This is a genomic window from Moraxella sp. CTOTU47616, assembly GCF_032017465.1.
In the GTDB taxonomy this organism is placed as follows: Bacteria; Pseudomonadota; Gammaproteobacteria; order Pseudomonadales; family Moraxellaceae; genus Faucicola; species Faucicola tetraodonis.
This window is the reverse complement of record NZ_DALZPU010000002.1, coordinates 344,655-402,325: the sequence shown is the minus strand read 5'-3', so window position 1 is coordinate 402,325 and position 57,671 is coordinate 344,655. Positions and strand designations below refer to the sequence as shown.

The 57,671-nt window shown below is 43.8% G+C and carries 48 protein-coding genes and 2 riboswitches (2 of these 50 cut by a window edge); of the genes, 24 read left to right on the top strand and 24 right to left on the bottom strand.

The annotated features are described in order from the left end of the window. On the top strand, positions 1-132 hold the 3' end of the coding sequence (locus tag RTS10_RS03925) for an SCP2 sterol-binding domain-containing protein (RefSeq protein WP_135888677.1). The gene continues 258 nt to the left of window position 1, outside the view; 132 of the gene's 390 nt are visible here — the last part of the coding sequence; its start codon lies beyond the left edge, outside the window; it ends in the stop codon at positions 130-132. A 52-nt stretch (positions 133-184) separates the two neighbouring features. Here RTS10_RS03925 and RTS10_RS03920 read toward each other — a convergent pair whose 3' ends face one another. Together RTS10_RS03920 and RTS10_RS03915 are read right to left on the bottom strand one after the other, a co-directional pair. Further along, on the bottom strand, positions 185-448 hold the full coding sequence (locus RTS10_RS03920) for a hypothetical protein (RefSeq protein ID WP_312539325.1): 264 nt from the start codon (positions 446-448) through the stop codon (positions 185-187). A gap of 272 nt (positions 449-720) precedes the next feature. Then, positions 721-1,698, bottom strand: coding sequence for a hypothetical protein (locus RTS10_RS03915; protein WP_219332119.1), 978 nt, complete (start codon positions 1,696-1,698; stop codon positions 721-723). 480 nt (positions 1,699-2,178) lie between these two features. On the opposite strand from RTS10_RS03915, the gene RTS10_RS03910 reads away from it, so the two are divergent. Then, positions 2,179-3,414, top strand: a complete 1,236-nt coding sequence (locus RTS10_RS03910) for a lipoprotein-releasing ABC transporter permease subunit (protein ID WP_219332118.1) — start codon at positions 2,179-2,181, stop codon at positions 3,412-3,414. Between the two features lie 9 nt (positions 3,415-3,423). Then, positions 3,424-4,101: a lipoprotein-releasing ABC transporter ATP-binding protein LolD gene (gene lolD, locus RTS10_RS03905; RefSeq protein WP_007115912.1), complete on the top strand. Its 678-nt coding sequence runs from the start codon at positions 3,424-3,426 to the stop codon at positions 4,099-4,101. Here lolD and RTS10_RS03900 read toward each other — a convergent pair. Next, positions 4,098-4,922, bottom strand: a complete 825-nt coding sequence (locus RTS10_RS03900; RefSeq protein ID WP_312539324.1) for a YdcF family protein — start codon at positions 4,920-4,922, stop codon at positions 4,098-4,100. The genes lolD and RTS10_RS03900 overlap by 4 nt on opposite strands. Before the next feature lie 102 nt (positions 4,923-5,024). Here RTS10_RS03900 and RTS10_RS03895 point away from each other — a divergent pair, with 102 nt between their 5' ends. The 4 genes from RTS10_RS03895 to RTS10_RS03880 all read left to right on the top strand — a co-directional run bounded on the left by RTS10_RS03895 (position 5,025) and on the right by RTS10_RS03880 (position 10,723). Beyond that, positions 5,025-7,880 (top strand): ComEC/Rec2 family competence protein, encoded by a 2,856-nt coding sequence (locus RTS10_RS03895; RefSeq protein ID WP_312539323.1) that lies wholly within the window; start codon positions 5,025-5,027, stop codon positions 7,878-7,880. Between the two features lie 91 nt (positions 7,881-7,971). Then, positions 7,972-9,054: a signal peptide peptidase SppA gene (gene sppA / locus RTS10_RS03890; protein ID WP_203172115.1), complete on the top strand. Its 1,083-nt coding sequence runs from the start codon at positions 7,972-7,974 to the stop codon at positions 9,052-9,054. A 74-nt stretch (positions 9,055-9,128) separates the two neighbouring features. Beyond that, positions 9,129-9,959 (top strand): alpha/beta fold hydrolase, encoded by an 831-nt coding sequence (locus RTS10_RS03885; protein WP_312539361.1) that lies wholly within the window; start codon positions 9,129-9,131, stop codon positions 9,957-9,959. Positions 9,960-9,988: 29 nt separating this feature from the next. Then, a complete protein-coding gene (locus RTS10_RS03880; RefSeq protein WP_312539322.1) occupies positions 9,989-10,723 on the top strand; it encodes a CPBP family intramembrane glutamic endopeptidase in 735 nt (244 codons plus the stop codon). Between the two features lie 17 nt (positions 10,724-10,740). Here RTS10_RS03880 and dusA read toward each other — a convergent pair whose 3' ends face one another. The 3 genes from dusA to RTS10_RS03865 form a co-directional block, all read right to left on the bottom strand. Continuing rightward, positions 10,741-11,709, bottom strand: coding sequence for a tRNA dihydrouridine(20/20a) synthase DusA (gene dusA / locus RTS10_RS03875; RefSeq protein WP_312539360.1), 969 nt, complete (start codon positions 11,707-11,709; stop codon positions 10,741-10,743). 131 nt (positions 11,710-11,840) lie between these two features. Further along, a complete protein-coding gene (locus tag RTS10_RS03870) occupies positions 11,841-13,163 on the bottom strand; it encodes an MFS transporter (RefSeq protein ID WP_312539321.1) in 1,323 nt (440 codons plus the stop codon). A 299-nt stretch (positions 13,164-13,462) separates the two neighbouring features. After that, positions 13,463-15,160 carry a phospholipase D family protein gene (locus tag RTS10_RS03865; RefSeq protein WP_312539320.1) on the bottom strand — a complete coding sequence of 566 codons (1,698 nt, stop codon included), beginning with the start codon at positions 15,158-15,160 and terminating at the stop codon, positions 13,463-13,465. 157 nt (positions 15,161-15,317) lie between these two features. Between RTS10_RS03865 and RTS10_RS03860 the strand changes: the two genes are divergently transcribed. Beyond that, the gene (locus RTS10_RS03860; protein WP_312539317.1) at positions 15,318-16,559 is read left to right on the top strand and encodes an O-succinylhomoserine sulfhydrylase; all 1,242 of its coding nucleotides are present in this window, start codon (positions 15,318-15,320) and stop codon (positions 16,557-16,559) included. A 73-nt stretch (positions 16,560-16,632) separates the two neighbouring features. On the opposite strand, the gene RTS10_RS03855 is transcribed toward RTS10_RS03860, so the two are convergent. Continuing rightward, entirely contained in the window at positions 16,633-17,397 is a 765-nt protein-coding gene (locus tag RTS10_RS03855) for an NAD-dependent deacylase (RefSeq protein ID WP_312539314.1), read from the bottom strand. Positions 17,398-17,589: 192 nt separating this feature from the next. Here RTS10_RS03855 and RTS10_RS03850 point away from each other — a divergent pair, with 192 nt between their 5' ends. The 3 genes from RTS10_RS03850 (at position 17,590) to RTS10_RS03840 (ending at position 19,989) form a co-directional block, all read left to right on the top strand. After that, positions 17,590-17,919, top strand: coding sequence for a YbaB/EbfC family nucleoid-associated protein (locus RTS10_RS03850; protein WP_007115923.1), 330 nt, complete (start codon positions 17,590-17,592; stop codon positions 17,917-17,919). 167 nt (positions 17,920-18,086) lie between these two features. Beyond that, positions 18,087-18,695, top strand: coding sequence for a recombination mediator RecR (gene recR, locus RTS10_RS03845; protein ID WP_007115924.1), 609 nt, complete (start codon positions 18,087-18,089; stop codon positions 18,693-18,695). An 82-nt stretch (positions 18,696-18,777) separates the two neighbouring features. Beyond that, entirely contained in the window at positions 18,778-19,989 is a 1,212-nt protein-coding gene (locus RTS10_RS03840) for an HRDC domain-containing protein (RefSeq protein ID WP_312539313.1), read from the top strand. Between the two features lie 60 nt (positions 19,990-20,049). On the opposite strand, the gene RTS10_RS03835 is transcribed toward RTS10_RS03840, so the two are convergent. The 6 genes from RTS10_RS03835 to gcvT form a co-directional block, all read right to left on the bottom strand. Continuing rightward, complete coding sequence (locus tag RTS10_RS03835; protein WP_312539312.1) at positions 20,050-21,441, bottom strand: GntP family permease; 1,392 nt, start codon at positions 21,439-21,441, stop codon at positions 20,050-20,052. Positions 21,442-21,609: 168 nt separating this feature from the next. Continuing rightward, entirely contained in the window at positions 21,610-24,492 is a 2,883-nt protein-coding gene (gene gcvP / locus RTS10_RS03830) for an aminomethyl-transferring glycine dehydrogenase (protein WP_312539311.1), read from the bottom strand. Positions 24,493-24,600: 108 nt separating this feature from the next. Then, positions 24,601-25,335 (bottom strand): nitroreductase family protein, encoded by a 735-nt coding sequence (locus RTS10_RS03825; RefSeq protein WP_007115929.1) that lies wholly within the window; start codon positions 25,333-25,335, stop codon positions 24,601-24,603. A 134-nt stretch (positions 25,336-25,469) separates the two neighbouring features. Then, positions 25,470-25,850, bottom strand: coding sequence for a glycine cleavage system protein GcvH (gcvH, locus tag RTS10_RS03820; protein WP_007115930.1), 381 nt, complete (start codon positions 25,848-25,850; stop codon positions 25,470-25,472). 229 nt (positions 25,851-26,079) lie between these two features. Further along, entirely contained in the window at positions 26,080-26,466 is a 387-nt protein-coding gene (locus RTS10_RS03815) for an MliC family protein (protein ID WP_312539309.1), read from the bottom strand. A gap of 114 nt (positions 26,467-26,580) precedes the next feature. Beyond that, positions 26,581-27,714: a glycine cleavage system aminomethyltransferase GcvT gene (gene gcvT / locus RTS10_RS03810; protein WP_312539307.1), complete on the bottom strand. Its 1,134-nt coding sequence runs from the start codon at positions 27,712-27,714 to the stop codon at positions 26,581-26,583. Positions 27,715-27,854: 140 nt separating this feature from the next. Further along, positions 27,855-27,994: riboswitch (glycine riboswitch) on the bottom strand. A gap of 29 nt (positions 27,995-28,023) precedes the next feature. Next, positions 28,024-28,140, bottom strand: a riboswitch (glycine riboswitch). Positions 28,141-28,596: 456 nt separating this feature from the next. Here gcvT and RTS10_RS03805 point away from each other — a divergent pair. Both RTS10_RS03805 and ruvB read left to right on the top strand, forming a co-directional pair. After that, positions 28,597-29,049 (top strand): hypothetical protein, encoded by a 453-nt coding sequence (locus tag RTS10_RS03805; protein WP_312539305.1) that lies wholly within the window; start codon positions 28,597-28,599, stop codon positions 29,047-29,049. Between the two features lie 92 nt (positions 29,050-29,141). Continuing rightward, positions 29,142-30,125, top strand: coding sequence for a Holliday junction branch migration DNA helicase RuvB (gene ruvB, locus RTS10_RS03800; protein WP_062331309.1), 984 nt, complete (start codon positions 29,142-29,144; stop codon positions 30,123-30,125). 71 nt (positions 30,126-30,196) lie between these two features. Here the strand turns inward: ruvB and RTS10_RS03795 are convergent, their stop codons facing one another. Further along, positions 30,197-34,561, bottom strand: a complete 4,365-nt coding sequence (locus tag RTS10_RS03795) for a beta strand repeat-containing protein (RefSeq protein ID WP_312539304.1) — start codon at positions 34,559-34,561, stop codon at positions 30,197-30,199. A gap of 345 nt (positions 34,562-34,906) precedes the next feature. On the opposite strand from RTS10_RS03795, the gene RTS10_RS03790 reads away from it, so the two are divergent. The 3 genes from RTS10_RS03790 to rnt all read left to right on the top strand — a co-directional run bounded on the left by RTS10_RS03790 (position 34,907) and on the right by rnt (position 38,562). Further along, positions 34,907-36,517 carry a hypothetical protein gene (locus RTS10_RS03790; RefSeq protein ID WP_312539303.1) on the top strand — a complete coding sequence of 537 codons (1,611 nt, stop codon included), beginning with the start codon at positions 34,907-34,909 and terminating at the stop codon, positions 36,515-36,517. Between the two features lie 190 nt (positions 36,518-36,707). Then, complete coding sequence (gene pyrC / locus RTS10_RS03785) at positions 36,708-37,790, top strand: dihydroorotase (RefSeq protein WP_312539302.1); 1,083 nt, start codon at positions 36,708-36,710, stop codon at positions 37,788-37,790. A gap of 43 nt (positions 37,791-37,833) precedes the next feature. Then, entirely contained in the window at positions 37,834-38,562 is a 729-nt protein-coding gene (gene rnt, locus RTS10_RS03780; protein ID WP_312539300.1) for a ribonuclease T, read from the top strand. Positions 38,563-38,633: 71 nt separating this feature from the next. Here the strand turns inward: rnt and RTS10_RS03775 are convergent, their stop codons facing one another. The 4 genes from RTS10_RS03775 to RTS10_RS03760 all read right to left on the bottom strand — a co-directional run bounded on the left by RTS10_RS03775 (position 38,634) and on the right by RTS10_RS03760 (position 42,274). Further along, positions 38,634-39,848 carry an SEL1-like repeat protein gene (locus RTS10_RS03775; protein ID WP_312539299.1) on the bottom strand — a complete coding sequence of 405 codons (1,215 nt, stop codon included), beginning with the start codon at positions 39,846-39,848 and terminating at the stop codon, positions 38,634-38,636. 175 nt (positions 39,849-40,023) lie between these two features. Further along, positions 40,024-40,653, bottom strand: coding sequence for a 3-oxoacid CoA-transferase subunit B (locus tag RTS10_RS03770; RefSeq protein ID WP_050325035.1), 630 nt, complete (start codon positions 40,651-40,653; stop codon positions 40,024-40,026). A gap of 17 nt (positions 40,654-40,670) precedes the next feature. Then, positions 40,671-41,378: a CoA transferase subunit A gene (locus tag RTS10_RS03765; RefSeq protein WP_007114900.1), complete on the bottom strand. Its 708-nt coding sequence runs from the start codon at positions 41,376-41,378 to the stop codon at positions 40,671-40,673. Between the two features lie 260 nt (positions 41,379-41,638). After that, complete coding sequence (locus RTS10_RS03760) at positions 41,639-42,274, bottom strand: FxsA family protein (protein WP_096489146.1); 636 nt, start codon at positions 42,272-42,274, stop codon at positions 41,639-41,641. 248 nt (positions 42,275-42,522) lie between these two features. On the opposite strand from RTS10_RS03760, the gene ruvC reads away from it, so the two are divergent. The 7 genes from ruvC (at position 42,523) to RTS10_RS03725 (ending at position 49,821) form a co-directional block, all read left to right on the top strand. After that, the gene (gene ruvC / locus RTS10_RS03755; RefSeq protein WP_060994366.1) at positions 42,523-43,125 is read left to right on the top strand and encodes a crossover junction endodeoxyribonuclease RuvC; all 603 of its coding nucleotides are present in this window, start codon (positions 42,523-42,525) and stop codon (positions 43,123-43,125) included. A 154-nt stretch (positions 43,126-43,279) separates the two neighbouring features. After that, entirely contained in the window at positions 43,280-44,140 is an 861-nt protein-coding gene (gene purU, locus RTS10_RS03750; protein WP_065252963.1) for a formyltetrahydrofolate deformylase, read from the top strand. Positions 44,141-44,243: 103 nt separating this feature from the next. Then, entirely contained in the window at positions 44,244-45,641 is a 1,398-nt protein-coding gene (locus tag RTS10_RS03745) for an MFS transporter (protein ID WP_312523280.1), read from the top strand. An 86-nt stretch (positions 45,642-45,727) separates the two neighbouring features. Continuing rightward, positions 45,728-46,831, top strand: a complete 1,104-nt coding sequence (locus RTS10_RS03740) for a calcium:cation antiporter (RefSeq protein ID WP_312539297.1) — start codon at positions 45,728-45,730, stop codon at positions 46,829-46,831. Positions 46,832-47,119: 288 nt separating this feature from the next. Continuing rightward, complete coding sequence (gene lysM, locus RTS10_RS03735) at positions 47,120-47,629, top strand: peptidoglycan-binding protein LysM (RefSeq protein ID WP_007114907.1); 510 nt, start codon at positions 47,120-47,122, stop codon at positions 47,627-47,629. 758 nt (positions 47,630-48,387) lie between these two features. Continuing rightward, positions 48,388-49,593 carry an RtcB family protein gene (locus RTS10_RS03730; protein WP_312539296.1) on the top strand — a complete coding sequence of 402 codons (1,206 nt, stop codon included), beginning with the start codon at positions 48,388-48,390 and terminating at the stop codon, positions 49,591-49,593. A 3-nt stretch (positions 49,594-49,596) separates the two neighbouring features. Beyond that, positions 49,597-49,821 carry a hypothetical protein gene (locus RTS10_RS03725; protein ID WP_160001443.1) on the top strand — a complete coding sequence of 75 codons (225 nt, stop codon included), beginning with the start codon at positions 49,597-49,599 and terminating at the stop codon, positions 49,819-49,821. 54 nt (positions 49,822-49,875) lie between these two features. Here the strand turns inward: RTS10_RS03725 and RTS10_RS03720 are convergent, their stop codons facing one another. The 5 genes from RTS10_RS03720 to leuC form a co-directional block, all read right to left on the bottom strand. Next, complete coding sequence (locus RTS10_RS03720; protein ID WP_312539295.1) at positions 49,876-51,201, bottom strand: L,D-transpeptidase family protein; 1,326 nt, start codon at positions 51,199-51,201, stop codon at positions 49,876-49,878. A 217-nt stretch (positions 51,202-51,418) separates the two neighbouring features. Further along, on the bottom strand, positions 51,419-52,489 hold the full coding sequence (leuB, locus tag RTS10_RS03715; protein WP_312384154.1) for a 3-isopropylmalate dehydrogenase: 1,071 nt from the start codon (positions 52,487-52,489) through the stop codon (positions 51,419-51,421). Between the two features lie 143 nt (positions 52,490-52,632). After that, positions 52,633-53,277 carry a hypothetical protein gene (locus RTS10_RS03710; RefSeq protein ID WP_007114911.1) on the bottom strand — a complete coding sequence of 215 codons (645 nt, stop codon included), beginning with the start codon at positions 53,275-53,277 and terminating at the stop codon, positions 52,633-52,635. A gap of 286 nt (positions 53,278-53,563) precedes the next feature. Then, complete coding sequence (leuD, locus tag RTS10_RS03705) at positions 53,564-54,214, bottom strand: 3-isopropylmalate dehydratase small subunit (RefSeq protein WP_007114912.1); 651 nt, start codon at positions 54,212-54,214, stop codon at positions 53,564-53,566. A gap of 9 nt (positions 54,215-54,223) precedes the next feature. Beyond that, positions 54,224-55,642, bottom strand: coding sequence for a 3-isopropylmalate dehydratase large subunit (gene leuC / locus RTS10_RS03700; RefSeq protein ID WP_099808268.1), 1,419 nt, complete (start codon positions 55,640-55,642; stop codon positions 54,224-54,226). 247 nt (positions 55,643-55,889) lie between these two features. Between leuC and RTS10_RS03695 the strand changes: the two genes are divergently transcribed. Then, on the top strand, positions 55,890-56,780 hold the full coding sequence (locus tag RTS10_RS03695) for a LysR family transcriptional regulator (RefSeq protein ID WP_095356087.1): 891 nt from the start codon (positions 55,890-55,892) through the stop codon (positions 56,778-56,780). 52 nt (positions 56,781-56,832) lie between these two features. Here the strand turns inward: RTS10_RS03695 and RTS10_RS03690 are convergent, their stop codons facing one another. Then, a protein-coding gene (locus RTS10_RS03690) for a hypothetical protein (protein WP_312539294.1) crosses the window boundary here: on the bottom strand, positions 56,833-57,671 show its 3' portion. It continues 565 nt past the right edge of the window; the window shows 839 of its 1,404 coding nt (coding positions 566-1,404); the start codon falls outside the window, past its right edge — the gene reads right to left on this strand; its stop codon occupies positions 56,833-56,835.

Here is a 57,671-nt window from a genome sequence, read left to right as displayed (position 1 = left end):
ATGGAAGCCTTTATGTCTGGCAAAATCCGTGTCGAAGGCGATATGGGACAATTAATGTCTATTCAAACTGCAAGCCCAAGCGCTGAGCAAAAACAGCTTTTCAAAGACATCTTAGCCAATACACAAGTATAACCAATACACAAGTGTAATCGGGCTAATCAAATAATTTTGGATATTGCGAGCCTTATCCGTGTGTTAAGCGAAATATCACTAATACCCCGAGCACAAAGAAAATCATCGATAACATTCGGTGATTTTTTTTATCGCCTGCTTGGGTGGGGTACAGTAGCAAACCTGTGGTATAAACCATCAGCCCATTGACTGGGCTAGTTTGAGTGGCTAAGGTGGTTTGAGCAGATAGTGGGAGTGGGCTGTGATTTACCAATCCAGTCTGGGCTTGGATAGCGTCTGAAGTAGAAACTGCGGATTTAGTCGACTGATTTGGCATGGGTCATCTTCCCAAAATAACTGATAGAACACTCATAAACGTTAGCGGATAATGTTAGGTAGGCTGTTGAGCCACTATAGGATTTATGACGTTGATTGATAAAAATTGATTAAAACCAAATTTAAAATAACGATAATATAAAATTATAGTCAATTCAATGAATTAAATAAAATAAAGGGCAAAATTTACATTTATTTACAAAATAACAAAGCCACTGTCATAGTCGGCAGTGGCTTCAAGAAAATTAATCAATAATCTGACAGGGGAAAGGCTTAAAACGCTCTGTAATTGGTGGCTGTTTTTTTCTGGTTTTCCATAAAAATAGTCCCCTGTAGCCAAATATTGGCTTGAATATAATCGTTGACTTGAATGGTTGCATCGATGTTATCGGCATTGACCGCTAAACGAATAACGACAGGATTATCAAGGCTTTCACGTAATATCACCACATCAAGCAATACAAATTCAACCCCATTAAAGCTGGTAGTCTGTTTGCCAATAATTTGACCTTGGCACCACGCCTCATCTTGTTGCCCGATGGTTTCACCAAATAAATAAGCACACATATGACCGACATTGATTTCAATTGGCTCCAGCGGCAAGTCGTTTTCGCTAGGTTGCCAAGCGGCGATTTGGGCTTCAAGGTCTTTTGGGGCAACGTTATTATTTTTGGTCAAAATATCATTAAAAGCGCGGTGATAGCGAATCGCTTCAGGCTCATCAACCACAATGGTTTCTGAGCGGTTACTCAAGCTTACGGTGTAAGCAAATGCACTCAGATTGACTAAGTAGCGGTGATTTTTTTCATAGTTGTGCGCATTGATGGCATAATACTGGTCAAATACATACAACACGGTATTGTCATCAGTTTTTAAGCGCAAAATCGCTTCTATCTGATTGTCACATTTATAGACACCTTCAATAGTGACCCATTGCCCATACGGACTATTGACACAAGGAAACGCATTAATCAGACGTTTGGGTGAGCGATTACTATCAACTTCAATCACTTGATTGACATGAATCGGCTGATTACCCGATAGTAAAATATGCGAAGACGTGGCGTTGGTAGTCTTTAGTGGGGTAGGCATGGTGGCAGTATCGATATGCGATTGCAACCAATTTGGGACGTCATCGGGAATATTGTTGGTAAAACATGACCAGTGATCTGCATGACCAACCACTTGATCACAGTTTAGACTAATCGTATTGGGGGCATTTGAAGAAGGGGGTTGGTGAGTATTGGTCATAAGACGTCCTTTAAGTAACAACAGGTTTATCAGTAACAACAGGCTTATACTGCAAACACACTTAATAAACTAAACAGCTGTCACGATATTTATCAAAATTTTAATGATTACATTATCAGCTATCAATAGGCTAATATCAGCCTTCAAATCATCCCAGTTAAATCAACGAGTATCAGCTATTAACCTATCTGTTAATAATGGATTAACCCTTGATTAAGCAGGGATGAAATTTAATTCTGCTATGTTAATGGGGACATGCAGAATTTTTTCACCTTATTTTCCTTAAAACATCCACAATTTATTGCGCAGATATGTTTGATTCTGCGAATTTTTAGCAAAATTGCAAAAAAACTTTTGCCAAAACGGTAAAAAAATGTGTCAGACTAACACGCTTTTAGCAGGCTTAAATAATAGTTCTGAAAATAAGTTATTTCGTTGCCTGCTTGTATCATCAAAATAGTGATAATTTTTAGGAATGCTATGTTTCGACCGTTGGCTTTGTTTTTAGGATTACGGTATACCCGTGCTGAGCGAAGTAACCGATTTATTTCTTTTATTTCTTTGATTTCAATGGTGGGTTTGACGCTTGGCGTCGCCGTGCTCATTACGGTGTTATCGGTAATGAATGGCTTTGACCGCGAGCTCAAGAGTCGTATTTTGGGGATGGTGCCACAAGCCACCGTCACTGCCAGTGAAATTATCCCAAACTGGCAGACGCTGGCGCAAACGATTCAAAAAAATCCCAAAGTTGAAGCCGTCGCACCTTTTATCCAATTACAGGGTATGCTCACCGCGAATGGACAAGTCGCAGGTATCATGGTGACAGGTATTGAGCCAAGCTATGAGAAAAAAGTCTCGATTATTCATCAGCATATGGAAAGTGGTAGTGTCGATAGTCTAAAAGCCGGTCAATTTGACATTGTGATTGGCAAGCAAATGGCGGATTCACTGGGGGTGAAACAAGGCGATATGGTCACGCTAGTATTGCCAGAAGCTTCGCCATCGCCTGCTGGCGTGATTCCGCGCTTCAAACGTTTTACCGTCACTGGGGTGTATGACATCAGCCCTGAAGTCAACAATATTATGGCATTCATCCCGATGAATGATGCGGCTACGCTATTGCGTCTGCCTGCGGGAGCACAAGGTATTCGCATGAAGCTAAAGGATTTGTTTGCCGCACCACAAGTGGCTCAGCAAGCAGCGAGTCTTGCACCCAATATGCTCATGCCTAGTGACTGGACATCGACGCATGGGAATTTATTTGGTGCGATTCAAATGGAAAAAGCCATGGTGGGGTTGTTGCTGTTTTTGATTATTTTGGTTGCTGCATTTAACATTGTCTCATCCTTGGTGATGCTGGTGACTGATAAAAAGGCGGACATTGCGATTTTAAAAACCTTTGGTGCGTCGCCTAAGCTCATTACCCAAGTATTTATGGTACAAGGATTGTTTATCGGGGTGATTGGTACCGTCGCAGGAACTATTTTGGGCGTGATTTTAGCGTTGACCGTGAGCGATGTAGTAGGCGGTATCAATAGTTTATTTGGGTTACATTTATTTGATGCGTATTTTGTCAACTATTTACCTTCACAACTTGAATGGAAAGACGTATCCATCATCGTGGCAGCCTCACTGGTAATAAGTTTTGTGGCAACCATTTACCCAGCACGCCGAGCAGCGAGTATCCAACCGGCTCAAACATTGCGTTATGAATAGGAGTGAGCCATGACGGCGATTTTAACAGGAAACAATATCACCAAAACCTATCAAGATGGTAAGACCACCACGAATGTGCTCAATCATTTGGATATCAGTATTAACAGTGGCGAGCGCATCGCCATTGTTGGCACGAGTGGGTCGGGTAAAAGTACCTTGCTACATATCTTGGGTGGCTTAGATGTGCCGACCAGTGGGGAAGTTTGGCTTCATGGGCAACGCATCAATGATCTGAATGAAACCCAGCGCGGTGAGCTTCGTAACCAGCATTTGGGCTTTATTTATCAGTTTCACCATTTGTTAGCGGAGTTTACTGCCATTGAAAATGTGGCAATGCCGCTATTGATGCGAAAAGCAGTGCCAATCGCAGTAGCGCGTCAACAGTCTATTGAATTACTGGAAAAAGTAGGGCTAGGACATCGGTTGACCCATCGCCCAGGCGAGCTATCTGGCGGTGAACGTCAACGGGTGGCGATTGCTAGGGCGCTGGTGACAAAGCCTTCGTTGATACTGGCAGATGAGCCCACAGGGAACTTAGACTATGCCAATGCACAGGCGGTGTTTGAAATCCTCTCAGAGCTACAAAAAGATTTTAATACCGCGCTGTTGATGGTCACCCATGACCGGCAATTGGCACAGTTAGCGGATAAACAATTGGCCTTACAAAATGGCACGTGGGTGGCTTAATACTCATCGAGTAGCCAACCGCTGATAAAAGCAAAGTATTCGCGAAACCACACATTTGGACGGATATACCAAGGGGTGTCAGACCCGACCACCTGTAAATTGGTATATCCTTGTCGTTTGCCAATAAGGCTTGCGCGCAAGGTGTGAAAATCACTGGTGACTGCGATTATCGGCTGATTTAAGGCAATCCCTTGCTGCGCTAAAATCTTTTTACTATGGATAAAGTTAAGCTCGGTACTGGTGCTGTGTTCTTCAAGCGCAATATGCGCCAAGCTGATGCCATAGGTGTCGTGTAAATAGTCCGCCATCGCTTTGGCTTCACTGACATCCTCCCCTGCATCAAAACCACCACTGGTTATCACAAGTGCGTTTGCAAAACGCTTGATGACTTCAGATGCTTTATCCAAACGCAGTTTTACCGCATCGGTCGGCTTATTATCTTTTGTTCCGCCACCCAAAACAATAATCGCTTGCGCTGCTTTAGGATGGTTATCAGTGTTAAAGTGCTGTTTTAAATAGCTGACAAAGACACAAAAACTTATCAACCAGACAAAAAATAATAACCAAACCAGCTGCCATAGTTTTTTTAATGACGGCTGTGACGCCAAATAAAGTTGGATACGCTCCCAGTACACCGCATGGACTAAAAAAATTAGCCCTATGCCCAATGGCACTAGGGTGCCAATATGAAAAACACGATTGGCCAGCAATAACCCACAGTCACTAACCAGTATTAATCCTGCAATCCCTAGAGTGATTTGGATACTTTTTTTCCCTACGGCTGAGGCATTGTCATTGCCGCTACTAAATTGAGTCAACATCGATTAATAATTTCCAAAAGTTGCTATTTGTTTTACTATATCGTTCATTCGATAATTGTAAGGGAAGTAGCGAGCTATCGCTATCTTTATCAAGGATGAAACATGATTTGGCTCATCACGGTTGCCAGTTTGTTGGGTTTTTTAGTTGTCAATACACTAGCAAACCAACCCTTGATGACAGGCTATGCGCTAACAAATTATGAGATAGCCAGTTATGATGCAAAAATTTGGCAGATGTTATCAGTAGTACTGTTGATAGCGCTGCTAATCAATGTAGGTTTATACCATGGCTGCAACCGTAAACAGCTAAAACGAGCCTCACCAAACTCTGCATTCGCCTACCGTTTTGCCTTACCGTTATTATCAAGCTTTATCTTTTTGCTGACGCTCATGTTGAGCGCCAGTTATGGTTTATATCATCATAAGCTGTATCAAAACGCGTTATTGCCCTCAGCGCTCACAGTGGATGCCATCGTTGAATCGCATCAGATCAGCGATACGGTGAGCCAAATGAGCCCATTATCAAATGATAATGCCCTAATTGGCAATGGTTTCATCAAACAAATTTTGCAAGTCCGCGTTGATAAGGACGGTGATGCTGATGCATCGTCAGCAACCCCTCGACCACCGCTAACGACATTCATTACCGCTAACATCAAAGACAACCCTGATTGGGAAGCGACCTTGTCGCAGTTAAGACCTGGCATGCAGCTTAATGTAAAATTACAGCTTGAGCCCATTGCACAGGCTAAGCCTACAAGCTTACCCAATAATGCCAAACCGCTCATGCTAGGATTTGATGAAGCGCAATGGTTAAGGCAGCGTGAGGTGCAAGCGAAGGGAGTGATAATCGGTATTGAAAAAACGAGCCTACGGGAATTTAACCCATCCCATGTGAAAGACCGTATGGTTATTGCTATCGAACAATTGCGCTGGCAAATACGCCAAAAAATCCTCGCTAATTTGCATAGAACCCTGCTGAAACAATCGACCTCTATAGTCAATGTTAAAAATACCGATATTGCCCAACCCGCTTTTCAAACTTCTAGTCAGAGTGCTATTCAGGCCGCTATCCAAAGCCATGCAATCTTATTGGGACTGTTAACCGGTGATAAAAGCCTAATGGATAGCGACCTTAAGAATCGCTATCAAATCACGGGGATTAGCCATTTATTGGCAATTTCAGGCCCGCATGTGCTGATGCTAGCTTCTATCGTATCTGTTTTTGTATTATGGATTTTTAAGTGGCTTGCGCCGCAGTTGTTGGTCAAATTACCGAGTAGTTTATTGGTACTCTGGGTGAGTGTAGTGATGGCAGGGTTTTATGCGCTGCTGGTGGGTTTTGAAATACCTGCCCAGCGGACATTTTGGATGCTGTTACTGCTTACGCTGTCGAAACAGTTATTGGTTAATTTTTCTGCTTATCGGCTGCTGGCTTGGGTTGCGTTAGGCATGATTTGGCTAGAACCGACGGCAGTCGGGCAAGCAGGGTTTTGGTTGTCCTTTGTGGCGGTGGTTTTACTGTTAAAATTTAGCGAGACAATAGGGACAGTTAGCGCCATTGAAATTAAGGATGTTAGTCAGTTACTAGCGCCTACTGCACGCAGCGATGTGCTGAGTGGTTTTGTTAAAATCATCAGCCATCAATTCAAGACGTTACTAAAACTACAAATTTGGCTATTTGTTTGGATGCTGCCTATCGTGGTGTGGTTTTTTGGCAAAGTATCGGTTATTGGCATCTTGGTAAACTTGCTAGCCGTACCATTTTTAGGCTTGGTTATTGTACCTTTGGATATGTTGGCAGGCGTCGTTAGTTGGCTACCCGTGGTAGGGGATTGGCTAAGCCAAATCATTTGGTCGCTGCTAACAACCCTGCTCAATGTATTTCATCTTTTACTTAAGCAACTTATCGACATGGGTGTTGCCAAACAATCATTTTTCGCCTTGTCACAAACCCAGCTTGCCCTGTGCTTGTTAATTGCGCTACTGGGGTTGTTAAAAGGCTTGTTGCCTAGAATGCTGATGTTGCCACTGGCTATCTTGTTGATATTATTGCCACTACAGCAGCGCAGCTTAAATAACAACAAACCGACTCTAGCAGTTGGTGATAACCCTAAACTGGTGATTAGTTTATTAAAGAAAGGCGATGATAGCTGGCTGATTTTGTCCGATAACCAAGTCAAAGCCGCGCAGACGGATAAACCCAATTTTTTGAAAAGCAAACAAGCTATCAGCAATGTTGCAGTTGATGAAGAAATCAGTTCGCTGTTGAACCGTGATATTTATCCGCTGTTGGCAAATCAGCAGGTTCACCGATTAACTGGGGTGATTAGTCAAACGCCCAGTGTTCGTGTCAATGAGCTGGTGCAACAACTGGCAACCCATGTACCTATTAAAGCCTACTGGCTGGCAGGGTATGATGTCGAACACAGCAGGCTTGATGTGACAGATAAGGCTGTATCTGCAAGTTTTCGTGCGATTACACCGAGGAGCTGCCAAACCGCGCAACGTTGGCAACAAGATGGCTTGGAAGTGACAGCGGTGTCGGGATGGCACTTGGATTTAGCCTTAACCGATGAGCAAAAGCTAGCGACCCAAACCTGTTATATTCACATTCGTTTCAAGCCACCAACTAGAAAGCCCTACGATGTGCTGATGTTGGCAGGTAATAGCGATATCCCCATGCAAATGACTGAAAAATTATGCACGGTGTCGGCGACCCATTTACTCATTCAGCCCTATACGTTATCCATTAAACCATCGTGGCTAGCGTTGACTAAACCTTCCTTACTGCATGTGGTCACAGGCGCGTATAAGTCGCAAAAACTGGGCGAAGATAGCCAATTATCGCTGGCTAGTTGGTCAGTGGATAAGCCTGCAGACCACCCATTCGAAGTCCTGTATGCCGATCAAGTGGGCGCGGTAATTTACACGCTTACCCCAGATGATACGGACTGATACTTGACGATTTGGCTACAAGGCAGTGATTGTAATTTTGACCGCTTCCCCCTATCATGGGCGGTAAATTACCTATTGCTAAGGAACTTTTATGTCAGATAATTGGCCACCCGATCCCAACCAACCCTCACAGTCAAAGCCACCTGTTCAACCAAACCATGCACAAAACTTGCCACCCAATGCGCCATACGCAGGCAAAGAATGGCAATTGCTAGAAAAAACCCTGATGGCAAGCCTTGTGGAGCAGCGCCGTGCAAGACGCTGGGGTATTTTCTTTAAGCTTATCACCTTGGGGTATGTGCTACTATTTGGCGCGGTAGTGGCAAAAGGCTGTAGTGGCTCTGCCAAAAGTGGCATGAGTGATATCGATATGAGCAAACCGCATTTAGCCGTCGTCGATGTCAAAGGCGTTATCAGCAGCGACAATGAAGCCAATAGTCAAGCGGTGGGCGAAGCATTGACGGAAGCGTTTAACAACGACCAAGCGCAAGCGGTGGCGTTACGCATCAACTCACCGGGTGGTTCGCCTGTACAATCCGATGAAATCTGGCAAACCATGACCGAATTGAGAAAAGCCCATCCTAACAAAAAACTGTATGCCGTTATCGAAGATATGGGTGCTTCGGGCGCGTATTATATCGCATCTGCGGCAGATGAAATTTGGGTCAATCCCTCAAGCTTGGTCGGCTCAATTGGCGTGATTATGCCAAGCTACAATGTCCAAGGTTTGATGGATAAACTAGGCGTTAAAGATGGCACCATGACAGCCGGTGCGCACAAAGATATTTTAAGCATGAGCCGCCCGCTCTCCGAGTTTGAGCGCCAACATGTACAAGGTGTCCTTGATAACACCCACGCCCATTTTATCAATGCTGTCAAACAAGGTCGCGGCAATCGCCTCAAAAACCCTGACGCCAATCAGCTTTTTTCTGGGTTATTCTGGAGTGGTGAGCAAGCGATTAATCTCGGTTTGGCAGATAAAAAAGGCGGCATCAGCACCCTTGAGTCTCAGCTAAAACTAGACAATGTCGTGGAATATAACCCAGAAGACCCGGTGAAAAAAGTGTTGGGTAAATTTGCCAGCCAAATCGGCTATGGGTTTGGCGAAACGGTCTCCAAAGGCTTTGCCAGCCAATTAACCCACGCGGCTGCAAATGACAAAGGGATGCAATAGCCATGTCATCTGAGATTAGCCAGCATCCATTAGCCCATCGTTTGCTGTCTGCGCATCTAGCGACAGGCATAGAAGTGGCAGGACAAAAACCGCTGATACACTTTGCGCATGCCAATGGGATTCCATCACGAACCTATCAATATCTGTTTGATTTGCTGAGTGATGAATTTGATATTGTCTATATTCCAGCGTTAGGCATTGACCCGCGTTATCCGGTTGACAATCATTGGCAAAAACTGACCCAACAAGTGATTGATAGCATCCAAGCGCACTTAAGCGCCCGCGGGCAAACCAAGGTCATCGGGCTAGGGCATTCGCTTGGTGCATTGTGCACGCTGCAAGCCAGCTATGAGGCGCCCGAGCTATTTAGCCAAGTGATTGCCTTAGACCCACCGCTCATTCATGGCTACTATTCGATGGCACTACATTGGGCAAAACGCTTTAGCCCACGGTTGGTAGATAGGCTCACGCCTGCAGGTCTATCAAGCCATCGCCGTGACACGTGGCCAAGCCGTGAAGTCGCCTACGAGCATCTGCGGCATAAGGCATTCTATCGATACTTTGATGAGCGCTGTTTTAATGATTTTATTCGTTATGGCTTGACTGATACGGCAGATGGCCAAGTGACGCTTACCATTCCAAAAGCGGTGGAAGTAGCGGTGTTTCGCACTAATCCCTCACTTTACTGGCAAAAACCTAACCATCCGCCGGCTGTCCCTGCCAAGCAAATAATTGGTAAAGACAGCCTGTTTCTCAAACGAGGGTTCCCTGCGCTGGTCAAACAGCGTATGGGCATTGATTTTGAAGTGCATGAAGGCGGACATATGTTCCCGTTAGAATACCCAGCCAGTACGGTTGAACGAATCAAAGCGCTTATTCACTCGGTCAATCATGATAGTCAGTAACAACATAAACATCCATTAAAGGGTTTAATGTGCAAAATTTATCATTACAGCCTAGTACCCCCATCTACGATTTGCCAAAGACCATTGTGCTATCTATGGTGTTATTAGCGGTGTTTTTTGCCAGTCAATTGATTGGCGTGGTGTTATTTGCACCATGGGTGCTACAAGATGCCGCAAATTTGGATATCGCTGAACAAGTGTTGCAGGGCAGTGAAAACGGCACCTTAATGAGTCTAGCGCTAGGCTTTACCTTAGCCATGGTGCTCGGCTGCGTTTATTTGTTTATCCGATTTAAAAACAGCCGTATCAAAGATTATCTTGCCCTTAATCCCTTTACTTGGTATCAGTTGTTACAATGTAGCGCGCTGCTGATTGTGCTAAATGTTATCATCAACCTAGTCACCGTCTGGCTGGGTCGCGAGCCCATGATGTTTATGGACAATCTTGCTGAGTCCGCACATCCACGGTGGCTGCTTGTGCTGGCGATGGTGGTATTTGCGCCGATTTATGAAGAAGTGATATTTCGCGGGTTTATGTGGACAGGGCTTGCCAGCTCAAAGCTTGGTATGTGGGGCGCCAGTGTGCTAACTAGTATTGTATTTGCGGTGATTCATATGCAATACGGTGTGGTCGAGTTGTTGGGGATTTTTTGTCTAGCGATGTTATTTAGCTATGGGCGTATCATATCAGGGTCACTGTTATTGCCTGTGGTGTTGCATATGATGAATAATGGCTTGGCGATGTGGCAGTATTTATACAGTTAGTCTTTTTTAGCTAACTTTTAACCCGCATTTAACGCCAAAACCGCTTCACCCGCTTCACGAACTTGGGCAACCGAGAGGGATTTTTGCCCGCTAAGTGCCTGACGCCATTTACGACTGCCTGTCAATCCTTGAAACAAGCCTAAATAATGGCGCATAATGACCGTCAATGGTGTGCCACGCGCGTCACTGGCTGCCAAAAAATCCAGTAACTGATAAAAAATATCCGCTCGGCTAGGCACAGGCTCGCCCCACAGCTGCATGGCTTCGGCTAGAATATAAGGGTTGTGATAAGCTTCCCGCCCAATCATCACGCCATCGACTTTCGTCAGATGGGTTTTGATGTCATCAATAGTGGTGATACCGCCATTGATTTCCACGAATACATCGGGAAAATCCTGCTTTAAGCGGTACACATCCTCATAGCGAAGAGGCGGAATTTCACGATTTTGTTTAGGGCTTAAGCCTTGTAGCCAAGCGGTGCGCGCATGGACGATGACATGCTGACAACCTGCTTTCACCACATGATCCACAAAATCCGCCATAAACTCATAACTATCAAAATTATCAATGCCAATGCGATGCTTGACAGTGACAGGAATATCCACCGCATCACGCATCGCAGAGACAATATCTACCACCAATTCGGGCTCTGCCATCAAGCAAGCCCCGATTTTGTAATGTTGTACCCGATCGGACGGGCAGCCAACATTTAGGTTAATTTCATCATAACCGTAGTCTTGTCCGATTTTAGCACAGCGCGCCAATTCGTCAGGATTCGAGCCGCCAAGCTGAAGCACCAAAGGATGTTCATTGGGATAAAATCGCAGCTGATAGTCGGTATCTCCCTGCAATATCGCCGAGGTACTGATCATTTCAGTATAAAGGTAACTATAAGGATTGAATAATCGAGCAAAGTAACAATAGTCGCGCGTACTCCAATCAATCATCGGTGCGGTGGACAAGCGTTTATGCTGCATGGTGGTCATAGGCAGGGTTATAGGCAGTGTCATAGGCAAATATTCAAAAAAGTGGCTAATCTATAGCTAATCTATCAGCCAATCAATAAAAGCGGGCGCTAAAAAAAGTGATGGTAAAACAAGTATAATAGATAACAAGCTTAAGAGTTCATCAGCCGCTTATCTTCCATGCGGTACAAACCATGCAAATTGGTCAACAATATACCCATGATAATGCCAATCACACAGACAAACACCAGATACAAGGCGCTTGAAAGCATTAATTTATGTGAAAAATAAACCAATAGCACAGGCAATAATGCGCCTGCCAATGCAAACGCCACGTTATAGCTAAAGCTAATGCCACTTAGGCGTACACTCACTGGAAACATACGCACACAAATACTTGGGACTAAGCCAATCACACCAGAGAAAAACCCTAAAATTGCATAATTAATCAGTAATAGCTCGCTACTGTTTTTTAGTGAAACAAAGAAAATAACACTGGCAATGCTTAAAAATATACAGCCTAAAGTAAATACACGACCTGAATTAAAACGATCGGCAAAATAACCATAGGTTAACGCCCCCAATCCACCAAAGATAATACCCACTCCATTAGATATCATCATCAAACTGGTATCGACATCAAAAAACTGGATACCCAATATCGGCAAAAGCAAATAAATCGTCAAATAAACACTGGCGGTAAACCAGGACAAACCCAGCGTCATCACCGTACCATAACGGTATTTGATAATAGCTCGGCGTATCGGCAGACGTTTAACCAAGCGATTTTTAGACTTAGCCATCAGCCAAAGCGGGGTTTCTTCAAGCTTGGCTCGTAACAGCACCGCAAATAGCGTACCGATACTGGCGAGGACAAAAGGAATACGCCAGCCATACGATTGCATCTGGGCAGGGGTAAGCATATTTGATAACGTGGAGCTTAAAATATTGCCCATCAACGTCGACAAAATCAGCGCACTGATGAGGCCGCCACACACTGACCCTAATTGACGCCGTGGCATATGCTCAGCAATATATACCCATGAAGCGGGTACCTCAGCCCCATAGCCAAAGCCTTGAATTAAACGCAACAATAGCATGAGAACAATCGCTGCCACACCGATATGATGATAAGTAGGCAAACAGGCAATCACTAAACCAGACGCACCCACCAATAGCAAACTATACAGCAACACATGTTTTCTGCCATAGCGATCGCCGATATCACCCAATATCAAACCGCCTAGCGGTCTTGACATATAACCGGCTAAAATCAGTAGCAAAAAACAAATCGACTTTAACGACTCAGGTATATTTTCTGGGAAAAAAGCTTGATTGATACTATCATTAAAATAAAAATAAATCGTAAAATCAAAGGAAGCAAAAAAAGCCCCAAAAATCGTTAAATACACCACGTTTTTTTCGTAGCGATTTAAATCCCTAATTTCTTCGTTGGCATCATGAAAAAATGGCATAGTCGACAATATCACCTAGAAGCTGGCTAAAGGTTTGCACGCTTTATAATCAATGAACAGATAGGTTATTTAACGTGCTAAAAAATTAAATTCGTCACTATTCACATGACAAATTAAATTACTTGAAAAATTGAACAATAATTTATCAAAACTGTAATAAATTTAATTATTTAAACAAATATTACAAGCAAACGTCATGATTTAACAGTTGAGATATATTACTTTTTGAAACCGCATACTATAGTGATTTTGGTACTATTTTTACTACCAAAAATGTGTGTTTTTTGTAATATAGCCGCTTACAATAAGCGCTTAAATGGCAAGGCAGAAAAAATCTTTAGCCAAAGTCCATTGACAAACGTCATATGCGGCTCTTTATCCAAAGTGATAAGCTTTTTATTGGTTCTATCATCATGGGTTTGCCACATCAATTGTCCATTATCATCGAGATTGACGCGGTAACTGACATTGAGCATGGAGTTGTCGAACGTATTATGAAAGGATTTGGCAAGCGCTTTATCTTCAATCAGCACACCAAGCTCGGTATTGATGTTGGCAGAGCGCGGATCCACATTGTAAGAACCGATAAAAGTATATTTGTCATCCACCGCAAAGGCTTTGGTATGCAAACTGGTTCTATACTTACTGCGATATAAGCTACGTTTTTTGCGGCGAAAGTCTGCATCGGCAGAGGATTTTAGCTCATACAGTCCAATTCCCGCTTTGAGCATCGGCACGCGTGCCACGTTATACCCGGAATGCACGATAGGCACATCGGTTGATTCATACGAGTTGGTAAAAATATTGATTTTTACCCCGTTTTCCATGAGTTTGCTTAGTTGCAGCACGCCCAAGTCAGTGGGTACAAAATACGATGAGACAATAGTCAATTGCTGTTTTGGGGTGCCAATACGTGCCCGAAGCTTGGATACCAATCGGTTATCTTTATCATCTTGATTAAGCAGTTTTTTGACATCATCTGCCAAAAATTCCATTGGTTGCCAACGAAATTGGATTTTTTTGTGATATAGTTGTTTATCGACTATGGCGCCATTTTGTACCCGATAAAGTTGCGAGCTTTTATGCAGATGGGACTGGCTGTTGATCGGTGCAATCGCCGTCAAAGTCCCCAAAAATGGCTCATCGCTTTTATTACGCTCGGGGTTTTTTGAGGGTTTGACCAAACGCTCGATATCATACGATAGAGGACTATCCCAATAATCTTCAAAACTATCATTGATTTGGTTGACCACTTTGCCGGCAAGCAAAACATCCAAATCAGCAAACTCAGCAATGCTATCTTTACGCAGATATTCATCGCCAATATTGCGCCCACCAATGATGGATAACTGGCGGTCAAAGGTCATGCTTTTATTGTGCATGCGGCGTTGGTAGCGGGGCAGTGCTACCACAAAATTGGCGGGGGTAAAGCCGCGCACCACTTTGGGGTTAATCAATCGCACTTGGATATTAGCATGCGCAGCAAAGGCAAGTAGCTGTTGGTCAAGTTCCGGATTGGTGTTCAAATCATCGAGTAACAGTCGTACTTTGACACCACGATTGGCGGCTTGGTACAAGTCTTTGAGCATCAATTGTCCTGCTGCATCGTTGTGCCAAATATAGTATTGAATGTCGATGGTCTGCTGAGCCATCTCGGTCAAAATACTGCGTGAGGCAAACGCATCACTGCTATCAATCAGCGGATAATAACCGGAAAATTTGCTCGGTGAGGGGTTTTTGCTAGCACTGATACGGCTGATTAAATATTGACCTTGGATACGCGATTTTTCAGAAAATTTTTGCGCACCTGTCAGCTGCGTTGACACAGTTGGCGTAGCGGCGATATGGGGGTTGTTCGGCAGCATTTGGCAAGCGGTAAGTGGCGTAAGTAGCAGCGTAAATAGCAATGGCAAGCAAAATGTCACAATTTTGGGCGTGAGTTTTTGCGATGCTAGTCTGACAAAGCCAACAGATACCGAATAAAATGCTGCTACCAAAGCCTGAATCCTTTTAAAAAAATCACTGATTAACGTGACACTCGCCTAAGAAAAGTTGGTTGTCATGGCGTTTTTGCATAAAATACTCACTTGAAAGCGACCGTCAAATCCAACTTATGCTATCATAATTTATTTGATGCACAAAAGATGTAACATTATGACCCAATTAGACCCCAACTGGCAAAGTGATGCACTTGATTTGAGCCTAGACTATGCCGACCAAACCATCGCCGTGCGCGGCGGTTACCACCGTACCGATGAAGGCGAACATAACGAAGCGATTTTTACCACTAGCTCCTACGTATATAAAAATGCCCAAGAAGCAGCAGACCATTTTAATGGCAATAAAAAAGGCAATGTCTACTCGCGCCATACCAATCCAACCGTGCGCGCTTTTGAGCGTAGATTGGCAGCATTAGAGGAAGGCGAGCGCTGCGTGGCAACCGCATCAGGCATGGGCGCGATTTTGACCATGTGTTTGGCGTACTTGCAAGCCGGTGACCATCTGCTAGCCGCCAAGCAATTATTTGGCTCATCCGTCGCCCTGTTTGATACCTACTTTAAAGCGTTTGGCGTCGAGGTGAGTTATGTAGACTGTTTTGACAATGAGGCATGGCAACAGGCGATGCAGCCTAATACCAAGGTGCTGTACTGCGAAAGCCCCTCCAATCCTTTGGCGCAAATTGCCGATTTAAGCTTTTTATCAAGGCTGGCGCATGACCACGATGCGCTATTAATCGTCGATAACTGCTTTGCTACCCCTGCTATTCAAAAACCTTTAATGTTGGGTGCGGATGTGGTATTGCATTCCGCCAGTAAATATATTGACGGTCAAGGTCGTGTGCTAGGCGGTGCACTGGTCGGTAACAATGACTTGATGGAAAAAGCCTTTGGGGTGGTGCGTACTGGCGGGATTAGTCTATCGCCCTTTAATGCGTGGGTGTTGCTAAAGGGTCTAGAAACCTTGTCACTGCGTATGAAAGCCCACTGCGAAAATGCCAATCAGATCGCTAAATTTTTGCACAATCACCCAAAAGTCAGCAAAGTCCATTTTTCAGGGTTGCCCGATCACCCATCCCATGATATCGCCAAACGCCAACACACCGCGCTCAAAAATGTGCAAGGCGGTGCGTTTGGTGCCATTATTGGCTTTGAGGTGGCTGACCAAGCGGCAGCCTGGCATGTTATCGATAGTACCAACATGATTTCGATTACCAATAACCTAGGCGATGCCAAAAGCACCATTACCCATCCTGCGACGACGACCCATTTTCGCATGACACCTGAAGCAAGAATCGAGGCAGGCGTGAGCGAAGGCTTAATTCGCTTCTCGGTGGGGCTTGAAGATGTCGATGATATTATCGCTGATTTAAAACGCGGTTTGGATACACTCGCCTGATATAAAGCCAAAACCCATTAGCCAGAACCCAAAAGCCAGTAGCAAAATTTACTGGCTTTTTTATTGTGCTTTTTTATTTCAGCGCCTTGACCAATAACGGCAATATTTTCCCTGCGTTGTCGGGTAACACGATGTCAACCGCTGTGGTCTGGGTCGGATTGGGATTAATCTCGATGACGGTTGCGCCCTGTTGTTTTGCCAAATCAATCAAGCCCGCTGCAGGATAAACCACGCTTGATGTGCCGATACTCACCAATACATCACAATTGAGCGCTGCCGTTTCTGCCGTTTGCCAAGCGTCTTGGGGCAACATCTCGCCAAACCACACAATATCCGGGCGAATCAAACCGCCGCATTCACAATGCTTTAACTCAGTGTCTGTGACAGCAATCGCTTTGGTATACGGCTTGCCGCAATCATGACAACGATTTTTGGCCAAATTCCCATGCAGTTTTGCCACCGTAGCACCGCCTTGCTCATGCAGATTGTCGACATTTTGACTAAACAACGTCCAAGTCTTACCTTGCTGCTTTGCCAATGTTTGCCATTCACCTAAGGCAAAATGGGCAGGATTGGGCTGTTTATCGGCGATTTGTCCACGCCACCATTGGTGCCATTGCCACACCAAGGCAGGCTCCTTTTCAAACGCTTGAATGCTGACCAAATATTCGGCTTGGTATTGTTGCCACAATCCAGTAAGTTTATCCCGAAAAGTCGAAATGCCACTTTCAGCCGAGACACCTGCCCCCGTCAGGATGGCAATATTTTGCGCACATTTAATAACACTAGCGGCTTTATAGAGAGCGACCTCTAGCGATGGGGGTGTAGTTGTTATCATAGTCGTAGTTTTTTGCTATTAATGGGTTTAGTGAGTGATGGTATCTTAGCATTTTTATGTGAATGATTTTAGATTAGTAGTTTTAGATTAGCAGTTGTATGTTAAAAATTTGGGCTAACGATTAGCAATAGACAGTTTGCGGTCAAATTCGCTACAATGAACCACCAACATTAGAAACAAACAGGAAAACTTATGAACTTACAAGCTCTCATGCAACAAGCGCAAATGATGCAAAAGCAAGTCGAAAAAAACGTTGAAAACGCCAAGAAAAAACTGGCAGAAAAAGAAGTGCATGCCGAAGCGGGTAGTGGCTTGGTGAAAGTCACCATGAATGGTCGCCATGTGGTCAAACGTTTATCAATCGATCCAAGCTTACTGCAAGATGACCCTGATATGATTGAAGATTTGATTGCGGCTGCTATCAATGATGCCGTGCGTCAGGCCGATGAACTACATGAGACTGAAATGGCCAGTGCCACCAACGGCATGGGGCTGCCACCAGGCATGAATGGTTTATTTTAAACCCACTAGGGCTATACTAGGGTTATAAAGTAGCGCTATAAAATAGTGGAAAATTGCCTTGCGATTAGGCAGTCAAACCCCCATAAAAAGCTGATAATTGATTGTCAGCTTTTTTTATTTTCCAGCCAGCTTTTTTTATTTTTTATGATTTTTATAAGAATGCGCCTATGCTTACGCCAAAATTTGATGAACTTGTAAAACAACTCAAAGTACTGCCCGGGGTAGGACCCAAATCTGCCCAGCGCATGGCATTGCATTTGCTCAGCTATAAACGCCCGCAAGGTCAAGCACTGGGCGAAGCCTTGATTGTGGCGATGCATGATATCAAGCAATGCCAAGTATGCCGTGGTTTATCAGATGAGGATATTTGCCCGATATGTAGCGATCCGCGCCGCAATGAGCGCGTACTTTGTATCGTAGAGACGGCAGCAGACATGATGGCAATCGAGCAAACCGCTGGGTTTAACGGTAAATACTTTGTGCTTGGCGGGCATTTATCACCCATTGATGGTATTGGTGTGGAGCAGCTCGGCATCAATCAGCTAATTGGGCTGTTAAAACAACACCAAGCCGCGCAAACCCCGGTGGAAGAAATCATCTTGGCAACCAGTACCACGGTAGAAGGGCAAACCACCGCGCATTTTATCAGTGAAGCGGTCAAGCCTTACGTCACTCATATCAGCCGGATTGCCCAAGGGATTCCGATGGGCGGTGAGCTTGAGTATTTAGATAGCATGACACTGGGTCAAGCGCTGCAAAATCGTGGACGGTTATAAAATCTTTTCATCAGTTTGACAAGACAAAATCCTAGATTCATCATAAAATACGCTTAAATTATCCGTCCACAAGACCCAAGTTATGCTCATCCAGAACCCGTTAAGCCCAGCCCAATTACAACAACTCCATGACTTGCCAATCCATTGGGTGAAAACTCAGGACGCACTTTTTGCCCTGCTCGATGACCTAGAGCAAGTCGATACCATTGCGTTAGACACTGAGTTTATTAAGCGCGACACTTTTTTTCCCATTCTTGCGCTGATTCAAATCAATACAGGCAAAGCGATTTATTTGATTGACGCGCCTAAGCTGTATTTAGAAGAATTTTGGGAAGTGTTAGCGGATATACCCACCGTGGTGTTACATGCGTGTGGCGAAGATTTGGGGATTTATTATTTACTCTCCAACTTGCCTGCGCTGCGCAATGTGTTTGATACCCAAATTGGTTTGGGTTTTTTGACTGGTGAAAACTCGCTTGGCTATCAAAAATCGCTGCAAGAAACGATTGCTGTGCATGTGGATAAAGGTGAAAGCCAATCAGATTGGTTGCAGCGCCCATTAACGCCTGAGCAAGAAAGCTATGCAGTAGACGATGTGCGTTATTTATTGCCGATGTTTGTTGCCATCAAAACACAGTTGACAGAACAAGGCTTATGGCAATACGCAGTTGAAGACTGTCAAAGCTATACGCAAGAAATTTTTGCCAACTTTACCACGCCTGATAACGCCTTGTACTTGAGTGTCGCTGATTACCGCGATAATCGCGAGCAACTGGCAATGCTGCAAACGCTGTGCGAATGGCGCGAACAACTTGCCAAATCAATCAATAGACCGCGCACTTTTATCCTGCGCCCGCAGGCGCTCCGTGAAATCATCGAAAAACCGCCTTTTAGCATGAAGCAGCTAAGTTTTACCAGTATCAAGCCCAATGTGATTCGCATGTATGGTCAAGAGATTTTGACGCTGATTGATAAGGTGCGAAAAGAAGATGACGCAGCTTATCCAGCCCTATTGCCCTTACCGTATCGCAGTCTGTCTAATAATGTGCAAAAACAACTGGAAAAAGCGATTAAGCAGCATGGGCAAACCCTGTCAATTGATGAGACAGTATTGATGCGAAAAAAATGGCTGTCAGAGCTGTATGCTTATGCTGTCGCAGCAGAAAAACCGGCATTAAGCCCTTGGCTGAGTGGGTGGCGCAAAGCGTGGATTATGGCAGAGATTTTACCCATTTTAGATACGGTGATTGCCAATAACCCGCCATCTATTGACCATGAAACAACCGCTGAATAAATAAAAAATCCCAACGCTGATTGGGATTTTTTACTACTAAATGGCTTAAAAATAAACAGGTTAAAACGAACCCAGCATGGTACCCAAAGCAATCACCACCGTCACCGCAATCAGCGGAATTGCCATCGTCACTATGGCGACATCTTTATAAGATTGCTTGTGGGTCAAATGGCAAATGGCAAATAACGTAATCACCGCACCACTATGCGGTAGCGTGTCTAAGCCACCTGCTGCCATCACTGCGACACGATGCAATAATTCAGGATTTATCCCATGCGCCACGGCCTGTGCCAAATATTCTTTGCCTAAAATGGGCAGCGCGATACTCAAGCCACCAGAAGAAGAACCGGTGATGCCCGCTAAGGTAGTCATAGCCACAGCTTCTGAGATTAATGGGTTATTGGGTGATAGATTTAACACGCTATCTCGTAACACCGCAAACCCCGCCAATGTGGCAATCACCGCACCATAACCGACTTCTGAACCTGTATTAAAAATAGGCAACATAGAGCTATAAGTGCCTTTATTAAGACTGTGTTGCAAGTTCGTCCATTTGCCTAGGCGCAGCACAATCAAAGCAATAATCGCGGTGACTAAAGCGATAATGATTGACCAAAGTCCCAAAGCACCTTTTATATCCAAGTCTTTAAACTGCGCTTGCAGTGCAGAGAAATCCATACTCGGAAAAACCGCGTACGTTAACAAGGCATTGATGCCGATGACCAATACCAAAGGAATCATCGCCACCATAAAAGAGGTGTGATGGGGGTCTAAGTTATCAGCATGCAGCTCATCATCTTCATGAATACCATATCCCTCGCCAGCCGTTTTGGCGCTATGGGCGCGTCGTTGCAGCCACAACATGCCCAAACCAAACATCACGAGCGAACCAATAATACCCAGTATGGGTGCAGCAAAGGCATTGGTACCATAATACGGAATGGGAATCGCGTTTTGGATGGCCGGCGTCCCGGGTAACGCTGTCATGGTAAAGGTAAATGACCCTAACGCAATCGCCCCTGGAATCAGCCTTTTTGGCACCCCTGCTGCCTTGAACAAATCTTTAGCAATCGGATAAATGGCAAAAGCCACCACAAACAGCGACACACCGCCATAGGTTAAAATCGCACAGACCAAAACCACAGCCAGTATGGCTTTATTCGCGCCTAATTTACTAACCACCGTTCTGGCAATCGCTGTAGCAGCCCCAGAATCTGCCATCAGCTGACCAAACACCGCCCCGAGCAAAAATATGGGAAAAAACTTTAATAAAAAGCCACTCAATGCTTTCATAAAAACGGTGGTATAGATAGGTAGTGAGCTTAGAATATCGCCTGATAGCGCCACCGCTAGGGTTGCCATCAAGGGCGCTAAAATTAATACAGAATAGCCGCGATAGGCAAAATACATTAATAGAAAGAGCGAAATAATAATCGCAATGGTACTAAACATAATGTCATCCTTGACTTATTATGGGTTTAAAGTCACGCGTAGTGATTACAAATTTTTTGAGTCCCTGCATCATAACAGAATTCTTTTGACTCGCAATTGGCTTTATAGCAAAAAGCCACACATTTTTGCATGGCTTTTGTAATAAATACGGTAAGTATTGATTGAGGTTTACTCTGCGATTTCACCATTCTCATAGCTTGAGATATCGGGGCAAGAACAGATTAAGTTTTTGTCGCCATACACATCATCGATACGGCTCACCGATGGCCAAAACTTATTGTCGCGTACATAGGCGAGTGGATAGGCGGCTTCTTCACGGCTGTATGGACGATCCCAGTCACCGGTCACCACTTGTGCGGTGTGTGGTGCGTTCACTAGCGGGTTGTTATCTGCTGGCCAGTCGCCGTTTTTAACTTTCATCGCCTCAGCTTTGATTTGAATGAAAGCTGAGATAAAGCGGTCTAGCTCTTCTTTGCTTTCTGACTCAGTCGGCTCAATCATCAAAGTACCTGCCACAGGGAAAGACATGGTAGGCGCATGAAACCCATAATCCATTAAACGTTTGGCGATATCAACTTCGGTGATACCTGTTTCGGCTTTTAATGGGCGGATGTCAATGATACATTCATGGGCGACGCGACCATTTTCACCACTGTAAAGCACGGGGTAATGGTCTTTTAATTTCATAGCCGTGTAATTGGCATTTAATAACGCAGCTTCTGTCGCTTGCACCAAGCCATCACGACCCATCATGGTGATATACATCCATGAGATAGGCAAGATGCTGGCTGAACCAAACGGGGCAGCCGATACCGCACTCATGCCATCTTGGGCATTGGGTACTGCAGATACGACATGATTGGCAATAAAAGGCGCTAAATGTGATTTCATGCCAATAGGACCCATACCAGGACCGCCGCCGCCGTGTGGAATACAGAAGGTTTTGTGCAAATTCATGTGTAGGACGTCAGCACCGACATCCGCAGGCTGCATCATACTGACCTGTGCGTTCATGTTAGCGCCATCCATATACACTTGACCGCCGTGTTGATGAATCAAGTCACAGATATCACGGATACCTTCTTCAAACACACCGTGTGTTGAAGGGTAGGTAATCATCAAGGCGCCCAAATTGTCGCTGTATTTTTCCGCTTTTTGGGTCAAGTCGGCAATATCAACGTTACCACGCTCATCGGTGGCTACCACGACGACTTCCATCCCCATCATCTGTGCTGTGGCAGGATTGGTGCCGTGAGCGGAGCGCGGAATCAGACAGATATGACGGTTGGGTTGACCTAAGCTTTCATGATAACGACGAATCGCCAATAGTCCCGCGTACTCGCCTGACGCGCCTGAATTTGGCTGCATAGAGATAGCGTCAAACCCTGTGATGGCTTTGAGTTGCTCTTGCAAGCCTTCAATCATTTCAATATAGCCGCCCACTTGTTCACGTGGCGCAAATGGGTGCACATTGGCAAATTCATTCCAAGTAATCGGTAGCATTTCGCTAGTGGCGTTAAGTTTCATGGTACAGCTACCCAGCGAAATCATACTATGATTCATCGCCAAGTCTTTGTTTTCTAGCTTTTTCAAATAACGCAGCATTTCATGTTCGGTGTGATAACGATTAAACACAGGATGAGTTAAAATCGCATCGGTACGTAGCAATGACGCTGGCAAAGACAAGCTGATATCATCAGATAATTGAGCCGCTACGCCTGTGAATAACTGCGTGAGCACACCAAAATCCGCTGCATCACTGGTTTCATTAAAGGCAATGGCAATATGGTTATCGTCTACTTTGCGCAGGTTATAGCCGATATTGAGGGCATTTTGATAGATTTGCTCAGTTTGACCTTGGGTGTTCACCAACACGGTATCAAAAAACTGCTCATGCACAATCGACATACCAGCTTGTTTGATGGCTTGGGCAAAAGCGCTTGCCAACGCATGAATGCGGGTGGCGATACGTTTAATGCCTTCAGGACCATGATACACCGCATACATCCCTGCCAAATTGGCCAGTAACACTTGCGATGTACAAATATTTGAGTTGGCTTTTTCGCGGCGGATATGTTGTTCACGGGTTTGTAGTGCCATACGCAAGGCTTGTTTACCTTGAGCATCCACCGATACGCCAATGATACGACCTGGGGCAGAGCGCTTGGCACTGTCTTTAAACGCAAAATAAGCCGCGTGTGGACCACCAAAGCCCATCGGCACACCAAAACGCTGGGTGTTGCCCAGTGCCACATCCGCACCCATGCTACCCGGTGATTTAAGAAGTACCAGACTCATCACATCAGCAGCAACGATTGTCTGCGTGCCTTTGGCTTTGACCGCACTGATGATATCAGTTAAATCAACCACATCGCCTTGCGCGCCCACGTACTGGAAAATCGCGCCAAAGAAGTCGCCATTCTTGGCAACGTCAAAATCACCAACCACTACCTCCCAACCAAAATACTTGGCACGGGTTTTGATGACATCTAAGGTTTGAGGGTAGATACGGCTATCAACAAAAAATTGGTTAGATTTACTTTTACCCACGCGTTTTGCCATCGCCATGGCTTCAGCCGCCGCCGTCGCTTCATCAAGCAAACTGGCACCCGCCAATTCAAGACCTGACAAATCAATACAAACTTGTTGGAAGTTGAGTAATGCCTCTAAGCGACCTTGGGCAATCTCCGCTTGGTAAGGGGTATAAGCCGTGTACCAGCCTGGGTTTTCAAGCACATTGCGTGCAATGACTGCAGGTAGGCGAGTCGGATAATAGCCTAAGCCAATATAGCTTTTATTGACCTTGATTTTATCCGCCAACCCGCGCAACTTTGCCAAAGCATCATGCTCAGTCATACTGAGGGGTAAATCTAACTCTTTGCTAAGACGTACCGAAGCTGGCACCGTCTGTTCAATAAAGCTTGCCATGCTGTCAGCGCCGACGGCTTTTAGCATTGCTTCTTTTTCATCTTGGCTAATGCCAACATGACGATGAATAAATTCTGATGATTGGAATAAATCAGCAAATGATTGAAAAGACGGTTGACTCATTCAAGTTTCCTTTAGCGTCTGATAAAACATTGAAAAAAAATAGCAGGTTTTGCCATGGCTAACATGACAAACATCGGTTGAATGGATAAAAATCACACTTTAACGATATTACACCTTAACGATAAAGCGCTCACGCTCAAAACGGTATTGCTCACTATAGATACCACGCTCGTCGCGCTCACCGGCAGCAATCACCATACAAATATGCTGCTCTTCATTGAGGTCAAGCAATTTTTTGAGTTGTGGCTCATCAAATCCCCCCATCGGACAACTATCAAAACCGTGGGCACGCAAGGCGAGCATCAAATTCTCGGCAGCCAGTGAGGTGCTAATGAGTGCCCAGTTTTTGAGATCGTCAGCATCATAGATGGGGTCAACCATCGCACCTTTGACTTTGCGCGTGGCTTGCGTCAGCGCCCATTTGGCAGGAGTGAACACATTCATCACACCGCGCGTCATGGTCAGCGGAATAAGCTTGCCATAATAATCTTGCACAGGTTTTGGTACGGGTTTGACGGGAAAATACTTGATATTGTCTTTGGCATGTTGACGCCACGTGTCAGTACGAGCGACCACGACAATCAGCTTATTGGCGGTTTTTGCTGCATTTTGGCTCATACAATAGGTCACAGTTTTTTGGCGCTTTTCTTCAGATTCAATCACAAAAAATTGCCAAGGCTGTAAATTACTTGAGCTAGGCGCTAACATCGCCATATCGAGACAAGCATTGAGCACTTCATCACTGATGGGCGTTTTGGTAAAGCGTCGTACCGAACGGCGAGTGCTCACCACATCATAAAAACTGGCTTTTTTTGGGTCAGCAAGCGGGGTAAGTGTTGACATAGCAGCTCTCAAGTTAACAAAATAAAGGATGCATTACAGTTAATTGATAGGATAATAGACTAAGGTAATCAAGCGATTACCTTAGTGCTAGGCTCTATAACGACGATTAGATAAAAGCAATGAGATAAAGATAATTAAATACTATCTTGGTACTCGTCTGCGTCCATCAAGCCTTGGTAATCATCGGCATTGTCTGGTTTGATTTTAAAGAACCAACCTTCGCCATAAGGGTCTTCATTAATGGTTTCTGGCGCATCTACCAATGCTTCATTGACTGCTAGGATTTCACCAGCGATGGGCGCGTAAACATCCGAGGCAGCTTTTACAGATTCGACCACGGCAATTTCAGCATCCACGTCAACGTGTTCACCCACTTCAGGCAATTCAACATATACGATGTCACCGAGCAAATCTTGGGCGTGGTGAGTAATACCAACGGTGATAGTACCGTCTTCTTCTTGGCGTAACCATTCATGACTAGCCACATATTTTAAATCTGCTGGAATATTGCTCATAACTATTTTCCTCAAAGCGAAAGTAGGGGTGAAAATAAAAGGCTGTTAGCCAAGCAGTCACACTTGGCGCCTTTTTACTAAACATTTTTAAAAGCCTAATAATTTAACAAACATTTTAAAAGCTAAGTAATTTAATAAACTGAGTAACAAAAATTTGGTCGATACAATGTATATCGACCAAACTTAAAAACCAATTGAGCGGTTTAACCCATTCAACAAGTGAATCAGATTAAATAGCATTACACACAAAGTTATAATCACGACCTTGTGAGGTTACGGTTAACGCACCTTCTGCATTTTTAACGCCCCAATCATACATAGTAGTTTTGGTCGCATTTGACAAGGTATAGCGGTTACCCGAGCCTGATACATCTTGTTTTAATACCATCGCGGCTTGGTTTAGACCGAGCATTGGCGAGGTGATTTTTAAATTAGCGACATTGCTGCCGTTTTCTTTACCGTAGAACGCCACGACTTCAGTGTTGTTGTCACATTTAAAGGTTTGTGAATTTGCTTGAATTGCCAACACTTGAGACGGACTAGGCTGTGCTACTGGGGTTGAAGTACAGGCCGCCAAACTTGCCAAAAACGGTACAACAAAGAGTAATTTTTTCATGATTTTACCTTCTAAAGTAGGATGAATTTATTATCGGTTTTTCAAATTACGCCGACTAATTATTTGAATGTTGTTCATTAATAAGCGCTAAATCCATCATAACATGATAAAATCCTAGTTGAATTGTTTGTTGCCATTTCTAACAAACGGTAACGAAATGATACGTACTGGCGTCGGTGTACCCCGCAAATCAACCGTGGCTGCTGTATCCGTCGTCTTTGGAATACGGGCAATCGCAATCGATTGTTTTAGGCTTGGGCTAAAAGTGCCGCTAGTGATTACCCCAGTTTTGCCATTGTCTAGCGTGACCGTCATGCCTTCACGCAGTACCCCACGTGACTCTAGCACTAAGCCTACTTGCATGACGTCATTACCCCCAGCAATCGCTTGGTCTTGTTTGGCTTGCATAGCCTCACGACCCACGAAATTCCGATCATCTTTTACCGCTAACGTCCATGCCATACCGCATTCATACGGATTGATGGTTTCATCCATCTCATGGCCATACAAATTCATACCCGCTTCAAGACGTAATGTATCACGAGCACCTAAGCCTGCTGGGGCGATGCCATGGTCTTTGAGTAAGGTAAAAAATGCTGAGGCCTCGGCTTGTGGTAAAATGACTTCAACGCCATCTTCACCCGTATAACCGGTACGCGCCACAAACCAATCTGCGCCTTCGATGTCGGTCAAGTCTTTGCCCACAAAGGGTTTTAAGGTAGTTAGGCTATCTGCCCAATTTGGTTTGGCTTGGCTCAGTTTCTGCAGAGCATTGGGGCCTTGTACCGCAAGCATAGCAAGTTCTGGGCGCTCGGTAATGGTGACAGCAAAGTCTTTGGCGACTTTGTCAAACTGTGCCAAATCTTTATCACGGGTGGCGGCATTTGAGACGATACGATACTCAGTCTCTGCATCGTTCATGCGGTAAACGATTAAGTCATCAATCACACCGCCGTTTTCGTTTAGCATGGCAGAATAAAGCGCTTTACCGACAAATTTGAGTTTGGCGACATCATTGGCGAGCAGTTTTTGCAGCCAAGCTTTGGCGTCTTTGCCGGCGATGTCAGTCACGACCATATGGGACACGTCAAACATGCCCGCATCGGTACGCACAACGTCATGTTCTTGAATCTGTGAGCCATAATGGATAGGCAATTCCCAACCAGAGAAGTCAACGATTTTGCCGTTGCTATCGATATGGGATTGATAAAAAGGGGTGCGGTTTAAAGGCTTGTCTGTGGCTGACATGGCAAATCCTTGAGTGGGTAAAAATCAAATAACGGTTTGATGTTTTATTTGATGGTTTAATAGCGTGGGATAAAACGCTAAAGCCAAACATCGCACATCAATAGAGCACTAAAACTAATCCAACCTGATGTCGGTAGCTATCAGCCCTATCTGTCCTGTTACCTGAGATTTTCAATCGACTTATCAATTTCTTGTAGTATAGCTTATATTACACACAGACAAGTCAATCTTTTCCCCTTCGGTGGTATTGCAAAGCAATACACTCTCCAGATTTGTTATATTTTGATGCAGTGCATAACACTGCCAAAAATTACGATTCCAGTCCTTTGACCTGAGCGATTATAGGGTCTTTGCGCCTTCGGTGATGGTTTTGGTATTTCATAATTTGATGAAAAACAAAACAACATTCTCTCCTGAAATCTTCGGTTATTATGCTGGGTTTTTAACTTTTTGACAAGCAAATTTGCACAGATTTTATGACCGCCTGATGTTTTGGCAAGACTGCATTATGAGGATTATTGTGTTATAGCAAATAAAGCCAAAAGCAAGTATGATTAAAGCCATTGATGAACATGAAACTTTAAGTAGTTAAATAAAGTTAAATTGTTTAACTAAAGTGCTTAAATAATTTTTGTGGTTTTGGGTTAAATTTTTGCGTGCTGACCCCATTAAAAGCAGAATAATTTAGCCTTTAACATTTTGAATATCTTTGAATATTAACCCCAAATACCAAAAATTTTTACCAAAATTTATTAAAAGTTACTATAAACGTCAATTCTAACCTCGCTGAGGGCAAATTGGCTGATTGAGAACTGGTAGATGAGTTGGGTTGTTACCTTATAAAGATGGCATGATAACAGGAATAAAATAACGATGGACTTCATGAATATTTCGTTGATAGGCATTTTAACCAGTTTAGCAATGGGTGGCGCGTTGCCTGATGATAGCAAAACCCAACAGCAAGTGGCGCAAGTGTCGACTCATATTTTGCCAAATATTGCAGGACAGTGGCAGCTACGTCTTGATAAAACCGACGCTGCGCAGCCAAATTGCCAAGAGCGTTATAATTTTGGGCGCGATCAGCAATTTATCGGTTCAAGCGGTCAGGAATTTACGTATGGCAAATATTTGTATGCTGACACAGGCGATGGCTTACCTGCACTAGCGATTCAAACCCAATATGATAACAATGCAACAGACTGTTCTGGCAATCGCGTTGACCAGACGGGGGATATTTTGGTCGCTTATGTGAAACAGCAAGGCGAGCAGATGCAGTGGTGCAAGGACAGTCAAGGCACCCAATGTGCGATGACATTGTACCGTGTGTTACCCTAAATTTTTTACTTTTCTCTCTACATCCCATAGCGCTTGCAAAATTTGCCAGTGCTATTATTCCTGTTAAAACTTGCAACTAGTGTCAAATACTTATGATTCCACCTTTTTCAAGTGCCAATTCGCAGCAGCGTCTGATTAGTCCGATGGGGCGCTCAGAAGACCAAAATGACAATAATATCCGTCCAGCGTTACTCGCTGAATATATCGGTCAGCCTGTGGTCAAAGAACAAATGGGCGTGTTTATCAACGCCGCATTATCGAGAAAAGAAGCGCTCGACCATACCTTGATATTTGGACCGCCTGGACTGGGCAAAACCACACTCGCCAACATTATCGCCCGTGAGATGGGCGGTAATTTGCGCTCAACGTCTGGTCCTGTGCTTGAACGCGCGGGTGATTTGGCAGCGATGCTGACCAATCTAGAGCCGGGTGATGTGCTGTTTATTGATGAGATTCACCGGTTAAGTCCGATGATTGAAGAAATCTTGTATCCTGCGATGGAAGATTTTCAGCTTGATATTATGATTGGCGAAGGACCTGCTGCACGCTCCATAAAGCTTGATTTGCCGCCTTTTACTTTGGTGGCTGCGACCACGCGAGCAGGTTTGTTGACCTCGCCACTGCGTGACCGTTTTGGTATTGTACAGCGATTGGAGTTTTATAATGTGGAGGACTTAACGACCATTGTCACAAGATCGGCTGGATTGCTTAACGTGCCTATGACCAAAGAAGGAGCAGTGGAAGTCGCTAGACGTTCGCGCGGTACACCGCGTATTGCCAATCGCTTGCTACGCCGCGTACGTGACTATGCCCAAGTTAAAGGCGATGGCACCGTCACTGCTGAAATTGCGCATAGCGCACTCGATATGCTCGCAGTTGATAAACGCGGGCTTGATAATCTTGATAGACGCTATCTTGAGATGCTAGAGGAGCGCTTTAATGGCGGGCCTGCGGGGGTTGAGTCAATCGCAGCCGCACTTGCTGAAGATAGAGGCACGCTTGAAGATGTGATTGAGCCGTATCTGATTCAGCAAGGCTATATCGTACGCACCGCACGGGGGCGGATGTTGACTTAGTTTTTTGAATTTTTGCTAATAAAAAACCCCTTACATTGTGTAAGGGGTTTTCACATTAGATGGGAAATAAATTATGGTAATGGCGCTATACATTTTCCATCGTTGTTAATTTTAATGACATTGGCATACGCAAATGGACTTTTCCAATTTGGTCTAATAGTAAAGTCTGTAACGTCAGAAACAAGTACAGGGAATTCAATTCTTTGTAATTGGTTTCTCGATTCTGTGCCGTCCACCTTAGTTGACACTGTCAGTTTGGCAGTAAACCAGCTTGCTGTATCTTTTGGATAACGTAATTTGAAATCTAATTTACCAGTGTTATCAGTAACTAGTGTTGCAGTACCATCACCACTGAGGGCAACTGGTGTACCATCACGACTGAGCAGCGTTACAGGATTAAATGGATCTAACTTACCATTGTTATTGACATCCTCAAAGATATCTAATATACCATTGTTATTGATGTCTTCAGATTGGCAAGTAATCTCATCTAAGTTAGTGGCATATCTTAGTGATGTTGTATCAATTTTCATTAAGCTACTATCAGTAAAGTTGCGATAATACTGAAGAGCCCAATATTGAGTACCACTGCTATTCGTGAGAACCGTAAATTCACCACCTCTATAATAATCTGGTGATATAGCGATAGAAACAGGTTGATTTACTGCAGGTTTACCAAGGCTATTTACCACATAGAGCGAGCCATCTTTAAAATAATAGACTGGATCATTTAAGGTGGTATCTAATTTGTCAGCTAGGCTTACACCGATATAAGAAGCTTGGTTTTGCACTGTCAAACTCGTATCTGTTGTTTGTGGACCTACATCTGCATTAGTGTTACCAATACGAACATTTTTTACCGTAGAACGTATGGTCACACCGTTTGTTTGTGTCGGAATTTTGCCAGAAAAATAACTGATAGTCGCAAGTCCACTATCATCCGTTAGAGCATAGCTACTGCTAATTCTACCGCCTGATGCATCTTTAATTAATGAGAACTCAACAATTGCATTTCTAATCGGTCTATCATCACCATCTTTAACGGTTGCGGTAATTTTTGCTTCGCCATTCGTGTTGACAATACTGATATTTGGATTTAGGAATAGTTTACGTACATCTTTAGAGATGAATGTAACATTATCCGTTTTTAATTCAATAGCCTTATCTGTTTCAAATTTGATAGTTGCACTACCAGCCACATTAGAATTAATGGTTAATTGAGCTTTCCAATCACCAGCAGAATCAATAATAACAGGAACAGCAATACGAGTCCCCGTTTGTGTTCCCTGAATTAATGTACCTTTAGTCGTTGAAACATATATTACAGGGCTTACAGCATTATTAAAATTAGCTGAAGTGATAATAGCCTTTGGTACATTTAATGTAACAGCATGTGAATCAGTAACTGATACCTCGTTGTTAATAGCTTCATCACCTTTAATAACACTAGTAGTATTGTAGACAACCATTGCAATATTGGCTGAGTTAACTTTGGTTAATGTATAGATATCATTAAAGACTTGATAAGTAGATAAAGCAGTATCACGAACACGTAAAGAAAGGTTTAACTTGCCATTATTGTCAGTTGAACCTAATTCAGAGACGATTTTATTTAATGTATACTGACCTACTGTATCAGTACTAATGGTTGCTAAAACTGTCGATGGATCAGCGCTATTAAATAACTCAAGTTCTGTATTTGCAATTGGTTTTTCAACACCATTCACTACTTGCCCAGTTACTAATTTGCCACTGAGTATCACAGTTTCACTGTCATTTACAGAAGTTTTAGATGCCGTAGGATTGCTGACTTTTGTACCTGTTATTTTAAATACTAGCTCTTGTTCTTGTTGTTTATAAACACCGTCATTGACGATGACTTTAATTTTACCTGTATGGTCGAGTTTTGATGCTAGACCAATATCAGATTGTACTAAGTCAACAATAACTAACCCATTTGCATCTGTGGTAAGCTGAGAGGTTTTGTTAAATGATAATCCTTTATCGATACCATCAACCATTTGTAGCTGAACAGGAATACCTGCTTTGATACCACCATTAACGTCGGTCACTCTTATCGTTAAGGTTGAAGAATCATTAGCTGTAGTCAAAGTCTGTTTTGATGGACTAACAAATAGCTTGTAGGCTTCAGTATTGGCATTGCTTGTTGCGCTGCGGACGGTAGTAGTACCCACAGACACACCAGATTGGGCAGTGACGACTAAACCATTTTGTAAAGCAGTCGTTGCCTTGGCAAGTTCTTTGATTTCAACTTCAATGGTTGCTTCACCATTGGCGTTGGTATTGACAACTGCACCTGTGTTATTGACCAAGCCAGAATCCGTTGGGACTTTGAAGCTGACTTGCGCATTTGGCACGACAGCCCCATTTTTATCCATCGCAAGTGCTGTGACTTTGACTTTTGAGCCAAAAGCCAATTGAATTGCTGAATCACTGGTTAATAGTAATGTATTGACGCTATTTGCCGTAATGGCTCCTTGGGTTCTTAAGGTTACCGTTGAGCTAGTGATAGCACCGGCAGTTGCTTTAAATGATAGACCACTAGTTTGTAGATAATATTTTTGATCTGGGGTAAGCGCACCGACTTTGAAGGTTAATACCGCTTCACCATTGGCATCGGTGGTTGCCTGAAGAGGGGTGGTATTAGTTATACCCGTTGCAGTTGCCGAATCCAATAGCGTAAAGCTGACAGGCATGTTCGCTAAGCTAACGTTATTTGTATCTCTTACTTGCGCGGTTACATTGATGGTGTCGCCAGTGTTGGTTGTCAATGTGTCCTTGTCTGTAACTAAATTAACTTTAGCGATATCTGCAACAGTTGCTACTTTAATAGATTTTAAAGTAACGGCAGTAGCGGTCTTAGCGTTTGAAGATGCATTTACCGTAAAGCCTTCAGCTAGTTTAGCTTTTTGGGCTGTGGTCAAAGAAGCGTTGACAGCAAAAGTCATCACTGCTTGGCCTGAACCATTCGTATTAGGAGAAGAACTGGCTATGGTTAGTCCATAATCAGCGAGTGTGGGATAACTAAATGCGACAGGTGCATTGCTAACAGGTCTGCCATCTTTACCAAGCGTTGTTGCGGTTATACTAAACTGAGCGTTAGGCGCTAAAGAGATTGTATCAACGCTCGGGGTTAAGCTAATTGAGTTTACTAAACTTTCAGCTGTTTCATTTTTAGCCGTCAAGCTTGCTTGGGCAAATTTACCATTAGAAGATGCATTAACGGTGAAGCCTTCGATTAATTTAGCTTTTTGAGCAGTAGTCAGTGAGTTTACTGTGAAAGTAACAGTAGCTTGACCAGATCCATTCGTAGTTGCCGAAGAATTTGCTACCGTCAGTCCGTATTCTGCAAGTGTTGGATAAGTGAAGGCAATAGGCGCATTACCAATAGGTTTGTTGTCTTTATCATTAGTCGTTACAGTTAATGTGAATGTTGAACCAGTAGTTAAGGGAATAGAGTCCACATTAGGGGTTAGAATAATAGAGTTAACTAAGCTTTCAGCGGTAACCGAACCACTATTGGTATCAAGGTTATCAACACCTTTAAAGGTTGGTCTATTTGACGCTTTTAAATCAATATCTCTATCAATAAAGGCATCAACTTGGAAACCATTTTTTAGATCTTCTCTTTTATCTAAAGACATGACTTGCAAAGTAATTGTAGCAATACCTCTATCATCAGTATTTACAGTAGAGCCAGAAAGATTATAAATACCTAGACTTGGTAAATTTGATAAATCAAAAGTAACAGGTACATTTTTTAAAGCGCCGCCTTTACTGTCAGCGACAAATGCACTTACTGTAATTTGCGTACCTACCTCAAGTTTGAAGTTTGCATTGGAGGGAGAAAGCATAAGTGAACGGGCATCGTTAATAACATTAGTTATTTCAGTAGATATAGAGGGTGCAGCACCAGTTAAGCTAATTGTTCCATTCGTAATGGCTTGCTTGGTATTGGTTGGTTTCACACTAATTGAAAGTTTATCACTGTTTGCTTTTAAATAAGCGGTTGCTTTTGCCAAATCTTTAATTTGCAGTTCAATCGCTGCTTCACCATTGGCATTGGTGGTAATAGGTGTTGGTGTAATGACATAGATTCCGCTTGTCGCTGGGTCTGGAATGGTTGCATCGACAATTACACCTTCTACAGGTTTACCACTTTTTAACGCATTAGCAATAATTGTAAACTTTTCGTCTTGTTTAAGAATGAAAGTATCAAAAGATTTGGTGATAGTGATACTATCAACATCTTTAACATTAGTAGTGGGAGTTGTGGTACCCCCATTACTTTGACCTGGATTCGAAGGCGGCGGCAATGTATCATTACCGCCACCACCGCCACAACCAGCGAGGGCAAGTGCGGTCGTCAATGCCGAGAGTTGAAAGGACTTGATTAGGTTGGTAGAGATAGCCATAAAGTTATCCTAGAGAAAGTAAGTAAGGCTGCTAAATAAATCGATAGAGATAAATAGAATCAGAAAAAATTACCAATTTCTCGATGAGCAGAAAATGTTACGTGATTGATGCTAAAATATAATTTTTGATGTTGTCTACTTTACTAAGTTTGCACAAAAGTTACAACAAATTCTAATCATAATTTGATGAATTTAATCGAATTGAAATGGTAAGGTATCAACAAGATTTCTAAATTTAACGCTATTTTTTTAGAGGGCGTATAAAGAAGTTGCCCTGCAGCTACGATATCGCTAAAAACTCACTAACCATCCCAATGCCAAAAAATGTAAATTAAGTGACGAAATATGCTGTCAAAAAATCCTTCAACGCCTTGTAATATCATTGACCATATATCGTTATATCATTTTTGGGCAAACGCTCTGCCGCCATTGCTACCGATAGTCGCAGATGGCTCACACGTATCAATTTGTTATCTAAAAAAAGTGGTGCCTGAGCTATTAAAAGTCGTGCTTTATCAGTTATCGGCAAAAATTCAGCAAAATCCGTCATTAATCCATCAAACTTTGCCGCAGGTAACAGATAAAACTAGTTTTACCCCCGAATTTTTCACTACATTATTTACAAAAAATTTGACTGAAAACGGCATTAATTTTGTAACCCTAAAACAACTGTCTAAAAAAAGCGCATCGATTTTTGAGCAGTGGTTTGATGATGAAACCCAAAAAACGATGATTGCCGGCGTGCTACTGGAAAAAACCCATCTGCCCTTAGATAAGCTGTTAACTATTTGGCAAACCATCACTGCATTGGCGTCGATAAATTTGGCAGATATAATAAGTTCACTACAAAACACCATAGACTCAGCGCAGATTACTGAGTGGCTTGCGATGCAGCCGGTTTTTTTTATGTCGCCAGAAGATACGGGGCTGATAAATGCACTGGGTTTTAGGCGTGCTGTCAGTTTTCAAGCAATACAACAACAGCAATTAACATGGTCAAAAATTCAAAATATTACTGATTTGCCTGCCTATCAACAGCATATTGTCCAGCAAATGACTATTTATAAAGCGTCCAATTTTTTTAACATTGCACCAATAACCATCCCGCAGGCTCACTTTAATCAACAGGTGATTTCAAAAGGCAATCGTCAAATAAGTAAAGCGGTGACGTCAAACGCACAAACAGCCAGCAGTATTTTTGCCAAACCGCAAGTTCGCAAACCCGCTGATTGGATAGATAAGCTACAAAAAAATTGGATTGCGACCGCCACCGTATTATCTGTCACCGTTTTTGGCGGGGCAGGCGCGTTGGTGAGCGTCAAAGATAAGCCCGCCGCCACCCAACCCTCAGCAAAAATGTCAGTGGCACATCCGGTTTATCACGATGTGGCGATAGTAAAAGTCGCCTCTGTAGCGGCTAAGACTAATCCGATTACAATGACTGAGCGTGGCAAAAAAGCAGCTATCTCTGAACTACAAGAGAATAATAAACCACGAGATAATCACAAATCACAAGATAATAAGCATTCAGCGCAAGCTGAAAAAGCACGAGATACGAAAAAATCCGACACAAAGCAGCCTAACAAAGAGCGCAAAAAAACAACTAGCCCTGATTTTGGCAATGACTCTAACCTTGATTCTAGCCCTAACTCTAGAAATAATGCTAAAACAGATAACAAAAAAGCTAACTTAATGACCAAAGGCGACAAGAAACCCTCTGAAAAAGCTGCTAGCGCCAGCAAAAAATCAGCTGCTAACGATAAAACTGTAAAACAAAAATCGCCACAAAAAGCGCAGAAAGCCTCATCAACAACAACCGCCACTGACAAAAAATCCGCTAAAAAGCCTGACAAAAAAGCAAATAACACGATGGATAATAAGGCAGATGACAAAGCGAATAACAAAGTAAACAATAACGCGAATAAAAAACCTAGCAATAAATCCAAAACCCATTAATACCGGCATAAAAACTAACTGGCATAAAAACGACATAAACTGACGTATTATTTGTCAGATTACTTGGCTTACGAATATTTTCATGTCGTTTTTTGCCTAAAACTGCTATGATGCACAAGTTTTTCAACGCTTCAGTTATCGGTTTTTGACGTTGTTTTTTAAGGCACTCTCAAAACTGTTCGAGGAAATCATGAGCGCAGCGACTGCATCTATCAATACTTTTACTATTACTGCCCCTGATGACTGGCATATTCATTTACGGGACGGGCAGGCGCTTGCCACGACGGTGCCACATGCTGCGGCCAATTTTCGCCGCGCCATTTGTATGCCAAATTTGGTGCCGCCCGTCAAAACAGCCGCTGATGCTATCGCTTATCGTGAGCGTATTTTGGCGCGAGTGCCCAATGACAGTATCTCCCAGCAATTTGAGCCATTGATGACGCTTTACTTGACCGAGTCACTGACGGCAGAAGACATCGAAGCCGCCGTTAATTCAGGGGTAGTAAAAGCAGTCAAGTTATATCCTGCAGGTGCGACCACCAATTCTGCGGATGGCGTGAGCCATATCAATCATTGCACCGATGTATTTGCCAAGATGGAAGCGTTGGGTTTGCCGCTGTTGGTTCATGGCGAAGTGACGCACCATCATATTGATATTTTCGACCGTGAAAAACGCTTTATTGATGAAGTGATGGTCAATCTCATTGATAAATTTCCAAAATTAAAAATCGTTTTTGAACACATCACCACTAGTGATGCCGCTGACTTTGTGTTGTCACAGGGCAAAAATGTCGCAGCGACGATTACCCCGCAGCATTTACTGTTTAATCGTAATCACCTGCTGGTGGGCGGGATTAAACCGCATTTTTATTGCTTGCCGATTTTAAAACGCCAAAGTCACCAAAAAGTATTACTTGATGTGGCAACCAGTGGTAATCCCAAATTCTTTATTGGCACTGACTCTGCGCCCCACGCGACGCATACCAAAGAAAATGCTTGCGGTTGTGCAGGCTGTTACAGTGCATCGATTGCGCTGCCCTTGTATGCGCAAGCCTTTGAAAGCGTGGGCAAACTTGATAAGTTAGAAGGCTTTACCAGTATTCACGGGGCAAAATTTTATGGCTTGCCTATCAATAGTGATAAAGTGACCTTGGTGCGTGAAGCATGGCAAGTCCCCGAGCATTATCCTTATCTTGACGGTAAGGATTTGACCCCGCTGATGGCTGGACAAACGCTGGACTGGAAAGTGATGCCATTTAATTTAGCCGTATGATTGTTCACCCTTTATTTTTTCTGTTTTTTCCGCAAGGTAACGTATGACCGCCACAACTGAATCGATGACTATTGCCAACCGTTTTCGCAATTACTTGCCCGTGGTGGTGGATGTAGAGACAGCAGGGTTCAATCCAAAAACCGATGCCTTGCTTGAGATTGCCTGTATTCCAATTTTGATGGATGATACCGGGCGTTTTTACCCAGGTGAGGCGGTCAATGCCCATATTGAGCCGTTTGAAGGGGCAAATCTTGAAGCGCGCGCCCTGCAATTCACCGGTATCAATCCGCATAGCCCGATGCGAAAAGCCATTGCCGAAGATGAAAAAACCGCCATTCGCCGTATTTTTAAATATTTAAAAACGGTGCGTCAATCGACCCAATGTACCAAATGTATTTTGGTAGGGCATAATGCGCATTTTGACTTGGGCTTTTTAAATGCTTTAATTGAGCGTACCAATAGCAAAAATCAAAGCCAATTTCACCAGTTTTCCGTGTTAGATACCGTCACCTTATCCGCGCTTGCGTTTGGTCAAACGGTACTGGCGAGAGCGTGCAAACTCGCTGGACTAGAATTTGATGGCAATGAAGCGCATTCTGCCTTATATGACACCCAAAAAACGGCTGAATTATTTTGTTATATCTTAAACAATTATCCGCTGCTGACACCAAACTTGGCGAGCGATGAGGCTAATGATGAGGAGCATGATGAGCGTCAGGATAGCGATGACGAGGTCGTACTAGTGCCATCTGACGACCCAACGGATGGCTAAATTTTTTTAAATACTGTGATTGGGATATTTAACCTTGTTTAACATCCAAATCACGGCATTCATCCAAGTCTTTAAACTTTAACTGCCACAAATATCAGTATCATGAATATAATCAGCGCCGCAGTCGCAAGCGCCATTTTTTTGCCATAGCTAGTATCCTCGCGTTGGGTTTGCTTGAGTAATGACAGGGTGGCAATACCTTGTGAAATTCGTATGGCATCAGGGTGACCATGTGCCGCAGCCAGCTCTAGCCAGTATTTGCCCATCTCTCTATCTTGCTCGACCCCATGTCCTGCATAGTAGAGTTTACTGAGTAATTTCTCCGCGCGATTGTCTTGTTGCGAGGCTGCTTGTTGCAACAATAGCAAAGCTTGTTGGGAGTTTTGAGAAATCTTGAGTAAGTGATTGCCTTCAAATAGCCACAGCGCTCGACGCAGCAATGCATCAGCAAGACCATTCTCGGCAAATTCATCAATTATTTGTACGGCTTTTGACAAATTATCTGCTGATAGAGTGTTTTCGATTACATTTTCTTCGAGTACATTATTTTCTAATGCATTGATTTCTAATACGTTGCTTTTTAATAAATTGTCCCTTGATTGCGCTGCTTGAATCAGCGCAACCGCTTTTTCATACATTGCTCGGTTTTGCTCTGTCAGATTTGACTCAAGCCATTGAATGGTCTGCAAATCCTGTGCAAGCTCGCCAAAAATCGCATGTTTGTTGACCACTGCCTGTGATTCGGCAATGGATTTGCGCTGATTGAGCAGTCCTTCATGCAGTGTGGGATTGAGTAGCGCGGCTTCAACCTCTGCCTGATAGCGCGCAACTTCCTCTGCTTGGCGCTGCTGTTCTTCAAGTTGCTTTTGCTGTTCAATTTGTTTGGCTTGGGCTTTTGCTTGCGCAATGACTTGGCGATTTGAGCGTGTTTTTGATGGGATTTTGCGGGTTAGCGATTGAGAAGTAAGGGGGTTTTTGATCGAAGTGGGCGGCACCGATGACGCCGTTTTTTTAGCCATGCGCACAGATTTATCAGTAGCAGGGGTGACATTTTCCAATACCGCTTCATGATTACTGGGCCTATCCATCATGTTGGGTGCATCAATCACCGGGGTGATTTGCATTACTGTTTGGCTAAAATCTGGCACCTCGGCAAAGTCAAACCGATAAATTTGCGGCAATGCCACACCGTCATCGGCTGTCATCTCATTGGGATATTTACGATCAATCAGCGGATTGTCTTCATCGGTGATAAATTTGGGATGAGAGAAGCGAGATGCAATCATGGTGTTGGATAAATGTTGATAGTGATGTCATTATAGAGGACAAATAAGCGAAAGTAAAAAAACCAAAATCATAAAAAACCATAAAAAAGGACAGCATCACTGTCCTTTTTTCATTGTCCTTTTAATGGCAATTTAACGCTGACTTGATTGTAATAGCGCTGTTATTTTGCAGGTGTTATTGGGCAATGGTTACAGGCGTTTTTGATTGTAATTCTTCAAACGTGACACCGTCTGCCAGCTCAACCAGTTTTAGACCGTTATCGGTCACATCCATGATGGCTAAATCAGAGATGATACGATTCACCACTTTTTTGCCTGTCAGGGGGAGCGTACATTCAGCCAATACTTTTGGCTCGCCATGTTTGTTGGTATGTTCCATCAATACAATCACGCGTTGAACGCCTGCGACCAAGTCCATCGCGCCGCCCATGCCTTTGACCATCTTGCCAGGAATCATCCAATTGGCAAGATCGCCACTGTCTGAAACTTCCATCGCCCCTAAGATGGCAAGGTTGACTTTACCGCCACGAATCATGGCAAATGATTGTGAGCTTGAGAAAAAGCTCGCACCGGTCGCTGTGGTGACGGTTTGTTTACCTGCATTGATTAGATCTGGGTCAACTTTATCAGGTGTTGGGAATTCATCAATCCCAAGCAGCCCATTTTCTGATTGTAGCCAAACGTTGACGCCTTCTGGAATATAGTTCGCCACTAAGGTTGGCAAACCGATACCTAGATTGACATAAAAGCCGTCCTGTAGTTCTTTAGCGGCTCTTTGTGCCATTTGTTCACGAGTCCATGCCATGGTAATCTCCTTATATCCTAGTTTGTCTGTTCTTTGGTCGTCACTTTTTCGATGCGTTTTTCTGGGTTGGCATTGACCACGATGCGATGCACATAAATACCCGGCAAATGAATTTGGTCAGGGTCTAGCTCGCCAGTTTCCACCAATTGCTCAACTTCGACAATGGTGACTTTACCTGCCGTGGCGACATCTGGGTTAAAGTTTCGCGCCGTTTTGTTGAACATTAAGTTGCCCGCTTTATCCGCTTTTTGGGCTTTGACCAGTGCCACATCAGCGACTAATGAGCGCTCAAGGATATATTGACGACCGTCAAATTCACGTTCTTCTTTACCTTCAGCAATTTGGGTGCCTACGCCAGTGGCGGTAAAGAACGCAGGGATGCCCGCACCCCCTGCACGCAATTTTTCTGCCAGCGTCCCTTGTGGGGTCAATTCCACTTCCAATTCACCCGATAAAAACTGACGTTCGAATTCTTTGTTTTCACCCACATACGACGCAATCATTTTTTTGACTTGGCGAGTCTCTAGCAATAATCCTAAACCAAAACCATCGACACCAGCGTTATTGCTGATACAGGTCAAATCTTTAACGCCGCTATCTCGCAAGGCTTCAATCAAAGCTTCGGGAATACCACACAGACCAAAACCACCCACCGCAATCGTTTGTCCATCTTTGATGACGCCTTCAAGTGCCGCAGCTGCGCTGTCATATACTTTGCTGGTCATACATTCACTCCTTGTCGCTAACCAATGTTGTTAATATTATTTACCAAAAATAAAAATCACGCTCAAACCTAAAAATTCCAAAACGAAACAAATTGTATCATTATAGAATTTATATAACAAATTTTGTCTTAAGTAAATCACATTGCATGAATTTTTGCAAAAAGTAAACCCAGTTTTTCGCAAAAATAGGGCATAAAAAAAGGCATACTAGGGATGCCTTAAATTTATCAATTTTTAACAGTCAATTTTTTATCGATTGTCTAGTCATCATTGGCAGAGCGGGTGATGCGTTTGGCGTTGGAGTTGACCGTTTTGGCTTGTCCGTCAATGGTCGTGCCAAATTTACCGCCGTTGTTATTTTTGCTACCAAAGCCCCCGAACGGATTTTGTCCGCCCATACCACCAAATGGATTTTGACCGCCAAACGGGTTTTGTCCACCCATGCCGCCAAGACCCCCTAAGCCACCCATTTTTGAGGGATCCATACCACCCATTTTGCTTGCCATCATTTGCATCAATTTTTCTGGGTTTTTAGTGGCATAGTCTTTGGCAAAGGCTTTAAACTTATTTTGTACCGCGGGTAATAACACAATAAGTGCCGCAATATCACTTAAAATACCTGGCAGTACCAACAAGATACCTGCCACCGCAAAAGCAATCGCTTTAACCACGGAATTTTCATTGGGACGCATGGCAGGGTTAAGCATGGCAGCTTGCGCTTGTCCAGCCATCGGTTTTAAGGTGGCTATGCCTTTTTTAATGAGTGCGGCACCCACAAAGCCAGCCACGACAAACCACAAAAACACCCACCAGCCACTGACAAATTGTGCGATTAGATACCAAACTAGCATCTCAATAATCAACCAGACAATGGCAATCCCAACTATATTTCCCATGAAAATACGATTCCTAAATTGTGAATAAACTATAAAGATATAAAGAACAAACGATGAATCATTAACCAATGCAATAATGATGGGGGTAATGCATAAAACTATCAAATAGTTTTTTGAAATTCAGCAATTTTTTCGTTAAATTTTTGATAAATGCTATAATTTGACTATATTTTTAGCTTCGACTGCATTTTTAGTAAAGTTGTTTTGTGGGTATCTTTTTTTATGAGCATGTTTTACGAGCATCTTTTATGAGCATCTTTATTGGTATTGACCCAGGCTCGCGTCTGACAGGCTATGGCATCATTCGGTTGAGTGGGGATAAACTTGAACATTTGGATGCAGGCACGATTCATGCTTACAGCCAAGGGGAAACCATGCCCGAGCGGCTCAAGCGGATATTTGATGGGATTAGCCGTATCGTTGAGCATTATCAAAAATACACCAATGAACCCATGACCGCTGCCATCGAGCAAGTATTTATGGCATCAAACCCCGACACCGCGCTCAAGCTTGGGCAGGCGCGGGGTGCAGCGATTGCCGCTATGGTTGCCAAAGATTTGCAAGTAGCTGAATATACCGCACGGCAAATCAAACAAGCGGTATGTGGCTATGGCGCGGCAGACAAAGAGCAGATTCAGCTTATGGTCATGCGCTTGTTGAGCCTTGAGATACAGCCGCAAGCGGATGCGGCAGATGGGTTGGCGTGTGCGATTTGTCATGCCTATCATAGTCAGACACTGAATAAATTGCTCGGTGGGGCAGCGGTAATCGCTGGTCAAAGCGCAGGTGGACGCTCAAAGAAAAAAGGGCGCTGGCGCTTGACCGAAGTTGATTTGGGTAATTTAAGTTAAAAGATAGGTTAAAAGTTAGGTTAAAAGGCAGTGGGTAAACGAATCTCAAGAAAATTTTTATATCCCACAAGGCTTTTGATGGGTTTAGACTTCTTTGTCAGCACAAAAATCGCTACAATGGCATCTTTTGAAAATTGAACACAAGAAGTACCTCATGAGCCAACTAGCCACTGCAACTTTATTGATTAAATGCCAAGACCGCGCAGGTATTGTGCAAGCTGTATCCGAATTTTTTTATCGTTATGGCGCCAATATTATCAGCCTTGACCAATACTCGACTGAGCCCGAAGGCGGTCAATATTTTATGCGCCTTGAAATGGCTATCAATGATTTAGACAATATCATCGACAACATGAAAGGCAGTTTTGAGCATACCGTCGCTCGCATCTATCAAATGGAATGGAAACTATTTGATAATAGTAAACGTAAAAAAGTGGCGATTTTGGTGTCCAAATATGACCATGCGCTACTTGATTTGCTGTGGCGCTGGCAACAAGGGCAACTAGATTGTGAGATTACCTGTGTCGTCAGTAATCACCATGATTTGCGCCAAGCGGTAGAAAATTTTGGTGTGCCATTTCATCAAGTGACTGTAAGCAAAGACAACAAAGTACAAGCAGAAGCCGAGATTCAAGCGCTGGTAAAAGACTGTGATTTGTTGGTGCTGGCGCGCTATATGCAGATTTTGTCCGCTGAATTTACCGCCGCTTGGCACATGAAAATTATCAATATTCACCACTCATTCTTGCCAGCCTTTGTCGGTGCTGATCCATACCGCCAAGCGTATGAAAAAGGCGTCAAACTGATTGGCGCCACCGCGCATTATGTCACAGCTGACCTTGACCAAGGACCGATTATTGAGCAAGACGTGCACCGTGTCAGCCATCGCCACCATGTGGCAGAATTGCGGGCGATTGGACAAGATGTCGAGCGTAGCGTGCTGACCCGTGCCGTGCGTTGGCATCTACAAAACCGTGTGATTGTCACAGGCAATAAAACGGTGGTATTTAACTAATTTTTCATCTGTTATGTGTTGTCATTGCAGCTTATCTTGTTATTAGGGCGTAGTTTTTACGCCCCTCTTCCGACTATAAAAATAATCTACCTGTGGTAGTCCTATGCCGTTATCAAAGTCGCCAGCGCCACGATCCAACACTCGTATGACCCACTATAAAACCTTGGGCTTACTGCTCACCTTATACTTGGCTCAAGGCTTGCCCGCAGGATTTATCACCCAAGCCTTGCCAGCGATTTTACGTGAATACAAAGTCTCACTGGTTGCCATTGGTTGGTCGGGGCTGATTTTGGTACCTTGGGGGCTTAAATTCCTGTGGGCTACTGTCGTGGACGGCTATTATTCACAGAAAATCGGACGCGCCAAAAGCTGGATTTTGCCGATGCAAGGGCTATCGATTGTCATACTGATTGCGGTGGCATTTTTTGAACCGCATAATTTGGCACAAACCAGTTCGGTGATGACATTGTATGGGATGTTATTTACCTTAAGCCTCATTGGGGCGACACACGATGTGGCGACCGATGGGCTAGCAACCCGTTTGCTTAAAGCGGCTATGGCGCCCAAAGAACCGCTGACCCATGATATGCCTGTGCCTAATCTTGATTCGGTGAATCAAACGACCAATCACCATCATCGCCAAAGCCAAGGCAATGCCGTACAAGTCATCGGCTATCGGCTGGGGCTGATTATCGGTGGCGGTGTTTTACTGATGCTGTTAGAACAATGGGGCTGGCGTAATAGTTTTCTTGCCATGGCGGCTTTGGTGGCAATGAATACCGTGCCCATTGTGTTTTTTAAAGAGCACGCCAACACCTCGGTTATACCTTCCAAAAAACAAGTACAGGCAGAAAAATCTGGCAGTTTTAAGGCACTAAAAAATTACCTGAGCCACCATTATCAATATTTTTGGTCATCGCGGGAGATGCTGGCTTGGCTAGGGGTGTTATTGACCTATAAAATTGCTGATGGCATTTCAAGCGGTATGGTCAAACCGATGATGGTTGATGTTGGACTCAACTTGCAGCAAATTGGCTTTTGGGCAACTATTTTGGGCTCGGCTGCCTCAGTCGCTGGGGCAGGGGTCGCCACAATTTTGATGAAACGACTCACTCGCTTTACGTCACTGCTGTATTTCAATCTTGCTCAAGCGCTGACCACAGGGTTGTATGGGTTGGTCGCTTATGGGTTTTATCATCAGTTACTGACTGATTTTTTGTGGCTCTATGTCGTCAATGCACTGGAGCATTTTTGTGCATCGTTGGCGCTGATTGCGATGCTCACGACCATTATGCATTATTCACGCCCTGCCAATGCGGGGAGTGATTTTACCGTGCAGGTTTGTCTATTGACGGTGTTGGGCGGCTCAGCGCATTTTGCCAGCGGCTATATGGCGCATTTTTTGGGCTATCAATGGCATTTTTGGGTGAGTATGCTAATTGGTTTTGTTTGTCTTACACCAATAATTTACTGGCATAAATTACAAAGTAATGAGAAATAATTTCATTTTTAATTGATTTTTGATATTTTTGACCATATTATCTATTTATATGATAGATTAGAAAATATAGATAGAGCGGAGGGGATATGGCGAAAACATTTTGGCTGAACCAAAAATTTAATATCAATTTACCCATTTGGACGTTATTGTTGCCAAGTATTGCCGCTTTAGTGCTTGCGGTGCATTTGATTTGGCATCCCTCGGGTATCATCATGAATACCGTGACGGCGATTTTTTTGATGGGGTCAGTTTTTGCTGCTGTGCATCACGCTGAGGTGATTGCTCACAAAGTGGGTGAGCCTTTTGGTACGTTGGTTTTGGCATTGGCGGTCACCGTGATTGAAGTGGCACTTATTTTGGCACTCATGAGTAGTAGTACACCCACCGATGCCGCCGTGCTTGCCCGTGATACGGTATTTGCAGCAGTGATGCTGATTTGTAACGGGATTATTGGTATTTGCCTGTTAATTGGTGGTATCAAAAATTATGTACAGCGTTATAGTTTGCATGGCAGTAAAGCGGCAATTAGTGTGTTATTGGCGATTGCATTAATCGTATTTATTTTACCCAATTTTACCACCTCTGCTGCAGGCGGTTTTATGATTGGTGCTCAGCTGCTGTTTGTAGCGATTTGCTGTTTGATTTTGTATGCCGCGTTTATCTTTACCCAAACCATTCGTCACCGTGATTATTTTATTGCCGACGGTGTAGATGATCAGCATCACAGTGATAATGCGCTAACCACGGCGATGAGTGTGGGATTTTTGTTTTTCAGTTTGGTGACGGTCGTGGGTCTTGCTAAGATGTTGTCGCCTGCGATGGAAGCGGCGCTGCTGGCGATGGGTATGCCAAAAATCGTGTTAGGGATTATCATTGCTGCCTTGGTACTGTTGCCTGAATCTATTGCCGCGTTAAAAGCTGCCTACAACGACCAGCTGCAAAACAGTTTAAATTTGGCGTTAGGCTCGGCTTTGGCGTCCATTTCGTTGACAATTCCTGTTATCGCGCTTTATTCAATCTTCACAGCAACGCCCGTCATGTTTGGGTTGTCCGCCAAAGAAGGGCTAATGCTGGTCATTACGCTGATGATAACCATCAATACTTTAAGTACCGGGCGCACCACTTTTTTACATGGCATCATCCATTTGGTCATGTTAGCCACTTTTGTGTTTTTCTCCATTATTCCCTAACCCTAAAGGAATAAATGGCATAGAAAATTGGCGTAATAAATGACGTAATAAATAAATGAAAGGATACTTGCAATCAGTAACATTCTTTTACTAAATACTTATGCTCATCAATTTAAGTTTTTGCTAATCTAGAGGGCAACTAGAATAACGTCATAATTAACACGATTATCGTTGTAGTGATGTGAGGTCGTTCTAGTCATTTGAGGTGTTGAAACGATTATTTAGGCGTTTCAACAAACTATACATTAAAAAGCGTGCATTAAAATATTACAACATAAGGAAAAACAAATGGGACTATTTAGTTTTGCAAAAGACATCGGCGATAAAATCTTTCATCGTAACAAAGACGCTGCGCCAGCATCGACACCTGCATCAAATGTTGCACCAACCGCAGCGCCTGCCGCTTCTACTGAGCCATCTGCACAAGAGATTGCAAACTTATTGATTCAGCGCATCCAACAAAATGCCAAAATTGACAATCTATCAGTCAACTATGACGGTAACACTGACAAAGTAACCATTAATGGTTCTGCTGCTAACCAAGCAGAGCGCGAAAAAGCCATTCTAGCGGCAGGTAATGTACAGTATGTTGCACAAGTGGAAGACAATATCACGGTTGCGACGCAAGAGCCAGAATCTCGTATGTACACAGTGAAATCAGGCGATACGTTGTCAAAAATTTCAAAAGAAGTGTATGGCGATACCAACCAATACAACAAAATCTTTGAAGCCAATAAACCATTACTCTCTGACCCAAATAAAATTTATCCAGGTCAAGTACTTCGTATTCCAGCTTAATTTTTACCTTAAGACTTGTAAACAACCAGTGACCCCTGTCGCTGGTTTTTTTATAAAAAAATTTGCATATCGACAAATAAAGTTTTATAGTATGTCGCTGATTCATTAGTTTTGATAACATATCAAACTGTGAATGCAATCAAATTTTTATTTCCGCTCTGTTTTGGCATTCTGATGTTAGTACCATCGCCAAAACCGCCACCCTAGCAAAAGGGAAAAAGGAGACACATGATGTCCGTACTTACTCACAACGTAAAACGTCTAAACAACACTGTTGATGTGTCTGCCGTCTGTTTTAACTAATTAAAATTTGGTTTTTTAACAGCGTATATGCGATACGCCCTAGATTTACCGATTTTGATTTACCAAACCCAAAGCATCACCATCAATAGTAACTGACTGAGAATAAAGCGAAGATTGGCTTTTGATTGTGTTTATTGTGATGGTAATAATTTGGGTTTTTTGTTGTCTAAAATTTCCCTATTTTTCCATGCCCCTATTTTTACATGTCACAGAAATCGTCGGATAGCTAAAAAGCACCTTGCGACAAAAAACTTTTTCAGAGCATGTAGTTTTTCAAACGCATTTATGTGTGTCAGTCTTGTTTGCCAGTCGTGTTAAACGATTGGACGACGTTTTATTGTTTAAATTTACTTATCAAAGTTATTTCAAAAATTTTTAATTATCATTTATTGGTCTAAATTTGCTACGCTAAAAATTTTAAGGGTGTGAATTTAGCATTTAAACAGAAAAAATATATGAGTATTCAATTAGTATTAAATAAATCTGCGCAACATGGCGTACCTGTCAAAGTATTTACCAAAGATATTGAACGAGAAGCCATCCAGCAGTTACGTAATCTTGCCCAGCTTGAATTTGTCCATCACCATATTGCGGTAATGCCTGATGTGCATGTGGGCAAGGGTGCGACTGTGGGTAGTGTGATTCCGACTAAAGATGCGATTATTCCTGCGGCGGTGGGTGTGGATATCGGCTGCGGCATGAACGCGGTGCGACTATCGCTCAAAGCCCACCAACTGCCCGATAATCTGGCTAAAATCCGTGCAGCGATTGAAGCCAAAGTCCCTGTCGGTTTTAACCAGCACCAAGCCATCATGGTGAAAATGACGACGCTTGACCCGCTTGCCAAACGCTTAAAATGCATCACCCATAAGCACAAGGGGCTGCTCAAAATGCTGCGCAACTTTGAGCGAACTTGGGCAAAACAGCTCGGTACACTGGGCGGTGGTAATCATTTTATTGAGCTATGTATCGATGAAAATGAGGATGTCTGGGTGATGCTGCATTCGGGCAGTCGCGGCATTGGCAACTGTATTGGTGAGTATTTTATTACCCTTGCCAAAAAGGAACAGCAAAGCCGCTTTGGGCATGTACCTGACCGTGATTTGGCGTATTTTGCCCAAGGTTCCCATAGTTTCGACGATTACCTCGAGGCAGTGCAGTGGGGGCAGGATTATGCGTTAGAGAATCGCCGCGAGATGATGCGGCTGATTATCAATGTGTTACAGCGTGAACTGCCGCATTTTACGCTGACAAAAGAGGCGATTAATTGCCATCACAATTATGTCAGCCAAGAACATCACTACGGTGAGGATGTCTACGTAACCCGTAAAGGGGCAATTTCTGCTTTCGAGGGCGAGCTTGGTATTATACCTGGCTCGATGGGGGCAAAATCCTATATCGTCAAAGGCAAGGGCAATAGCGAGGCGTTGTGTTCGTGTTCACATGGGGCAGGGCGACGCATGAGCCGTGGCAAAGCGATGCGGCATTTTAACCTTGATGACCTAAGAGCCCAGACGGCGGGCGTGGAGTGCCGTAAAGACAAGGGCGTGATGGATGAAATTCCAGAGGCGTATAAAGATATTGATGCGGTAATGGCGAATCAGTCGGCGCTGGTCGAAGTCGTGCATACGCTCAAACAAGTGATGTGTATTAAAGGATAAACCATGAAAAACCAAAAACAATTAATCAAATTGGGCGAGCAACTGGAGAAAAATCCGTCAATCGCGCAATCCAATTTGGCTGTTAAACCCCGTAATTACTTGGCGTTAAATCCGCTTTTGCAAAAAGGCGGACTGCATGAAAAAGACGATGTCGAAATCGCCCGCAAAAAACAACGCAGGCAGACCAAGCAGGATTTACGAAAGCAAGTTTGGCGACAAGAATCGTAATAACCAAACACCCCAAATTTTGGGGTGTTTATTCGACGCCTATACAATATAAACTTATTCAAATACCACGTCTGCGCCATCGGCAATCGTGCCATACAGACTTAGCGCATCCCAATTGGTCAAACGCACACAACCGTGTGATTTTTGCGCGCTGATTAACTCAGGCTCAGGCGAGCCATGAATGCCATAGCCACGTTTTGATAACCCAATCCAAGCGCGCCCCACAGGATTGTTGGGTCCTGGTGGTAGCCACTTTTCTTTGGAAGAAAAATCAGTATTATAAGTGGGGTTTAATACCCGATTTTTAACTTTTAAACTGCCAGACGGTGAAGGGGTGTAGTTGGAACCTACTGTTGTTGGGTAGCTGGCAACGAGCTCACCACTAGCGGCATAGGCGTATAGAATGTTTTTCTTTTTATCGCTCACAACCTTAGTCACTTCCGTCATATTAGGCTGATAAGGATTGTAGACGGTGATAATGTTACCTGCTTTGAGTGGCGTGGTGGGATTCAATCGACTTACCAGCTTTTGGCTCATATGGAATTTTTCAGCTACCGCTTCACGCGCTGATTTGTATTGCATGTCTTTGGGCGCTTTGGTAATCACCAAATCATCGCGCGTTAGCTGATAATTGATAAAAATCGGCTGCTTATTTAACGTCTCGTTGCTGGTTAACGCCGACCAAGTGGCTTCATCCATCGTAGTGGTTACGGGCAGATTGTGCTTTTGCTGAAAAACCTGCATCGCTTTGATGGTATTTTTATTCATTATCCCTGTCAGCGCACCCACACTATGCCCATGCCAGTTAAGCAGTGCTTTGGTCTTTAATACCAGCAGTTCATCAGGCTTAATGAACACTTGTTTTGATGGTAACGCGTCTTTGTTAGCCACGGATGACGGATTGTCATTAGTAGATTGTTTGAGCGCAGCATAGTCAATAGTTGATTGAAAACCCGGCGCAGATTGGGTCGCTGAAGCAGATGCGGTTGATGCGGCTTGTGACGCCGCCACCGCAGAGGCAGGCATGGCTTTTAATTCAATTGCGCCTGTGGGTGACCAACTCACTTGGTTTACTTGCTGGGCAACCATCGGTAAATTATCAGTGGTATAGGCAATCTCTGGCAAGGCTTGTTTCAGTCGTTGCTGCACCAAGCTTGCGCCAATAAACTGTTGACTGACATTGGCTTTTAGCGTTGGGGCAGGCGAAGAGGCAGCGACACTTGCGGTTGTACTGGCTGCAGTACTAGTACTAGCTATAGTACTTGCTGTCGCAACTGTGGGTACATCCATCGCTTGATTGGGTGACTGTTGACAGGCAGATAAACTGATAGCAAGCAGTAGGCTTGTAAAGCAAGGTAAGATTTTATGATAAGAAGACATAGTCATTGAATTTTAAGAAAAATTTAGCAAGTGAGGATGGAAGGTCATCGAGGTTTTAGAGAAACGATAATGGCATACTATAGCAAAACTGGTTTCAAGATAAGCAGGATTTTACAAATTTTTCAAAAAAATGTTGGCAAAAAATGCTATAAAAAAAGGCAGGTTAGACCAGCTAACACTACCTTTAATGCAGGGTAAAAATTAGGGTAATCAAAGATTATAAGTTAGCGATGACCGCATCACCCATCTCTGAGCAAGAAACCAGCGTGGTGCCTTGTTCAAAGATATCGCCTGTGCGTAACCCTTGTTGCAATACTTTTTGCACTGCTTGCTCAACCTGTGTGGCACGGGCTTCATCATTGAGGCTATAGCGTAACAGCATCGCCAATGACAAAATGGTTGCCAACGGGTTGGCTTTATTTTGACCTGCGATATCAGGGGCAGAACCATGCGATGGTTCATATAGCCCTTTGCCTGTGTCATTTAAGCTTGCTGATGGTAGCATACCAATAGAGCCAGTCAGCATTGAGGCTTGATCTGATAAAATATCGCCAAAAATATTGCCGGTGGCAATCACATCAAACTGTTTTGGGGCTTTGACCAGCTGCATCGCTGCATTGTCGACATACATGTGAGTCAATTCAACATCTGGGTATTCGGCAGCCACTTCAGTGAAAATCTGCTTCCAAAACTCTGTGGTCTCAAGCACGTTGGCTTTATCAACTGAACAGAGTTTTTTACCGCGTTTTTGCGCCGCTTCAAAGGCGACTTTGGCGATACGGCGAATTTCTGATTCGCTGTATTTCATGGTGTTGTAGCCTTCTTTCTCGCCGTTTTCAAGCGTGCGAATACCGCGTGGTTCACCAAAATAAATATCGCCGGTGAGCTCACGGACGATCAAAATATCTAAGCCAGATACCACCTCAGGTTTTAAAGTTGAGGCATTGGCAAGCTCTGGATAAAGAATGGCTGGGCGAAGATTGGCAAATAGATTTAAGTCTTTACGAATCGCCAGTAATCCACGCTCTGGGCGCACTGAGCGTTCAAGGTTATCATACTGTGGGCCGCCGACAGCACCGAGCAATACCGCATCAGCCTTGCGGCACAGAGTCTGGGTAGCTTCTGGATAGGGTGAGCCATGCGCATCATACGCTGAACCACCTAACAGCCCATACTCATAATGAGCGTCTAATCCTTGCTCGATTAATTTGTCCAATACTTTGACAGCTTGTCCAATGATTTCAGGACCAATACCATCACCTTGTAATACGGCGATCTGTTTTGTCATGTTACTTCCTTCACGTTAATCCACAACTTTTTGCTGACAACGCAGCTTTTAAAATTTTGTTAGTTTCTAAAAAATAATCGAATCAGGCGTTATTGAATGACGCTTTTTTGAGAGGCGCTTTTGCGTGAGGCTTTAAGGCGCATCTATAAAGCAATCTTTATAAATTCATTCGATAAAGCGCCTTGCTGATTAGGTTTTTTACACCATTGATTGGTAAGTTTGGCATTTTCATACAAATCAATACACAGGGGCGTTGGGGCAGACTGCGCTAGCAAACTATAATCGGTCTTTTGAATTTGGCGGTAGGCTTTGAGCTCATAGCGTTTACCGCTTTCAAAACGATGGATAAAACTAAAACTTTCAACCGTCGTCAAATCCTCATCCAAATAAAAACGGGTGGCAACCACGTGCTGACCACTGGGAAAACTTACCAAGTAATTTGGTATAGTAGATTTGCTCTGCGGCTTACTCATCAAAGGTGTGACGGTCACTGGGCTAGTCTCTTGGCTATGGTTGCCAAGTGTAGCGCTCGGGGTGTGAGTCGATTGATTAATAACTGACAACGTGCCAATACGATTGATTTCACAGGCATAAATGCCGGTACATTTTAGGGTGCTTTTGCCTGCAGCAATCGGTTGCGGCGCTGTTACCACTGAGGGTTTGGCGCGTGCGCTTGGCTGCTTTGTCATTGATTGACAGCCAGATAGCGCCACTGCCGAACAAATCGCAATGGCTATACCTACAACAGGCAAACAGTCAGGGCGAAAAAAGCGCTTCGTAAACATCATGGTCGTTATTCCCTCAAATCAAAAAAGGCAACTAAAATATTGCAGTAACAGGGTGGCTGCCATAGTTAGATGATGATAACCATGGCGGATGATGCCATGATTTAAACACAGTCATAGGCACGCTAAAATGTGACTAACATAACCAATATGCCAACCTTTGTCAAAAAATGCCTTTTTAGACGCGGCTTATACGCAGGATGGGATACATGATGGATAAACTATCAATGATAAATCATCAATGATGAAACGCTACTAACAGTGGACATTTACCTAACCAAGCAGCATTTTAAGCCGCGCCTGTGCCAAATACCCAAGGGCGTGATTGTTTGGCGTTCTCTTCATACGCTTTGATGCTATCAGCTTGCTGTAATGTCAGGCCAATATCGTCTAAACCGTTGAGCAGACAGTGCTTACGAAATTCATCGACGTCAAACGCATAGCTTTTACCTGAGGGTGAAATCACTTGCTGTTTTTCTAAATCCACGGTTAATTGGTAGCCATCTTGGGCAAAACATTCGGCAAACAATTCACTGACCGCATCTTCGCTTAAAATCACTGGCAACATGCCATTTTTAAAGCAGTTATTGTAGAAAATATCGGCAAAACTTGGCGCAATCACCGTGCGAAAACCGTATTCTTCGAGCGCCCAAGGGGCATGCTCACGGCTTGAACCACAACCAAAGTTTTTACGCGCAAGCAAAATGTTAGCACCTTGATAACGGGGCTGATTCAAAATAAAATCAGGGTTAATGGGGCGTTTGCTATTGTCTTGACCAGGATAGCCTTCGTCCAAATAACGCCATTCATCAAATAAATTGGCACCAAACCCCGTGCGTTTGATAGATTTCAAAAACTGTTTTGGAATGATTTGGTCAGTGTCCACGTTTGAGCGATCTAGTGGGCAGACAATGCCCTGCTCAAGGGTATATTTTTTCATAGTTCTACCTTAATAATTTCTCACGTCAACAAAATGACCGGCTAATGCGGCAGCGGCGGCCATGGCAGGGCTGACCAAATGGGTGCGTCCGCCATTGCCTTGACGACCTTCAAAGTTACGATTGGAGGTACTGGCGCAATGTTCTTTTGGCTGCAATTTATCCGCGTTCATGGCGAGGCACATCGAACACCCTGGCTCCCGCCATTCAAAACCCGCTGCGGTAAAGATTTTATCCAGCCCTTCGCTTTCTGCTTGTTGTTTAACCAACCCAGAACCGGCTACCACAATCGCTTCTTTGACGCTATCTGCGACTCTGCGACCTTTGATGACCGCCGCCGCTGCGCGGATATCTTCAATACGTGAGTTGGTACAAGAGCCGATAAACACCCGATCCACTTTGATGTCAGTGACCGGTTGACCCGCGGTCAAACCCATATACTCATAAGCGCGTGTCCAAGCCTCTTTCTGTACGTCATCTTTTGCCGCATCTAGGGTAGGGACGTGCGCGCTGATATCCACCACCATTTCAGGGGAGGTGCCCCAAGATACTTGGGGGGCGATGTCCGCGCCTGCCATCTCAATGACGGTATCAAACACGGCATCAGCATCTGAATGCAGGGTTTGCCAGTAAGCCACGGCTTTATCCCACATTTCACCCGTAGGCGCATAGGGACGACCTTTGACGTATTCAATGGTGGTGTCATCAACGGCCACCATACCAACGCGTGCGCCCGCTTCAATCGCCATATTACACACGGTCATACGTCCTTCCATGCTCATGTCACGGAACACATCGCCTGCAAATTCAATGGCGTAACCTGTCCCGCCCGCGGTGCCGATTTTTGCAATGATCGCTAGTACCACGTCTTTGGGGGTGACACCTTCACCCAATTTGCCATCGACTTTGATAAGCATATTTTTCATCTTGGTTTGCACAAGGCACTGTGTTGCCAATACATGCTCAACTTCACTGGTACCGATACCGTGGGCAAGACAGCCTAACGCACCATGGGTTGCGGTATGTGAGTCGCCACACACCACGGTCATCCCAGGTAATACCAAACCTTGTTCTGGGCCTACCACATGCACAATACCTTGGCGCACGTCATTGATGGTAAATTCAGTGATATTAAATTTGGCACAGTTTTCATCAAGTGTGGCTACTTGCAAGCGAGAGACGTCATCTTTAATACCTGCCACCCCTTCTTTACGTTCGCTCGCCACCGTCGGGACATTATGGTCAGGGGTGGCGACGTTTGCTGACAAACGCCAAGGGTCACGATTTGCCAATGACAAGCCTTCAAATGCTTGTGGGCTTGTGACTTCGTGTAATAAATGACGGTCGATATAGATAAGACTAGAACCGTCGTCTCGTTGATTGACTAAGTGGTCTTGCCAAAGTTTATCATAAAGCGTTTGTGCTGCCATGACACATATCCTATGGTTTTTTTATAAAAGGGCGTAGTAATTGGGTACACAATAACGCCATTATAACAAAGAAAAATGATAATTTTAATTGATGATTTTTATATTTTATAAAAATTTTAGGAATGTATTGGACGATTAAATAAATTGTATTTGTCCATACGTTATCTTATAATCTTATTTAATGTATTTTTTAAAGAATGAAACTTTTATTTATATCAAATGGTAGGATTTTATTGTTGGGGGAAAGATGAATACCACAAATTTAAATACTTTTTTAGCGGTTATGCAAACAGGTAGTATCTCGCAGGCGGCTGATAAATTATTTATTACACAGCCTGCAGTAAGTAAGCGTATCAAAAACTTAGAAGACGAATTTGATGTCACCCTTTTTGATACAGTGGGTCGTGGTATTATCCCAACCCAAGCGGCGCATGACTTGATACCCCATGCCAAACGCTGGCTAGATGATTACGATAATCTAAAAATTAATCTTAAAAACCGCCAGCAAACGGTATCAGGCAAACTGATTATTGGTACCAGTCATCATATTGGCTTACATCATCTGCCAGCTGTCCTCAAACAATTTATCCAAAGCTATCCTGCAGTACAGCTTGAAGTGCATTTTGTCGATTCCGAGCAAGCGCATAAAGCAGTCCTTGATGGCGACTTGTCATTGGCTTTTTTAACGCTACCCCCTGTGTATGATAAACGTCTAAATTATCATATGCTATGGTCAGATCCGCTGCATTTTGTGACGGGTGTTTTATCGCCACTGGCGCATAAAATGAACGTGACGCTTGAGCAATTGGCAAATTATCCAGCGATTCTACCCGCCGCCAATACCTTTACCAGCCAAATCACTTTAGCTGAATTTGCCAAATATAACTTAAAACCGTATGCCACCATGAGCACCAATCCGCTGGAGTCGATTCGTATGTTGGTATCGGTTGGGCTAGGCTGGTCGGTGTTACCGCAGACGTTAGTCAATCAAGATTTACAGCCGATTAACATGGATACCCCCGTTGAGTTACAACGCTATTTGGGGTTGGTCACTAACCCCAATATCACGGTATCTGCAAGCATGGCAGCCTTGCTTGATATGTTAGGATTAGAGGTGGATGGTAAACATCGCGATTAATGGTTCGACATAAAAAAAAGCCTATCGATGTGATAGGCTTTTTTTATGAGACTTATTTTTTCTGATAAGTTAAACGCAGCCCGTAAATCCAAGCATCGTTATTTTGGAAATCACCCACTAAGTCGCCATTGGGGATTTTTGATTTGGCATCGCCAAACATCAAGTATTTCACGCCTGCTGACACGGCGACTTCGGGTGTAACATTGTACTTGGCGCCTAGACCCACATTCCAATGACCTTCGACAGGCCCTAAGGTGGTGGTGGGATCACCCGCGCCGCTATCCCAGCCCACTGAGCCTGATACTGCCCATTGATTACTTAATTTTTTACCCAAGCCCAGTTCTGCTGCCCAGCCATCATCTGAGTAATCAATCAAGTTTAAACCATTGGGATATAGGGGTTTAAAATCCGCCCCTGTGGCTTTTTTGGTCGTTGCATTATACAGGGGTGGTTTGATTGAAAAATCACTCCAAGGTACCCAGCGCAGTTTTGCGGTCAACAGCGTGGTTGGATTAAGACCTGTTTGAAAGTCAACATTCACAGATTTTGGGGTAGTGATGGTCATGTCATAACTGCCTGATTCGCCAGTTGCTGGCATGTATTCATACGCTACGGTGTCATGATCAATTTCAGAGCGATAAGTCAACGCCGCTTTAAGCGCAATTTCAGGTTTGCTATAGGCCAAACCTGCCATCCAACCATAACCATTCGATTGGGCAAAGATACCATCATAACCTTGGGTCGAATTGTAGGCTGTACCGCGTAAATGCACTTCACCTTCTAATTTTTGTAATACCGGCCCGCCATATACTTGCCAGTTATTTTTTTCGCCAAATTTGACCCCCACCAAACCCGTGAAGTTTTTACTATCAACGGAGGCATTGGTACCTT

What these genes read in the sequence shown, in the direction of transcription:
- RTS10_RS03795 (WP_312539304.1), bottom strand. Translation starts at nt 34,561, where the DNA reads ATGGCTATCTCTACCAACCTAATCAAGTCCTTTCAACTCTCGGCATTG.
- RTS10_RS03760 (WP_096489146.1), bottom strand. Translation starts at nt 42,274, where the DNA reads ATGGGAAATATAGTTGGGATTGCCATTGTCTGGTTGATTATTGAGATG.
- RTS10_RS03815 (WP_312539309.1), bottom strand. Translation starts at nt 26,466, where the DNA reads ATGAAAAAATTACTCTTTGTTGTACCGTTTTTGGCAAGTTTGGCGGCC.
- RTS10_RS03720 (WP_312539295.1), bottom strand. Translation starts at nt 51,201, where the DNA reads ATGTCTTCTTATCATAAAATCTTACCTTGCTTTACAAGCCTACTGCTT.
- RTS10_RS03775 (WP_312539299.1), bottom strand. Translation starts at nt 39,848, where the DNA reads ATGATTGCATCTCGCTTCTCTCATCCCAAATTTATCACCGATGAAGAC.
- leuD (WP_007114912.1), bottom strand. Translation starts at nt 54,214, where the DNA reads ATGAAAAAATATACCCTTGAGCAGGGCATTGTCTGCCCACTAGATCGC.
- dusA (WP_312539360.1), bottom strand. Translation starts at nt 11,709, where the DNA reads ATGACCACCATGCAGCATAAACGCTTGTCCACCGCACCGATGATTGAT.
- RTS10_RS03855 (WP_312539314.1), bottom strand. Translation starts at nt 17,397, where the DNA reads ATGATAACAACTACACCCCCATCGCTAGAGGTCGCTCTCTATAAAGCC.
- RTS10_RS03770 (WP_050325035.1), bottom strand. Translation starts at nt 40,653, where the DNA reads ATGGCATGGACTCGTGAACAAATGGCACAAAGAGCCGCTAAAGAACTA.
- RTS10_RS03695 (WP_095356087.1), top strand. Translation starts at nt 55,890, where the DNA reads ATGAATACCACAAATTTAAATACTTTTTTAGCGGTTATGCAAACAGGT.
- RTS10_RS03765 (WP_007114900.1), bottom strand. Translation starts at nt 41,378, where the DNA reads ATGACCAGCAAAGTATATGACAGCGCAGCTGCGGCACTTGAAGGCGTC.
- ruvC (WP_060994366.1), top strand. Translation starts at nt 42,523, where the DNA reads ATGAGCATCTTTATTGGTATTGACCCAGGCTCGCGTCTGACAGGCTAT.
- RTS10_RS03825 (WP_007115929.1), bottom strand. Translation starts at nt 25,335, where the DNA reads ATGTCAACACTTACCCCGCTTGCTGACCCAAAAAAAGCCAGTTTTTAT.
- RTS10_RS03910 (WP_219332118.1), top strand. Translation starts at nt 2,179, where the DNA reads ATGTTTCGACCGTTGGCTTTGTTTTTAGGATTACGGTATACCCGTGCT.
- RTS10_RS03835 (WP_312539312.1), bottom strand. Translation starts at nt 21,441, where the DNA reads ATGTTTAGTACCATTGCGATTATTATTTCGCTCTTTCTATTAATGTAT.
- gcvP (WP_312539311.1), bottom strand. Translation starts at nt 24,492, where the DNA reads ATGAGTCAACCGTCTTTTCAATCATTTGCTGATTTATTCCAATCATCA.
- RTS10_RS03900 (WP_312539324.1), bottom strand. Translation starts at nt 4,922, where the DNA reads ATGTTGACTCAATTTAGTAGCGGCAATGACAATGCCTCAGCCGTAGGG.
- RTS10_RS03790 (WP_312539303.1), top strand. Translation starts at nt 34,907, where the DNA reads ATGCTGTCAAAAAATCCTTCAACGCCTTGTAATATCATTGACCATATA.
- RTS10_RS03745 (WP_312523280.1), top strand. Translation starts at nt 44,244, where the DNA reads ATGCCGTTATCAAAGTCGCCAGCGCCACGATCCAACACTCGTATGACC.
- RTS10_RS03805 (WP_312539305.1), top strand. Translation starts at nt 28,597, where the DNA reads ATGAATATTTCGTTGATAGGCATTTTAACCAGTTTAGCAATGGGTGGC.
- RTS10_RS03730 (WP_312539296.1), top strand. Translation starts at nt 48,388, where the DNA reads ATGAGTATTCAATTAGTATTAAATAAATCTGCGCAACATGGCGTACCT.
- RTS10_RS03850 (WP_007115923.1), top strand. Translation starts at nt 17,590, where the DNA reads ATGAACTTACAAGCTCTCATGCAACAAGCGCAAATGATGCAAAAGCAA.
- RTS10_RS03840 (WP_312539313.1), top strand. Translation starts at nt 18,778, where the DNA reads ATGCTCATCCAGAACCCGTTAAGCCCAGCCCAATTACAACAACTCCAT.
- purU (WP_065252963.1), top strand. Translation starts at nt 43,280, where the DNA reads ATGAGCCAACTAGCCACTGCAACTTTATTGATTAAATGCCAAGACCGC.
- RTS10_RS03915 (WP_219332119.1), bottom strand. Translation starts at nt 1,698, where the DNA reads ATGACCAATACTCACCAACCCCCTTCTTCAAATGCCCCCAATACGATT.
- leuB (WP_312384154.1), bottom strand. Translation starts at nt 52,489, where the DNA reads ATGACAAAACAGATCGCCGTATTACAAGGTGATGGTATTGGTCCTGAA.
- RTS10_RS03870 (WP_312539321.1), bottom strand. Translation starts at nt 13,163, where the DNA reads ATGCCATTTTTTCATGATGCCAACGAAGAAATTAGGGATTTAAATCGC.
- ruvB (WP_062331309.1), top strand. Translation starts at nt 29,142, where the DNA reads ATGATTCCACCTTTTTCAAGTGCCAATTCGCAGCAGCGTCTGATTAGT.
- gcvT (WP_312539307.1), bottom strand. Translation starts at nt 27,714, where the DNA reads ATGTCAGCCACAGACAAGCCTTTAAACCGCACCCCTTTTTATCAATCC.
- RTS10_RS03725 (WP_160001443.1), top strand. Translation starts at nt 49,597, where the DNA reads ATGAAAAACCAAAAACAATTAATCAAATTGGGCGAGCAACTGGAGAAA.
- rnt (WP_312539300.1), top strand. Translation starts at nt 37,834, where the DNA reads ATGACCGCCACAACTGAATCGATGACTATTGCCAACCGTTTTCGCAAT.
- lysM (WP_007114907.1), top strand. Translation starts at nt 47,120, where the DNA reads ATGGGACTATTTAGTTTTGCAAAAGACATCGGCGATAAAATCTTTCAT.
- RTS10_RS03920 (WP_312539325.1), bottom strand. Translation starts at nt 448, where the DNA reads ATGCCAAATCAGTCGACTAAATCCGCAGTTTCTACTTCAGACGCTATC.
- RTS10_RS03895 (WP_312539323.1), top strand. Translation starts at nt 5,025, where the DNA reads ATGATTTGGCTCATCACGGTTGCCAGTTTGTTGGGTTTTTTAGTTGTC.
- gcvH (WP_007115930.1), bottom strand. Translation starts at nt 25,850, where the DNA reads ATGAGCAATATTCCAGCAGATTTAAAATATGTGGCTAGTCATGAATGG.
- lolD (WP_007115912.1), top strand. Translation starts at nt 3,424, where the DNA reads ATGACGGCGATTTTAACAGGAAACAATATCACCAAAACCTATCAAGAT.
- pyrC (WP_312539302.1), top strand. Translation starts at nt 36,708, where the DNA reads ATGAGCGCAGCGACTGCATCTATCAATACTTTTACTATTACTGCCCCT.
- recR (WP_007115924.1), top strand. Translation starts at nt 18,087, where the DNA reads ATGCTTACGCCAAAATTTGATGAACTTGTAAAACAACTCAAAGTACTG.
- sppA (WP_203172115.1), top strand. Translation starts at nt 7,972, where the DNA reads ATGTCAGATAATTGGCCACCCGATCCCAACCAACCCTCACAGTCAAAG.
- leuC (WP_099808268.1), bottom strand. Translation starts at nt 55,642, where the DNA reads ATGGCAGCACAAACGCTTTATGATAAACTTTGGCAAGACCACTTAGTC.
- RTS10_RS03860 (WP_312539317.1), top strand. Translation starts at nt 15,318, where the DNA reads ATGACCCAATTAGACCCCAACTGGCAAAGTGATGCACTTGATTTGAGC.
- RTS10_RS03740 (WP_312539297.1), top strand. Translation starts at nt 45,728, where the DNA reads ATGGCGAAAACATTTTGGCTGAACCAAAAATTTAATATCAATTTACCC.
- RTS10_RS03710 (WP_007114911.1), bottom strand. Translation starts at nt 53,277, where the DNA reads ATGATGTTTACGAAGCGCTTTTTTCGCCCTGACTGTTTGCCTGTTGTA.